We start from the raw sequence: 57671 nt of genomic DNA, 5'->3' as shown, positions 1-57671 counted from the left end.
ATAGCAGGGAGTTGAAAATAACCATGCTGCCCTTGCGAAGCGGCACTGGCTGACCTGGATCTTCGCCAAAATAACACTGCCAGCCTACATCCGTCTTCTTGTGCTCGACAAAGCCTTGCAAATGCGATTGAGGCTGTATCCATATGCAGCCATTTTCAATCGTCGCATCATCCAGCGCAAGCCAGCAGGTCATATATTCAACCGGATCTGTCGGTACATAACCATTATCTTGATGCCATGGAAAATCTCGTTTCGCCTCTGGTCGCTTATAGACCGACTGGTCCCAATACAGCCGGATATCCGGCCCTAGCACAGTTGTGGTCAAATCGACGAAGCGTTGATCGCCTATGAATCTCTCCAATTCCTCGTGACGCCTCGCTAAGTTGGATGTAAAATTAATTTGGTTTGGTATATCAATGAACCCTTTGCCCTTTCGTTTCAGAGCTTCTTCGCTTTCCATGTCAAACACATCGATGATCGACCGAACACGATCCATTTCCTCATTCGAGAATAGCTGCTCCAAGATCACATAGCCTTGTTCCTCGTACTGCTTCAACTGGTCTGCTGACAACATTCGGCTCACTCCTTCGTTAAGTCAAGTCATTACTTCGCTTTGAATTAACTCTATTATCTTGTAGTAAGCGCTCTCATACAATGAACGGGTTCCAGCAGATATTGTACTTTTTCCACCTGTATTCTAAGAGGAGTGGCTAATGCAGCTGGCGCGGCACTCCGTCTTCAGACGGAGGAGTTGGAGCTTCCTACGGATGAGTTGAATTCCATGCTGCAGGCTAATGCTCCTTATTTTGACAATATGTATAATGAGGCTATAACAGGCTGGGAGGAAACGCGAATGAATCGTTTAATCTATGAAATCGATCATGTCAGTCATGTGTACAAAGGCAAAAAACGCAGTATCGTAAAAGCAAATGACAACATCTCCTTCGACATTTCAGCAGGCGAGATACTTGGCATTCTTGGCCCGAACGGCGCTGGCAAGTCCACGCTGATCAAGCAGATGGTCGGCTTGCTGAAGCCGACTGAGGGGCAGGTGCTTTTTGACGGGACGAATATTGCAGGGCAGACGAAACGAGCGGCTTCCCTGGTCGCCTATTACGCTCAAGAGCCACATGTATTAGCCGCACTTAAAGTGCATGAAGCACTGGAATTCACAGGCCGATTAAGAGGAATGTCGAGAGAAGACGCGATATGTCAAACGAAGGAGCTCCTCGAACAATTCGAGATGAGCAAATTCCGCGACAAGCAGCTCAAGCAGCTGTCCGGCGGGCAGAAGCGAATGATCGGCATTGGAACGGTCCTGATCGGACATTCGCCCGTGCTCATTCTCGATGAGCCTACGAATGAGCTTGATCCGCGCAATCGACGGCTGGTGTGGGACATGATTAATAGGCGTAATCGTGAAGGCGCTACCATTATTCTTGTCACGCATAATGTGCTGGAGGCCGAGCAGGTTGTGCACCGCGTTGCTGTTATCAATCATGGCAAGCTGCTTGCCATCGATTCGGTCGCGAAGCTGAAGCAGCAGGTTGACCCCCGGCTCAAGTTCGAGCTGTTCACTTCGATTGGCACTCGAGATGAGATTGAAGTCATGCTCTCCCGGTTCGGCACGGTCCAAGTTCTCTCTGAGAACCGCTTCCTTCTGCTTGCCGAGAAGCGTGATGCCAGCGAGCTGCTGGATTTCATTACGAGCCACCCAGAGCTGCCCATCCTAGAATATTCGATTAAGCCCTCCAGCTTGGAGGATGTTTATTTCCATATTGATAATGCTGCGCAAAATGAGGTGAGCGGTCTATGAAAACAGCTGCCGAGGCGAAGCTTCAACCAGCCGAGCGGGCTTCCATTGCTCCAACCCCTGCGAGAATATGGACAGAGCTTAGTATTCTGTTTCGCATTCAGTTCGCAATCATTAGAGACAGCTGGGTGTGGGTAGTGCTAATGGCGACGATGTTCCCGCTTACTACTCTCCTGTTCATGCGCTTCTTCGTGGAAAACCCAACCAAAGAAGCCATGATTCAGATGATCGCGGGCAACATGATTTTTGGATTGCTCGTAATGGGTTTGAACGCAATGGCGCAAGAAATTTCGTGGCAAAAGCATGACGGCCATTTCACCTTCTATGCCTCGCTGCCAATCTCGAAGCTGAACTTCGTCATTGCCATTCTGCTAAGGGGGCTTATGAGCACATTGCCTTCTTTTGTACTTCTAGCCTTATTCGGGCAATGGATGTACGATGTTCAGTTCCACTTCTCCTGGGCTCTTCCGCTCGTGGCCATTCTAGCTTTAGCAAGCGTCGTCGGAATCGGCGTGTGCATGGGCTTCTGGTCGCCGAATCATCAGCTCACGAACATGCTCGCCCAAGCACTCATGATGTTGATTACGTTCCTATCCCCAGTGATGGTGTCGATCGATCAGCTGCCGCTCCCTATTCAATGGATCTCGTATTTGCTTCCGACTACCTATGCGGCCGAAGCTCTCCGAGGGGCGATGCTTACCGGCTGGAGCCATGATGTAATGATCAATTGCATCGTATTATTCGGCTTTGCAATTGTATCCATTACGGCAACTCTCAAGCTGGCGAATTGGCGGATTTCGAGGTAAAGCACGCTAGATGAGCTGGGAATCATTGAACCCGATTCTGCCTAGGTAGCCAATCTGTCCCGTACTCCGCACTTGAACTTGATCATGGTATTCCAGTCCGCCTCTTGATCCTTCTTCGTTCGTGCCGCTAGGGATGTTCCATCTCCGCGACGAGAATCGGTTGATCGACAAAAATATACGATATTCATTAGAAACACAAAGAAGAACTGCCCGCACCTGCGGTCAGTTCCTCTTCAATTTTCACAATAAGCGCGATTCGATTAAGTTGTAAGCAAGTCATGATCCACGTAACGTGTACCATTCAGCTCGCTAATGATATTGATGGCAACCTTCGCGCCGTCGCCTGCAGTAATAATGGTATGCATGCTGACACCGGCTATCGTGCCGGCTGCCCAGATGCCTTCAATATTCGTCTTGCCGCTTGCGTCACAAGCGATAATCGACTTGATGCGCGGCTCTGTGCCTGGTTTGATCTCAAGACCGATTTTCTCAGCAAGATCTGCGCCAAGGCCTGTTGCGAAGACAACGTGAGTCGCCTCGAACGACGCGCTCTCCGTCTCGACTTTGAAGCCATTCTCCTGCTTCGTAACATTCACGACCGCGTCCGCAACAAGCTCAGCGCCGAACTTGGTCGCCTGCTGCTTGCCAATATCGACAAGCTCGGGACCCTTCAAGCCTGGAACGCCGTAATGGTTCTCGATCCAAGCTTTTTTGGTAACACTCTTATCACTATCAATGAGTAACGTTTTCTTCCCAGCCTTTGCGGTGAACAGCGCTGCGCTGGCTCCTGCAGGTCCAGCACCGATGATGGCAATGTCAAACATAACAACAACTCCTTCATCCTCGTATTGGTATTCACTTCTAGTACAAGCACATTATAGAATTGATTGAAAGCGGATGCAAGTTTAGGTTGCTAGAGTCGCGTAAAGGGTATCAAACAAAGAAGACCGCCATGGAGGCAGTCTTCAACATGCTACACGAGCGCAAGCTCGAGCGGCGTCAGCGCGTGTGATTCATCGATATAGACAAAGGCATCGTAGCGCTCCGACATGACACTTGGCACATAATTGCCGCGCTCATAATGCGGATGATAGACGACGCCAATTGCCCGGTGACCATATGTGTCATGAAATAACGGCGAATCAGCCCCTTTAAAGATCAGCCACTGATCCTGCGCTCCAGCTTCGTGCATCAGCTCCTCCCAGCTGCCTTTCATCGCCGGCGGGACACGCATCACCTCAAGCTGCGAATCCCACGCTGCAGCTGCGATTACAGTGCCTCGGTTAGTACCGGCTCCAATCGCGAACACCTCGCCCGGATGCTGCGCTTGCTCACGCACGAGCTGTCCGACATTAACCATGTCGTCAGCAAGCATGTCGGTCGCACGAGCATCTCCGATATGGGTGTTATGCTCCCACACAATCGCTTTTGCCTCAGGACCATAGAAGCTCATCACCCTACCGAGCGATTCAACCATATGCCGATCCCGAATGTTCCACGATTCCGGTCCGCCCCTCACCATCGACTGATAATACCGCTCGGCATTCACGGCGACAAGAGCGTTAATCTCGTCATTTAGAAGTGCTTCATGCGAGGGAGCTCTCCCACTTTCACTCCCACTTCTATTTGCTTTTCGCCTAGCTTCAAGCTGAGCCAACAACTGAACGACTTCCTCCTGGCATGTCTCCGAGAAGAATGCTGCGGTCATGCCGTAGTTCTGCCCTTCCCTCCCATGCGGCTCGAAGCAGGCGAACGCCTTCAGGGCTGCTGGCAGCTCCGGAGAATTCGTCTCCTTGAGATGCTTAATGATCTCATCCATCGACTCCCACAGACTGTATACATCAAGTCCATAGAAACCGACCCGCTTCGCCTCAGGCAGCTCACGATTGTACTCTCGGAGCCAAGCGGCCAATTCCCGCGTCTCTTTATTCGCCCACATCCAGGACGGCCATCTGTCGAAGGATTGCAGAACCTCTTCCAAGGAAGCCTTGGCATCCGGCGCATGCTTCACATATTTGTTCACCTCATAGCAAGAAGGCCAATCACCTTCTACAGCAATGAAAGTAAAACCATGTTCCGCAATGAGCATCTTGGACAATGCGGTCCGATAAGTATAAAATTCGCTCGTGCCATGGCTCGCTTCCCCGAGAAGCGCAATCTTCGCACTCCCCGCTGCATCAGCAAGCGGCCGTAAATCCTGTTCCTGACCGAACTTATTCGACACTCTTCGAATTTCATCAATGACCGCCTGTCGATACGGTGCAGATATCGTTCTTTTCACTCGTAATGGCTCCTTTGCAATTCAGAAATAAATTCTGTTTATATTTTCCAAATAGAGCGCGAATTACTCGGTCTGCTTACCGCTATTCGACTTCAACGACGAGCCTCGCCCACGGTGTCCAAAACTGATTCGGTCCCATATAGTTCGGGACGAGCTTGGCTGCACTAATGTTCCAGCAACAAAGAAAGACCGCCCGGTGGCGGTCTTCCTAGAAATTCTACAACTCCGAAGGCACGAACAAGCTCGCTACATCTTCACCGCGTTCATCACGCTGCTTCAAATCGCGAAGAAACTCTATAAATCCAACCTGCGGCGTCCATCCGAGCACCTCTTTTGCCTCGGACAGATCATGCTGCTCTACTTCTGCCGGTAGAGAGATGCCGTATTTGGCGATAAGCGCGGCAGCACCCGGCACTTGCTCCTCGCACCAAGCAGGCCCGAGAGTGCGGAAGCTAGCTCTTACTTCTTCCGGCATTCCATGATTCGTATGTACGATCGTGCGGAACAAGCCATATTCGCGTTTGCTCGCTGCAGCCAATGCAGCAACGGTTGCCCGTGCCACATCCCGCCGATCCACGCCATTGCGAAGCAATCTGGAGCCGAATTCCAGATAGGGTCTAGGAATAAATTCATGATAGCGAAGCATCGCGATAGAAGCCCCTGTCATCTCGTGGTAGGAGCGGCACAAGTCTTCACCGATCACTTTGCTTACGCCGTATACCGAGCCCCAGCCGAAGGCCATCGATGAGGCATAAATAATAGATTGAACACCTTCTCTACGGCATGCTTCCAGCACCTGATAGGTTCCGTCGACGTTAACCGCGAAGATCGTATCGTCACTAACTGGCGGCTGATGCGCACAATGCCAAGCTGCGAGATGGATTACACCGTCCACCCCTTTCACCGCTTGCTGCACATCCGTAACCGTTCGCGTATCGCATCTGACAAATTCAAGCTCCCGGAAATCTGCCGCGTTCGGCGGCATCACATCGGCCATACGCACCTCATAACCGGCTTGCAGCAGCTCGCGGCATACCGCTTGACCGCCATTGCCGCTAGCCCCTGTAACAAGTACTTTCATCTTCGACTTCGCCCTCCTCCTAGTATCTGACAACCTACACGTTATCATATCATAACCACTTGCGCAGCAACGAAAGTCTTTCGAACCGAATCTGATATAAACCGGGTCCGCCATTCATAGACTTGAAATAGAATTTAGCAATCTATTACGAGAGTGAAGGAGAATACTGATGAATCAGCTGCCAAAAGAACATTTCGTGTCCCGTTTCGTACGCAAGGACGATGCTGCATCGAGGCATTTTGTCTACAGCTTGCCGTATGAATGGTGGAGCAGACCTTATGAATATGCGTGGTGTTCGTTATTTGTTGAACCGACCGACACGGTGCTAGATGCAGCATGCGGAATTTCACATCCGTTCAAGTTCTATCTGGCGAACCATGCTCGCAGGATATACGCATGTGACATGGATCCCCGCATCACTTCCATTCCGTCCATACTGAGAGCGGTCGCTCTGGACATTGGCGAAGCAGCTGCAACAGCAGTAGCCTCCACGTATGAAGAGGGCAGCATCACGCTCAACCAAGCGAGCATTACGGAGCTACCCTATGACAATCAGCTCTTCGACAAAATCTTCTGTATCTCCGTATTGGAGCATTTGACACCTGCAGACGCCCTGCTTGCGCTAAAGGAATTTGAGCGTACATTGCATGCTGACGGATTAATTGTTGTCACGCTGGACTATCCAGCAGTCAACCTCAGTTATTTTCAAGCCATAGTCCGCCAAGCCGGGCTCGAATTTTATGGCCCTATCGACACTGCTATGAATTCCAGCTCACTCCATACGGAATATTGGGGTGGAATCCACTGTTTCCGGGCATTGCTTCGCAAGCGATAATACGATGCACAACGCAACTTCCGCCCCTCAACGATGTATAAACTTAAATGGATATGCTTGGTGGTCGAGGAGGGTAGTGTATATGTATTACAGCACAACAAGAAAACTAGTGCACAGCATGATTGTCGCAGGAATCGTACTCATCATTTACGGGCTTTGGCAATACTTGATGTCTCATGATTTCTCATCCGATGAATCTGTAATTCTATTCACTATTAGACGAATCTTATTCCCCATACTAGGAATTATTATTACATCAATTGGCTATACATTGCTGAAGCTGATCGGAGAAATTGAGGAGCAAGCGTTGTCGGTAAGGGAAGAGCTTATTCAATTAAGAAAGCTTGCCCAAAATGTTTTGGATGATAAGGATGGACGATGAGTTGGACGATAAGATTGGACGATAAGGACGGATTCACAACAGATAGGCTGCCTTATGGCAGCCTTTTGAGATTGCTCAGTTAGCATGACGTGTCATTTCGGTGGGACTCTCGGTTTCAGAAGGTTAGTTTGTTTGTTGTGTGCTGCATTGAGAGAGTTGCTAGGCTACTGTTTTGCGTGCTGTGAGCAGGTTTTTCAGGTTTTTCTTATTCTCAGGATTCGCAGACTATGCCACGCACATATAAAAAGCAGGGAAGTCGCCCGAGCGAAGAGCGACTTCCCTGCTCAAGGCTGCCACTAGGCAGCCTTTCTCCATTCTTCTCTCTATCCCATCCACATCGTCGCATCAGACTTAATTCATATCCTACTCTTCCTTCTTCTCTTCCTCGCCGAGCTCTTCGTCATCAGTCTCTTTTATCAGCGGTTCTTCTTCCAGCTGTTCCTCGGCCTTTTCCTCCGGTTGTTCCTCGGCTTGAGATTTCTTGTTCTCTTCCAGGAAAATCAGCGTCTTCACTAGAGGGGGCTCCGGACGAATCTGTCCATAGAGACGAATATAGATTTGCTCGATTTCCTCGCCGGTCAAATCGCCCTTCTCAAGAAGTTCCTCGGCAATCGCATGCACGAATTCAGAATGCGCGAGAATAAGCTTCTTCACTTGCTCCATTTGCTCCTTGAGCAGAGCATTAATCTTCGGTCGCAGCGAACGCAGCGCTTCCCCCATTGACCCGAGTGTGAGCCAGCTGAACAGCTCATCGCCCATACCGACTGCGCCGAGGAAAGCGCCCGCCATGTTGGTCGCCTGCTGCAAGTCGGAGGTTACCCCGTTCAGCTTCTTGCCGAGGAACTCTTCCTCCACCGCTCTTGCCGCGAGGCAAACTTGGATGCTGGCAAGTATCTCGCTGTCGCTTCGGTTATACCGCTCGTGCGTCGGCTTCGTCGCAGCTAGCCCAAGCGCGTTACCGCGGCGAATAATTGTCACTTTCCAGACGCGATCATGCGGCTTCAGCAAATATTGCGCAACGGCGTGGCCTGCTTCATGATAAGCCACATTCCGTTTCTCATCGTCTCGCATCGAACGGAGAGGCTGCTTGAGCCCCCATTCGTACGTTTCCATTGCCATACGGAAATCCTGGTATTCGGCTTCGAGCGCGCCGCGCTGATGCGCAATGACAACTGCTTCGTTGACGATATGCTTAATCTGCGCAGGGCTGTAGCCAATTGTATCAAGCGCCGCTTTCTCTGCGGTGAGAGACGCGCCGCGCTTTACTTTAGCGAGGTAATAATGAAAGACATCGATACGACCGTCATAATCCGGCGTATCGACCCATAGCTGACGATCGAAGCGGCCTGGTCGCAGCAGCGCCGGATCTAGAACATCCGGCAAATTCGTTGCCGCGATGGTAAGCACTGCTGGACGCTCCGCTTTCTTGCGGCGAAGGCCGAGCTGCCTTAACAGCTTCTTAAACTTTGAATTGTCCAAGTTTGGCGGGTCCATCTGCAGGAGCAGCTCGTTCAGGAGACCTGAGCCGCCGCCCATCCCCATCATGCCGCCAAGTGCCATACCGCCGCCACCTTGACGCTTCATTCCTATCGCATCTATCTCGTCGATGAAGATGATACAAGCGCCGTACATTTTGGCAAGCTTCCTCGCCTTCTTATATATGCCCATGACCTTGAGGTTCCCGACCCCAAAGAACATGTTCTGAAAGCTTGGCGCCGAAGCATAAGCGAAAGGAACCTTCGCTTCATTCGCGATAACTTGCGCGAGATAGGACTTACCAGTACCCGGCGGTCCGCACAGCAGGAAGCCGCGGATAACCTCGCCTCCCATTTCCTTAAACTCCTTCACGCCTTTGAGCAGCAAGACAATTCGCTTCGCATTCTCGACAATTTCCGGATTCCCCCGGTAGTCGTCCCATGTCGATCCGGTTTCACCAGGCAATATCCAATACGTTCGCCCTCGCGCGAGAAACCAGAACAGCGCCACGAATTGAATAATGATGAACAACACGGCAAACAAGAGCTGAAACAATAAGCTAAGAATCGTAAGCGTAACGTTCCAGACCGTAGGCCCTCCATTCCATAGAAAAACAGCTAAGATGACGAGGGCAATCAGCCAGAGGAGAATTTTACGCCACTTTACCCATTGATAACTCCTCATGGCCACACTTCCTTTTCCACACATGAATTGGCAGCAGTGATGAAAAAATGCGGTACTAACATTTTATTAGTGTTCCTGCAAAATATGCTCTTCTCCATCCGCTCCCACTCCTACGTAAGACAGCATCATACTTAATCCTATGAGCCAATCATTCGTTTATATCAGAGGTACGCAAACTTTTTTGTACGAGGCTTTAAGTTAACTAGGGGCATCAAAAAAGGCGCTCCATATCGAGCGCCTTCGGGGCTGCTATTGCACTTGCGTTTGCACTTGCGTGACTACAGAGTAGAAGCAGCAATTGTTCTTCCCCTTCATCTTTGCTTCATACATGGCTTGGTCAGCATGCATCAGCAGCGTTTTTCCTTCCGAGCCGTCATTCGGATAGATCGCAATCCCGATACTCGCGGTTACTCCAATCTTCACACCGTCCACTTCGTCCAGCTGTTCGATGACATGAATAATCTGTTCGCCAAGCGCTTCAAGTTGAGCTCTGTTCTGAACGTCCTCGAGCAGCACGATAAATTCATCGCCCGCCCATCTTGCACAGACACCGCTGCTGCGTACACATAATTGAAGGATGCCTGCAACCTCCTGCAGCAGCTTATCCCCCATTTCATGGCCGTAAGTGTCATTCACCTTCTTAAAGCCGTCCAAATCCATGAAGAAGACAGAGAAATTCGCGATATTCTTCTTGGCACGATCCAGAGCCTCGATAAGCCGTTCACCCAAATATCGGCGGTTCGGCAGCCCCGTCAACTCATCATAGTACATAATCCGAACCTCATCGGTGCGATCATGGAAACCGAATAGATGACCATGCAGCTCCCCGTCCACATCATCCATAAGCGGACTGACGTAGCATTCGAAATAACGTGTCTTTTCTATACTTGTCACGAGAGATACTCTTTCACGGAAGGGAGAAAGCTTAGGCTGCTTAGCGTTGAAATACCGTTCGATCAGCTCCGCAAGCGTTCCGTGCGATGCCTTTAACCGATGGCAATAATCGGCAAGCATCTGTCCATTCATAAGCGGACGCTCGAACAACTGCTCGAATCTGCGGTTCGCGAACACAACCTTCCCTTCGGTATCGCACATTACAATCGCCTCTTGGCTCGACTCCAGCATCCGCGCAATGATCTCATTTTGCTTCGCAATTTCGCGCTGTGCAAGCTGGCTTTCCCCAAACAGGTCTTTATAGCGAACTTCACTATCAGCCACTTTACGATACAGCAGCGTAAGACTCATATACATCTTCGTAAACTCATAGATCATGCCGCTCAACACAGCGTTCGCACAGATGAATGTGTTCCACTTTGCAACATACCAACCGACACTAAAGCGGCCTCCGCCGCACAGGATGATCGTTACATCAAGCAAAGAAGCCAGCAATGCGATACAGAGCCATGCCGTCGTCACCGTGTTTGCTCGCGTTAAGCGGAAAAATAAAACAAGCGCAATTGCGCTGTAGATGATAATAGGCACACCAATCTGATTCACGAAGAGCGGGGTAAGATGACCGTCCTTTAATAGAATGGGTACGCTGTCATGAAATTTGGTCGTGATCAGCGTACATATCGCAACTACTAGTACGATTACCATTAAGACAACCGCAGAAATCGATCTGGCTCTCGCCTGGCTAAGCTGCATCCCTTTATAGCGGGACTCGAACCAGACGTAAGCGACGATCGCCGTTGGCAGTCCAATATGCCAGATCAAATACAACCATGGCGCAGTTTGCAGTCCCGCATGGAACAAGCCTGTTTTGGAGAAGATGCCTGGGAATGTTAATAGATACATGGCCGTCATGCCGCCAGAGTATAAATACCCAGCAGCCAGCGCAAGCTCCGACGGCAAGCGATTAATGCGAAATTGGCTGTACAGCACGTAAGCCGTAATGAGTTCGAAGCAGATAACGCTTGAGAATATTGCAGGCTGATAAGCAGGCAATTCCGTCAGCATCACCCGAGCGATCGGAGCTGTCAGCAGAGCCAGCAAACAAACGAATGCGCCAATGACATAAACAAGCCTCCGCTGGGAGCGGTTTGAAGGCGTTGACAATAGATGTTGTACTGCGATTTTAGAAGTTTGTTGCTCCATGGCAGCGCCTCCATCACTTTATTAATATTGATTTTTTTCGACAAATACCGACCATTTCCTTCCCTCATGTCAGGTATTTTCACAAATATTTATCGAAGTCAAGGATATTCTTCTAAATAATTGCTAAAATTCAAATTTCTGCACATCCAGCATGGACTTCTACTCCGTTATCCTCTTTAATAAAGAGAATACATCTCACTATTCAGGCAGGTGAACAAATGGCGCATCTTACGATTACGAAGGAGCAGGCAAAACGCTTCCTGTTGCAGTATCATGGGCTTAGCGATCAGACTTCTAACTTTGAAGGCAAAGAAGGCATTTTGGCTTTCATTGATCGTGTTGGCTGCATACAGTTTGATCCGCTCAATGTGGTAGGGATGAACCATGAGCTTGTCCTGCAAGCCCGCATTCCTCACTTCAACCGAGAGATGCTTCAGCAGCTGCTTTATGAGGATCATCAGCTATTTGATCAGTGGGACAAGTGCATGTCGATTGTTCCGGTTACGGATTGGCCGTATTTTGCCCGCTTTCGCAGGCAGCACGAGGCGTGGTGCCGCTCCAATCAGGACACCGTGAATCAGGTCTATGCTGAGATTGAGAGACGCGGCCCGCTTTGCTCCAGCGATCTAGATTATGCGGAGAAAGTCGACTGGGGCTGGGGTCCGACGAGGCTGTCGCGCGCGGCACTTGAAGGCATGTACTATGCGGGGACGCTAGTCGTTCATCATAAAGTCGGCACGCGCAGATTTTATGATCTTGCGAAGCGAAGCATCCCGGAGAAGCTCTACGCTGAACCCGATCCGATCGAATCGGACGAGCAGTATTTTGCATGGAATGTGCTTCGCCGGATTGGCAGCATAGGCCTCCTATGGAATCGGCCAAGCGATGCGTGGATTGGCATTCGCGGGATGAAGAGCCGCAATCGCAACGAGGCATTCAAGCAGCTCCTTGCAAGCGGACAGCTCATGGAGGTTCATGTTGAAGATGTAGCGCATCCCCTCTACCTACGCGCTTGCGATCTTGAGTTGTTTGAGCAAGCAACGGTGGCTAGCGATGACAGTACGAAGCGCGCCAGCCTGCTCGCTCCGCTCGATAATCTGATGTGGGATCGGAATCTGATCAAAGAACTGTTCGACTTTGAGTACCGCTGGGAAGTTTACAAGCCAGCAGCGGAGCGTGCATATGGCTACTATGTGCTGCCTGTGATTTATGGCAATCGGCTCGTCGCGCGCGTCGAGTTTGCTAACCAGCGCAAAAAATCGCCGTTGACGATTCTCAATTGGTGGTGGGAGGGCGATGTCATGGTCGATGCAGCTATGCGAGACTCCGTCGCAAGCTGTTTGGAGCGTTTCGCCTCTTATCTTGAAACGACATTTGATCGTTCCAGCTTTGCAGACTTGAATATATAGAGAGTGAGGTTGTTCGAGGATGGAGCTGCAGCTAGAATCTGAGCGGTTGGAAGATTACCTGATCGAAACCGCAGAAGTAAATTTCACACACCATGCAGTTGCTGCGCTTGCGGATGAGCTGAGCCGCGGGACAGATAATGAGCTAGCTTATGTGCGAAGGGCATTCGAATACGTCCGCGATCACATCTCCCATACTTGGGATATCCAGAGCACTCGCGTCACCTCGTCCGCATCTGGCGCCCTGCTGCACCGAGAAGGGATTTGCTATGCCAAATCAATGCTGCTCTGCGCGCTGCTACGGAGCAAAGACGTGCCCTCGGGCTTCTGCTATCAGCGGCTTACACTAGGCGATACACCTGACACCGGCTATGTCATTCATGCGTTGAACGGAGTTTACCTGCAATCGCTAGGCAGATGGATCCGTCTCGACGCGCGCGGCAACAAGCCCGGCATCGACGCCCAGTTCTCGCTCGATGAGGAGCAGCTCGCTTTTCCTGTTCGTACGCTTTATGAGGAGATCGATTACCTTACGATCTATATCCATCCGTATCCGAGTACAGTCGAAGTGTTAAAGCAAGCGACGAACGCGAAGGACATGTACTTGCGGCAGCTGCCATCTGCGCTGTGATGAACCCAATCACCATACAAAGCTATAGCCGCTCCACATTGGAGCGGCTAGCTTGTTGAAAAAAAGTGATAGCGGACAATCGTGAGTCCAAACTCCCTTCATACACGAACGGTTGCCACGAACGCTATTCTACTTCAGATCGCTCATTTGGAACCCTAACGGTTGCCAGAACGGCTATTGGGCAATTCCAGCATCGAATTCAATCGATTTGAGCCCAATTAGCGTTCTAGCAACCGTTAGATTTTTGAGAAGGCTATATTTACACAAATAAGCGCTATAGCAACCGTTACAACTTTGTATATCCTCCCTCTTCGACCGAACTCGCCACAAATTCCATATTTACTTCCTATTCTCTTCCATCCATTTCACGCCATAATCAACCAGCTCTCGAACTGGCACGAGGCGGATCAGCGCATCACCAATCTGTCCGAGCTTCACGCAGCCTGTCTCCTGCTCGAATGCTTGACCAAGCAAGCCAAAGTCATCCGAATTAATATTAATCTCCTCGATTGCCGTCCACTCTCGTCTGCCATCAACGAGAATCGGCGCATAATTGGTCACCTGCTGCTTGCTAGCATAGCTTGCGCGGTATTCCGCGAGATGAAGAGATGTATTATTGCTATGATCGACGCCGAAGAGAAGCACCGAAGCTTCACAGTCATACAGCTTTGCTAGCGGTGACTGCTCACCGAGCCCAAATGCAAATGAATGATCTGCTGTAAGATAAGCCGCCTGCGGACCTCTTGCTGCAAAAGATAACTGCGGATGATAACTCCGCACCGTTCCTTCCTGCTTCCGGAAGCATTCCACAACAGCGCCCATTCCCCGCGTAGGCGTCAGATCTGGCTGGAACGCCGGCATCTCGTCACGAATAAGCTGCCACCACGCTTCCGGCACAGGCGGGTATTGCCATGGCGCAGGATCGGACAAGTCGCCACTATGTGTCGGCATGACAATCGTTCCTTCTTCGCCGATTGCATCCTCGAGTGCCAGCACAACCGCGCCGGCGCCGCCAACAATCCAGCGATTCATCGATTTCAGCGAGGAATGCACAATGAGAGTCATTCCCTTCGCAACACCAAGCGCTGTCAAATCATGGGCGAGCGAAGTACGTGTCACCGGCCACGCGGACTCATTAATTCGTTCCACGTTAACTCTCCACCTTATGAAGAAACTGCCTTACTTCCTGCAAATACTCGTCCGTTTCTTCCATATAGCTCATATGCGAACTTTCCTCGAACACGTGAATGTCCGCCCCTGGCACAAGCGACTGGTAATGCTGTGTCGCCTCGGGAGTTGCCTCATCATAGCGTCCGCACAAGAAGAGTGATGGGATAGCAATTTCATGCAGCTGCGGCGTCACATCATAATGCTTCAAATTTCCGGTTGGGCAAAATTCGGACGGTCCCCACATCGTCATGTAAACTTCTTTATTCCCCTTTGGCCTGCCGAGCTTAACGATTTCCGGCACCGGATCAAGCCGTAACACATGCCGGTCGTAATAGACCTTCATCGCCGCTTCATAGGCCTCGGAATCCGTCGTCCCTTGCTCCTCATGAAGCGCGATCGTCTGCTGGACATCGTCAGGAAGCTGCGCAATGAGCCTGTCGGCATCCTGTTTCCAAAGCGCACTGCTCAGGCATGGACTGGAGAAAATAATGCTGCGAACGCCTTCCGGCTTACGCTCGATCAAATACGATGCCGCAAGCATCGTGCCCCACGAATGTCCGAGCACATGCATCTCCGCAAGGCCCAGCGCCTCACGAATACATGCCAACTCATCTACGAAGCGATCCGTCTTCCAAAAGGATACATCTGTCGGCCGCTCGGAATTACCAGAACCAAGCTGATCGTAGAAGATGACCGGTCGCTCGTTCGCGAGCGCGCCAAGCGCAAACTTCAGCGCTCCGTGCGTATTGCCGGGGCCGCCGTGAAGCACGACGAGCGGAGTCCCATTGCCTCCTTCCTCGGTAAGCCGCGTATACCAGACTTTCCCTCCGGGTACGTCAATATATCCTTCTTCACTCATCTGATTACTCATTCGCGGCACCTTCTCCCAGCAGCTGTTGAATCGCTAGAACAGCTTCATCAATTGAGTCTGCCTTAATTGTCAGGCGATCTTCTAAGTTATATGTCGCATTCGAATGCGAGTAGCGCTGATCGTAGTAGTGAACAAGCAGCAGCTCAATCGCCATGCGGTACTCCTCGTGCTTCAACGCCCATTCGATCTCTGCAGCGATCGGCGTATGAATCCGTGATTTGATAAACCGGAACGACTGGAGGCAAGCTTCATGATGCTCCCACGGCTTATATTCTTCAAGCAAATTCGTCACTCGCGCTTCAAGCGGAAGCTCCAGCCAAATATGCTTGCCTTCTTCTTTCTTCGTCATAAGCCGATCTGGCAGCACGACCTTGCCGACTCGCTTGCTCTCCGCTTCCATTAGAAAATACGGCATAGACGCAAGCCGGATCAGCTCATCAGACAGCAGTGCGTCGAACGTCTTCTGATTATGGGATTTGAGCCCAATGTTGCCGAAGATCGAGCCGCGATGGCCCGCCAGATGTTCAATATCCAGCACCGGATAGGACTGCTCCTGCAGCTTGCGCAGAATAGCGGTCTTCCCCGTCCCTGTGTTACCGTGCAGCACATAAGCGAGAGGCGCAAGCTCAAACTCCTCCATACGGCTTACGATCCACTGGCGATAAGCGCGGTAACCGCCTTCAATCCGATATGTGCGGATGCCCATCAGATCGAGCACCGTCGCGCTCGTCTTGCTCCGCATTCCCCCTCGCCAGCAGAATACAGCTTTCTTGCCCGGAATTTGCGAGAATGCCTTGATAAAAGCAGGAAGCTTCGCGGATGCGATCTCAAGACCACGCTCCTTCGCCGCTTGCACGCTTACTTGCTTATAGATCGTGCCAATCTCGGCACGCTCTTCATCATTAAACAACGGAATATTCAAGCTTCCGGGAATGGTTGCATCCGAATACTCGGAAGGCGATCTCACATCTATCGTAACGATGCTGCCGGATTGTCTCAACGCTGATAGTTCTTCAATTGCAATATCTTGAAACATCGTCTTTTCCCCTTGAACCGTTATTGTACGAAAATATGTCCAGCACGCTCATCGCTCACTTTACCAATCAAGCTTGCTTCGACGCCATTCTCCTTCAACGCCACAAGCAGCGCTTCGGCTTGCTCTCCTGCGATTGAAATGAGCAGCCCGCCGGAAGTGACCGCATCGCACAGAATATATCGGTCGATTTGGTCAATCTCGTCCGCGAATGTTACATCATCTTGGACATGAGCGAAGTTATTCTTCGTTCCGCCTGGAACGAAGCCTTGCTCTGCAAGCTCGCGCACTCTCGGCAGCAGCGGCACGCTCTGCTTCTCGATATGCACGCTGACCTTGCTGCCCTTTGCCATCTCCAGCGCGTGACCGACTAAGCCAAAGCCCGTCACATCGGTACAGCCATGCACATCGAACGGCTCCATCGTCTCGGCCGCGGTCTTATTGAGCGTCGCCATCACTTTCGTCAACCGCACAGTCTCTTCCGGCGTCAGCTGATCCTTCTTGATCGAAGTCGTCAGAATGCCAACACCGATCGGCTTCGTCAGGATCAAGCGGTCGCCCGGCTTCGCGCCTGCATTCGCCCGCACTTTCTCAGGATGAACAAGCCCTGTGACTGCAAGACCGAACTTTGGTTCTTTATCATCAATTGAATGACCACCTACAAGAGTAGCGCCGGCTTCTTCGACTTTATCTGCTGCACCGCGCAGAATCTCGCTAAGAACACGCTTGTCCAGCGTCGAGATTGGAAACGCGACAATATTCAGCACCGTCAGTGGCTTGCCACCCATCGCATAGATATCGCTAATCGCGTTCGCCGCTGCGATTTGGCCGAAATCATACGGATTGTCGACGATGGGCGTGAAGAAGTCGAGCGTCTGCACAAGCGCCAGCTCGTCAGTCAGCTTATATACGCCTGCATCATCGCTCGTATCGAGACCGACAAGCAGGTTCGGATCTGGCTTTGCCGCAGGCAAATTGCGGAGTACTGCCGCCAGGTCTGCGGGACCGATTTTGCAGCCGCAGCCGCCTTTGCTTGAATATGAAGTTAGCTTGATATCATGAATTGATTCCGTCATGCCTGCATCCATTCCTCTCTATGACCATACATAAATGGTACCTGATACGCTTTGGAGAAGCAATGCTATCGCTTTCAAAACAGAAACACCGGCGAATCCGCCCGCGCTTCTCCTCTATCTATGAAGATTCACTTCTTTGAATCGGCTGCATGGCATCGAAGAATATGCGCCCCTCAGCGATAATTGGCTTGAATGTATCCAGTCCGCGATTCACGACGTTACTAACGTTTTCTCCGAACTTGCCAAACTCAGCGCCATGACAAGGGCAGAAGAGTACCAAATCCTTCGTCTTCGCGCGCTGCCCCGTCGTTGCCGGCTCCACCGAACAGCCCAAATGCGTGCAGGCTGGCGACAAAATGAGAATCTGTCCATTCTGATCCTTCGTCACATAGACGAACCCTCTAATCGGCTTCGTATACCAAGCATCCACATATTCAGCTTGGTAATGTATTTTCTTCATATCAGTTAGTGCCGATAACTCCTCATAGCTGCCCAGGTCTACGATATTTCCTGGCCGTTGCTCGGCTTTCGCTTTGCTCTTGTGCGTCTTCGCGCCGTAATAGAATAGTCCCGTTGTACCCGTCAATGCAGCAGTAACACCTAAAGCGAGTTTGCCGGTAGTCCCTAGAAAAGCTCGACGCGACAGCTGCCGCGGCATTCGATCCCTCAAGCTGTCCACCTCCATTTACCGCCAGATGCCTTCCATTATATGACTAAATCTGGGAAATAAAAAGAACTACAAAGCCGCAGCCTTGTAGTTCTTGTGACAATTTTACTCGTGCGTAGGCTCGATTGCTGGGAAGCCGATCTTCTGCCAACGGAACAGGCGCTGAGCGCGCGGCGACATGTTGTCGTACGTCTCTTGCGGAATTTGAACCCGGTTGTCGCGGTCTACAGAGCTGTAGATGAGCGCGATATTCGGACGGATTTCGTTGCCTTTGTTAGGCGTTCCTCTGTGCCACATACGAACGTCGCGGATCAGGATGGAGCCTGCTGGCATATGCACTTTCATCGACTGCATATATGGTGCGAGATCTTCCGGCTTCGGCGCGTTCGGGCCGTACCAGCTGTCCGGCATCAGGTGCGTGCCGCCTGGCCAAATTTCCATTGGGCCATTGCCATCGTGTACGTCAACGAGCGGAATGTTGAACACAAGGTCCGTAATCGGCAGCGACACTTGGCATTGATCGCCGAAGCGAGCGCCGTAGTCTGCGTGAACCGGTTGCGTCTTCTGTCCGCCTGGCAGCGAAGTGTTGGACGAGAACAACGTTACGCTGTACTCGGGACCAAGCACTTTGTCGATAATTGCCATTGCAAACGGGTGCTCGATAACGAGCGAATCGTTGAATGGAGCTTCGAACGGAAGGAAGATGCCGAGGTGGTTCGTACCTTCGTTAAAGCCTTTCTTCTTCAGGTAAATATCGTGACCGTGCTTCTCAATGAACCAGTCCATCGCTTTCTTGAAAGCTGTGAACAGTTCAGTTACTTTCGCTTGTGGAACAACGCTCTCAATAATAACATAGCCGTTAATCTTAACCAGGTTAGCGGCTAGCTCAAGTGTTTCCGGTTTTAGTGTTAGTGTATCCAATTCTTCTTGACTAACTTTCAAATTCACCTAAATCACCTCAAGGTATGTCTTCGTAAGTTGCTTACAACTCCTAAACTAACACATTTGCCCGTCAATTGCACTAATTTTTTTACATACTTAATTAAGTTTATTAAGAAAATAGTAGAACATGTTTTCACACATATGAACATGCTCTTTCTAACTTTCACCATTAATAAGCTCGAGCTCCATCACAGTGTCAGTTTCATCCGGAAGATACGCACTGCTAAACCTCAAGCGATTCACGCGGATATCGCCAAGAGCGCTCAGTCCGACATTGAGCAGCAGGTTCCCCCTTTGCTTATGCATTCCACCAAGCCGCGAATGACCGACTTCGGTGATTTGTAATTCATATCCCTATAGCAGTATCCCCAATGATCAGTCAGCGTAATGCATGCTTCCCACGGAACAAGCTCGCCTGCGTCGTTAACGACACCTTCCTCCTCTCTTATTTGAATTGCTCGAATACCTCTGCATATCGGCCTTGGCAGCCAACATCCGCGAATGACAACGGCTCGATGCCTCGAGGATCTGTGACAGAACGCGCCTCGAAGCTCAACTCTCCTAGCTCAGCTCCCTTCAGCTCCGGATCTGCAAACACATTACCGTCTTGCTCCTGCAACTCCCGCTCCGCGCCTATCTGCTTATAATGCAGTACTTCTCTGAAGGTGTGAACGCCACTTCGACTGTGCAGCACATTATCCCTGAATGAAGCAATTCCATCTGCGGATGAAAACGTGCTCATATAAGGATGGTCGTCATATTCCGCAGAAGGCAGCTTGCTCGGATTGCCCTTCGGCGAGATGATCTTAATCGACTCTGCCTCAAGCACATTGCGTTCAAACGCAAGTCCGAACGTATTATAGACAGAGATCACCTGAGGACCGCGATCGACAAAAATATTGTTAATATAACGACAGTCCCGCGTCATATGACTCAACATCGGCAAGCCGAGATTGATGGCTAGATTGCGCTCGACCGTACAATTCGTGCATTTCTCATCAAGGTAGTACGCGTACCGCCGCACATGCTCTTTCGATTTGGCGAACACCGCATTGCCGCTTACGTTCACCTGGTCGCTGTACCAGCTCAGGTAGATCGCAGAACCGTCCTTCATGAAATTCATCGTGTTATATAGCAAATTATCTTCAATTGTCGTATTCGAGCTTGCGCTCGCGATGCCGCTGTACGGCGTGTCATGTATCTCGTTGTGGCTTATCGTATGCCCTGCGCCATCGCTGTTCACAGCAATGGCGCTTGAGTAAACAAGCCCTACGTCGTGAATACGCGAGCACTCAAGCGCAATCGCTTCTCCCTTCCATTGGATGCCTCCTGCCCCGGTATGATGGACATGACATTCATTGAGCCTGATATGCTTGCCGCTCAATTGGAATCCCCATCCGCCGGTGTTGCGAACAGTGACGCGGTCGAACTCGACCTCCTCCACATCTTCAGCGTGAATCGCAGCGCTCACATGCATCGCGCCGAAGCCTCCCGCAGAAAGCGGAGACGCGGCGCATGCAAATGTGAGGCCGGCGATACGAATCCGATTCGCGCCTTCTTCCAGTCGAAGAAGCTGCTCTCTTGCAGGTGCAATCACACGAAGCGACTCCGGATGCTCAGACTCCTCCGGGAGCGGCCAGTAGACGAGCTTCCCAGCCGTCCTGTCCAAATACCACTGACCCCGTTCGCGCATACCTTCCCGTACATTCCAAACCGCATAAGTCATGGCGTTATCATTACGTGCGTAGAATGCGCCCGGCGGATGTCCTGGCGCATTATCGAAATGAATTACGGTTACGCCGCATTCATCCTCCTGATCCGCGCCTGACACTTTCACCTGCTCCTGTTCAACATGAGAGACCCCAACTAACGACTCATCCCATTCATGGTAGATGGTCAGCTCCGCATTGCCACAGTCCAGCCATGTGCCAACATCGGAAGCATTGACACGAAGCGTCATCCTTTCTTCCTCCGTCGGCTGCCGCTTCCAGCCGCCTGCGAAGGTCGAGAGCCACTCGACGTCGAATGCGTTCAGATGCCGGAACGCCCCCTGCTCCGGCAATCGCGCCCGCTGTCGGCATGTACCGTTCACTTCAATCATGCGGAAGTCGCGCGTGTGATCTTCAGCATTTACGCCATCCAGAGGCGCGGTCAGCCATTCTCCTTCCCGCTGCCAAGACGTGATCAACGAGCCCCCGTACAGCACCGGATACTCGTTCGGATAAGCTTCAATCGTTAGACCGGCATCATCTGCGGTCAAGACCATGGATACATCCTCGTATTCACCGGCTCGAACAATAATCCTTTTGTCCGCACCGCCGCAGCTTCTCGTTCGCGCTAGCGCCTCCGATAATGTGCATACCGGGGCTTCTTCTGACCCTTCATTCGAATCTGCTCCATATGGAGCAACATAGAGCCGAATGCCCTCTCCCTTCTGTGCCATATCCGTGACTCACCTCGCCTTCTCGAAATTCAGCTTCACGCTGGTCCAGCTGCCGCTTTCTCCGAGAACAAGCGACGCACCCTGCGGGTTCAGCCCAAGCTCTTCAAATATAACGAGCTCATTGTCCGCCTGCATCCAGCCGCGCGGCAAATAATAAGCGTCCTGCGTGCCGCCGTACGCCCAGAAGCGGCCAATGTTATGCCCGTTCATATAGATCTGGCCCTTCTGCAGCTCGCCGATCTTGAAGTAAACCGGCCGGTCGCCCTCCGGCATCGGAAACCGTGTTCGCAGATAGGCTGGACGAAGCAGCCTGCCCTTGCGAGCAAGTCGCGATCCTACCGGCAACAGGACAACGAGCCCCGTTTCTTCTTGCTCGCCACCATCCACGACTTCTGAGGCAATGGTCGAGACAGCCGTTTCAACCTCGCCGGTCCATGGCTTCCATTGCCAGTTCGTCAACTGCCCGCTGCGTGGTGCGACATAAACCGCAATGTTCTCCAATACGGCCGCTTGATTCGGCTCTGCATATTGAATGCATATATGACAAACCTGACCAGACAGATGCTCCGGCAGCTGCCATGAAATCCAGCGCTTAATCTGAGGGAACATCGTCCACGGCGAATCGGGATAAGACATCGGCAGCACCTCTTCGCCATTCACCGTCACCCATGCCTTCACGCCATGAATCATTATGAATGCGATCTCATTCGGCTCAAACGTCAGCTCGAACTCGATGCCAGGCAGAGGATTCTGCTCCCGGTAGAAACGGTTATACAGGAAATTGAATGCATCATCCGATACTGGCTGAGGGGGAACATCACGATAATTCTCGATTTCTACTAGGCGGGAGCCGACCACTACAGGACCTTGGATGCCAACCGGAATCGGCACATCGTAGTTGTGACCGAGATCGTCGGAGAGGAAGACGAATCTGTTCATCCCCTTCATCACCCGCACCGTGAGCTCCTCGAACGCCCAATCAGCCGGATGTCTATATTCATCGCGCATCCGTACAGCTCTTCCTTCGGCGTGAATGCCGCAGAACCGTCCGTTCACGAACACCGCTACTCGCGTCGGTGCATGGCTGAGCAGCATCGTTCGAACGCCCTCCTCCTCGCATTCAACCTCCGCGCTGTACCACAGATACCCTTGCACGATGCCCAACTGCTCATGCGAGCATGGCTCATTCAGCGCCAACCATCCTTCACCGCTTCCTAGTTCTACTTCCGGGCACGGCGTCAACCGCCATGCATCCAGCTCCGGCAGCTTCAACGGATGCGCTTCATGCTTAAACGACCGCACGACAGGCAGTCCGTCATCATCCAGGTAGACGACATCAGGCGTCCCTTCGCTTATGCGAATATCGAGAGCTCCGTCTGCGCTCGATTCAGCAATATAGTCAGGGCCAAAGACGATATGCCCATCGACGATCCAACAGCGTCTCGCAAGCTCCTCATCAACGACGATGATGCCAATGCCGCTCACGGCATTGTACTGAACCTTGCGCCGCAGCACTGGAATGGTTAGCTCCGCGCCATTCACGCTAACGATACCAACTGTCCCAGCCGGGCCATACAGGACAAGTACCTGCTTCGCTTCGTCTTTCACGAGCAAGCACAGCGTGCTATAGTCCACCGTCACACTATCGAACAGCTGCAATCCAATGGGAATAACGACCGCCGCTACCTCGCCAAGATAGACAGTCAGCTCCTTGCCTTCACGCAACTTCAGAGACAGCTCCCTCTTCCCGCCATGCGTGGATAGGAAGGCTAGCATTCCTCGTTCCCCTTCGCGAACGACAAGTCGAACATCCGCTTCGCACTGGATGCCCGCACTATCCGCCTGCTCCTCGCTGTCCACGAAGAAGCTGCTAAAAGCCGAGATAAACAAATTCGCCGGTCTCACGGCATAATATTTGTCCGTCAGCTTCCCTGCTTCGCCAACCGGATAGCCGGATGCGTACGAGGTGATAATGTTGTTGCCGCCCCAGAACCCGAAGTTCGTTCCGCCCTCGAACATGTAATAGCACACCTGCGTCCCTGCTGAAGCATATTCATAGACGGCGCGTGCCAGCTCGAGCCTGTTCGGCCAATCCGTGATCTGATTGCCCCAATAGATTGGCGCGCCGCACCAGAACTCCGTCGTAATGAGCGGCGCGTTCGGCTGCTTGCGCTTTAAGTCGTAAACCGGCTCGACCTCGACGTGGTGGTTATAGGTCAGGATCATGCTCTCGTCGATGAACTGATCACGTTCATCTGCGGAATCGTTGATTCTGACACTGGTTTCGGTATTGCCGTGCACGTTGCATGCGAGCACTGGAATGTCGATGCCATGCTTCTCGTAGATCGTATTAATCTTGTACAGATAGCTCCGCATCGACGCATCCCATCCGCCTGGATACTCGTTCTCGTTCTGAATCGTAAGGACAGGACCGCCGCGCGTGATCTGCCGCGCGCTAATGATTGGAATCAGCTGATCGAACCAACTTTCCACAGCAGCCATATAGACCGGATCGTCTTCACGAAAGCGCCGAACCTGCTTCGCGCAGAGCCATGCCGGAATCCCGCCTCCATCCCATTCGCTGCAAATATATGGACCTGGCCTCAGCATCGCATACATGCCAAGTTCTCCAATCAAATCGATATATCGGGCGAGATTCTTATCTCCTTCGAAGTCGACATGCCCCTCCGCGAACTCGTGAAAATTCCAAGGCACGTACGTGCAAATCGTATTCAGACCGGCGCGCTTAGCCCGCAGCAGCACCTCGCGCCATTCTTCTTGAGGGAAGCGAAAATAATGCACTTCTCCACCGATAATCCAGATGCGCTCCCCGCCAAGCATAAAGGATTTGCCATCATATGTTAGTTTCATCGCGCTTCCTATTCCTCCCTCATAAACAGTGGAAAAGCTGCGGATTGCCCAGCATTACAGGGTCCGCAGCTTCAACTAATCCTTACTGGAATTTCTTATTTGTATCGTCAAACGCCTTCAGCTGCCATTGATAGAATTCATCGGCACCTGCTTTGTTCAGCTTGTCGATCAGCTTCTGTTGTCTTTCCTTGTAATCCGCATCGTTCTTCGCATGGAGGACGATGTCCGGAATGCCCTTCGTAATGAGATCGTCGAGCTTGGTCTGAATCCGCTTCATATCGTCCGGCACCTGAGGCATAGCTGCCTGAACATCCTGTGGCATCGAATTGAGCGATTTCACTTGACCCGAATCTTCATACTTCTTGTAAGCTGCTGCTGGATATGGCACGCCATAGTAATCGGAGTAATCTTTGTTCAGCGAATTCAGCTTCGTCGTGAACACTTCCGGCGTATTGAACAGATTGACCGGACCGCCGTCGCTCAGCACCGTATCATCGGACATACCTTGTTGATTAGCCATCATGCCAATCCCTGTCTTCTTCCACGCGTCACCGCCGGCTTTGGACAGTTCGACCGTTTCAGGCTTCATCTGCGGCTTGCCGTCAACCATATCCCAATGAACGCCTTGAATGCCGCTTTCCATCAGACGCGAGCCTTGCTCCGAGGACAGGAAGTTGATCAGATCCATCGCACGCTGCGGATCTTTACAATTCGCTGTAATCGCCCATCCGCGGTCAGCCCAGCCTGCGATCGTGTTACCGGCAGCCCATGCGAATCCCCAGTCAAGAGGCAGCGTCACGAAGCCTTTATCGGGGCCTTGTTTCAGCAGCTCTGCGTTCACATTCTGGAATGGCCAAGTCGCAATCGTGTTCAGCAGCGTCCCTTGGCTTGCTTTTGTCACGATGTCATCATACTTCGCCGTGAACGCGTCTGGATCGAGAATGCCCTTCTGCTTTGCTTTATACATGAACTCGGAAGTCGCCCAGATACCGCTCTTCGCGGTGTCTGTGTAGTTGTTCACGACAGGTGACCCATCATTAATCATAAGTCCCATGCTGCTGAGACCCCAAGTGCCCCAGTCATTCCATATTGCCGTGCCGTACACTTTCTTTCCATCTGATGATTTCGGGTGTTTCGCAACCATATCCGCCAGTACGTTCACCATGTCATCGATATTCTCGACTTTCGGATAGCCGAGCTCTTTGTAATAATCCCAGCGTACCGTAAAGCCGGTCGTTTGCTCGAAGCCCCAGCCCTTCTGACCGACTTGAAGCGGAATTTCGTACAGCTTGCCCGTGTCGCCGCTCCAGAACTGCTTGCTGTAAGCAATGCTCTTCTCGAATGCAGGCTTCTGAATATCTGGTCCGTTCGAGGCAACCAAATCATCAAGCGGAATGATGAGCTTGCCATCGATCAATTGCTTCAAATATTTGCTCTGCACCTGAATGATGTCAGGTAGATCGCCGCCTGCTAGTTGAACCTTAAACTTCTCTTCGTCGAACGTTTCAATCTTCATCGTGACGCCGGTTTGCTTGATGATTTCGTTGTAGACGTCCGTATTTTCCAGTTCATTCGTAGTCGCCGCCATTTGCACCTTGAACGTAATCGTTTCTTTGGCAGGTGTCGCAGGCTCGCTTGTATTCGCATTATTTGCTGTGCTGTTGTTCGTCGTCGCGCTGTTATCTGTCTTCGTACTGTTGTCTGCCTTGCTCGAATTGTTGGTCGTTGTAGCAGCTGCATTGTTCGTCTTGGTGGAGTCGTTCGAAGAAGTATTCGCATTGTTGCCGCCGCAGCCTGCTACCAGAACCATCGTTGTTGCAAGCAGCAAGGCAGCTGATCCTTTATAAGCCTGCTTTACCTTCATACCATGACCTCCTGTTTTTTTTGTAATTCTCCCTATGATGATAGCTTCCGGCGAGAGAGCTATGGCATCCTTAACCCGTACGGACTAGCCCTTGATGGCGCCGAGCATTAGTCCTTTGACGAAGAAGCGCTGAAGGAACGGATAAACGATCAAGACCGGAATGGTGACGACCATCGTGACTGTAATGCGGATGGAATCCGGCGAAATCTTCGTAGCGAGACCGCGGTTGAGATCCTGCAAATTGCTGCTTGAGACAATCCGCTGCGCGTCGGTCAAGTAGTTGTACAGAATGAGCTGGAGCGTCTGCAATCGATCGTCCGAGACGAGAAAATAATTGTCATACCAGGTGTTCCATTGCCCGACCGAGGCGAATACGGCGATGGTCGCAATAATCGGCATCGACAGCGGGAAGATGACATGCGTGAAAATTTTCAAGAAACCCGCTCCGTCAATCATCGCTGATTCCTCAAGCGCTTGCGGCAGCTGTTCGATGAAGGTTTTGAGCAGCACGACGTAGTAAGCGACGACAGCGACTGGAAGAATGTACAGCAGAAAGTTGTTTTTAAGCCCCAGCTGCTTCATTGTGATATACCACGGAATGAGACCGGCATTAAAATACATCGTAATGACGACGAAGCGGTAAATTGTCTTGCGGAAGTAAAGCTCATTCTTCGTAACCGCATAAGCGAGCCATGAACTGCACGCGATCGTAACCACCGTACCGATAACGGTTCGCAGCAAGGAAATGAAGAACGAGTGAAGCATGTTATCTAGCCGGAAGATATGCGTGTAATTCACGATGGTAAAGCCCGTCGGCAGCAGGAACACGCCCTTAAGCGCTTGCTGCGGATCGCTGATGGAGTAGATGAAGATATAGTAGAAGGGGTAAACGCAGAGCAGTGTGAACAGCGCTTGAATCGTATAATTAGCGATGTCGAACCATATGGAAGAATCATTTTTCATCGGTTGAAGAACCTCCTTTGCTAAAATACCGAATGCCCTCTTACCCGCTTGGATAGAGCATTCATTGCGAATAGCAGAATGACGCTGACCAGTGTCTTCGCGATGCCGATTGCCGTACCGAAGGACACATCGCCTGTCGCGATCCCGACCCGGTACACGTAGTAGTCGAGCGCTTCGATCTTATCCCCGACCTGCGAATTGTAGAAGACGAAGTTCTGCTCGAAGCCGGAAGCCCCATTCGAGAGCACGCTTGCAATATTGAGCAGCAGCAGCACGAAGAAGGTCGGCATAATACCTGGCACAGTAATCGCGAGAATACGTTGGAAGCGTCCTGCGCCATCCACCTTCGCTGCGTCATACAACTCGGTATCGATTCCGGCGATAGCGGCCAAATAGATTATGGCTCCCCAGCCCAAGCTCTTCCAGACCGTGATTGCGGTTTGAAACCACCAGGTCGCATCGGAGTTGCCGAGTATCGTGGTCGGCTCTTCGATCCAGTGCAGCTTCATCAGTACCTCATTCAGCAATCCCCCAGAGGAGAACATGAACGTCGCTAGCGAGTAGACAATGATCCAACTGATGAAGTTCGGCAGCGTTGTGAGCGTTTGCACGAATTTGCGAAATCGCTTACTGTTCAGCTCATTCAACATAATGGCGAAGATCGCGGATAGCGGAGAAGCGAGAATGGATAGCAAGCTGAGCGCCAGCGTATTCGTGAGCACGCGGATAAGGTCTTCCTTCTCCTCAATGGCCCAGCGGAAAAACTTCAAGCCGACAAACTCGGTCTGCGACAGCGGAATGCCAGGCTTATAATCGTAGAACGCGTAAATCCAGCCGAATAGCGGAATGTAGTTGAAGAGGAACACAAGAATGACGAACGGAATTACCATCAGGAACAGCGTGACGCGGTTTGCTTTCAGCTTCATTGTTAATCACTCCACCTGGGTTTCTATTTCTAGCCCAAGTATACGGAATGCGAAAATCCGGAAATATGGAGAAATCTACGATTTTTGGACTATAGCAGGTGTGAAGCGATTGGCGCGAACGCAAAAAACCCATTACCAGCGAACTGATAATGGGGTTTGCGGTTATTTTAATTCACTCACAGGGAGCTCACCACGTTCAATCAGTTCCCGAACAACACATCCAATATCGTGCCGATGCTCCCTGCTTTCTTCCCGTACAGCACATTCGGGTCGTAGACTTCGACGAAGCCGCAATTTTGGCATGAGACGAACAGGAAATGATTATGCTCGATGTCAAGCAGCTTGCTGATGCCTGTCCCTGTCATCGAAACTTCCTTGATTCGGCACACATTCGACTGGCATTTGGCGCATTTGAACCGATGCTCGATCTGCTCGTTCACGCTCATGCCGGAAGTCTCTCTATCCTCCGTGAAATCTTCATCCGTCACTTCATGCAGATGCTCCTTGCACTTCGGGCATCTTCCATTCCGAATCTCAACCTCATTATCGCAAAATGGACATACGATCATATGGTTAGCCTCCTACATCCGCTCTGTCTTCCACAACTACCCTTGTTCAAGCTTCATCTTCGTCTCATCGAAAGCCTGCTTAAACCAGACAAAATACGTATCCGCTCCTGCTTCTATCAGCTTCTGAATGAGCGCCTGCCGATTCAACTTATACTCTTCTTCCGTCCTCGACCCTAGCACGACAATCGGCAACCCTTTCACCAATAGCTCATCAATCTTAGCGACAATGCGCTTAATCGCATCAGGCTGAGGCGGCATCGCGTTTAGCACATCCTGCGGCATTTGATCAAGCGTCTTCACTTTTCCTTGATCCGCAAATTTCTTATATGCTTCGGCAGGATACGAGACGCCATAATAGGCGTCATAATCTTGGTTGAGCGAATTCACCTTCGTCGCGTATACTTCCGGCGTATTAAACAAATTAACGACCCCGCCATCGCTCAAGCGCGTATGGTCGGAGAAGCCCTGCTGGTTCGCCATCTGACCGATGCCGGTCTTCTTCCAGCTGTCTCCGCCTGCCGCCGCAAGCTTCACTATGTCCATCATCATCATTGGTTTTCCACTTACTAGTTCCCAGTGTGTCCCTTGAATGCCGCTAGCAATAAGCCGCGAGCCCTGCTCCGAGACGAGGAAATTAATCAAATCCAAGGCGCGCTGCGGATTTTTGCAATTCGAGGAAATCGCCCATGCCCGGTCGCCCCACCCCGCGATGGTCGTACCGCCAATGTTCGTAAAACCCCATTCGAGCGGGATCGTGACGAACCCCTTGTCCGGTCCCTCCTTGAGCAGCTCCGCATTAGCAGCGGTGAATGGCCATGTTGCGATAGAGGATAGCAGCGTACCCTCTGACCCTTTTGCCACGATATCGTTATATTTCGCGGTGAACGCATCCGGGTCGAGAATCCCTTTCTGCTGCGCCTGGAACATGAAATACGCCGTATCCCATATACCGCTCTTATCCGGCTCCGTATATTCATTCGCAAGCTGGCCCGTATTGACATTAAACATGCCGTTGCCGGTAATAAGCCCTAAACTGCGAAGTCCCCACGTACCGAGCGAACCCCAATCGTTCCACATACTGACGCCATACACCTTCTTGCCATCCTTCGTCAAGGGATGACGCAGGACCATTTCCGCGAGTACGTTCACCATATCGTCTATGCTGCTAATTTTGGGATAACCAAGCTCCTTATAATAATCCCACCTGACATTAAAGCCGATTTGTTGCTCGAAGCCGAAGCTGCTCGATCCGATCTGGACAGGAATCATATACAACTTATTCGTGTTATCGCTCCAAAACTTTCGAATATACGCAAGGCTCTTCTCATACTCCGGCTTATTGATATCTGATCCATTCGTCTTCACCAGCTCATCGAGCGGAATAATATTGTTGCCCTCGATTAATTCTTTAATATTCTTATTAGGCACTTGAATAATGTCGGGCAGATTGCCTCCCGCCAACTGAACCTTGAACTTCTGCTCGTCATAAGTTTCCAGATTCATTGTCACGCCGGTAATTCGCTTAATCTCGTTATACACATCGGTATTCTCAAAATCTTTGCCCGTACTGCTCACTTGCACCTTCAGCGTGATCGGCTCCGGCGATGCAATCCCAGAAGCACCATTATTCTCCGCATTGCCTGTTGAAGGCGCACTCACCGTCGCTCCATCCCCGCCTGTATTCGCTGAGTCGCAGCCAGATAGCGCGAACAGCATCACCGATAGCATGAACGCGAATACCCCTTTTCGATTACGAATGAGCTTCAAACCGCATTCCCCTCTCTAGGACGCTTCACTGCCTGCTATGATCGGAATCATCATATAGACCCGGGTTTCGACGCCTTCGCTGCTGCGCACCTCAATCCCATACCGTTCGCCAAAATGCAGCTGGATCCGCTTATTCACATTGCTCAGCCCAATTCCTTTAGCTGGCCTTTCGGTAGGCTGCTGCTCTCGGATACGCTGGTTCACCTCAATCACTTTGCTCGGTGTCATGCCGCCGCAAGTATCCCTTACAATGACCTGCAAATCCCCATTCTGCTCCGCTACGGTCACTTGAATAACGCCTTGATGCATCTCTCCGTGAATGAGAGCGTTCTCGATGGACGGTTGGATCATGAAACGCAGCGTCTGACAGTTAAGCAGCTGCTCCGGTACGTCAAACTCAAACTTTAGCTCCTCGCCATAGCGGAAATTCATGATGTTGATATAATTGCGGACGAACTCCAGCTCATCCTTAATCGACCATAGCGGTGAAGGATCGTAGTAGATCGGCCGCAGCATGTTGCCAAGACTCGTCATACATTCCATAATGTTAGGCGCTTTGGCGACCGCTGCCATCCACTTCACCGTATTAAGCGTGTTGTATAGAAAATGCGGATTAATTTGCGACTGCAGCGCCTCAATCTCCAGCTGCCGCTTGGACTTCTCCGTCTCTTCGTTCTGCTGCATCAGCTCCAAAATACCTGTGGACATATGGTTGAACTGCTCGATAAGCTGCCCCATCTCCCGGTTCGAAGCTTTCGGCAGCGTGTGTCCGATGTTGCCTCGCCCGACGAACCTCATCCCTTTGATCAACTGATGGAACGAGCTCATAATCCGATTCATCCAGAGCGAGGAGAACACAACGATCAGCACGAGGGACAGCAAGAAAATTGCAGCAATGAACCGTCCGATAACGACGACGTCTTTCGTGTACAGCTCAGTTGGCACTTCATTGACCAAGGTCCAGCCAGTATCGCTCATGCGGTAATAGATGATCTGCTCATGCGAGCCGTCTCGATCAGAGGAGAAAGAACCGAAATTAAGCGCCGGCTTCATCCGCGAATGAAATAGATAAGGAGTACTGATCATCTGCTCATGCGTGCTGGAGATGACGTTGCCAGAGCCGTCGATGATATGGATCGAACCGCCGGGCAAGCTCTGAAGACTGCCGTAGCCGGCATTGAAATATCGTTCATTCACGTTCAGCACGAGCTCCGCACTCATCTGGCTGCCGCCAATCCATCTCACCCCGCGAATCGAAGAGATGAGGCGCGCATTCGTCAGCCCTTCCGGAATGGAACTGCGCATGAAGTCGCTTGTCCTCAGCCCCCCGGTCCATATGGACTGAGGAAAGCTGGTTTTGACTTTGTTATATAAGTCGGTGTTGTAAAATTCGTAGCCGCGGCCGATCTGATAAGCACTCTGATTCTGCGTCAACGTGCCGCCGATCACGGTGCCGTTCTCAGTGAAGATATAAATGGAATCCAGGTAATCGTAGGTGGTTAAATATTGATTGATTCGCTCCATAATATCGCGTTCGAGCGAAATAAATTCGAGGTTTGAGAGCTGGTCGCTTTGCAAGAAGGATTGGACTTTGCTCTCCATGAGGAAGGTGTTGGACAGCTTATCGACCTCATGCAGCAGCGTAAGCGTATTCATCTCGATCTGGCGAAACTGCGAGAACGTCGTCTCTTGCGTGCGTTTCTTCAAGATATCGAGCGTTTTGACATAGCTATAATAGGAGCTAATGGAGAGCACGAGCAGCGTGACGGCCATAAAGGAGAAGATTAGCTGTGCCCGAAGCGAGAAGCCGGCGAGTTTAAAGGTCGATCTGCGTAGGGATTTCATCGGTCCTCAGCCACTCCCGTCCAGTCATTGATCCACAGCCTGCGGAAGCCGTTAGGCCTGACACCCGTATGTTTCTTGAAAGCGCGGCTGAAATAGCTATCGTCCGTGAACCCAACCTGTTGCGCAATCTCGTACGACTTCAGATTCGTACCAAGCAGCAGCTCCTTTGCTTTCTCCAGCCGAATCCGGTTCAAATATTCGGAGAAATTAAGCTGCAGCTCTTTCTTGAACAGTACGCTTAGATGGTTTGGCGACAGCTCCAGATATTCGGCGATCTGTTGCAAGGAGATGTCTTCATTGAACCGCTCCTGCACATACTTGACCGTCCTCGCAATATCTTTGTTCAGCTGCTTCTTCGTTCCGCCGGTCGTGAGCACCTCCGCCAGAAAACGGCTGTAGATCGTCGTGCATTCATCAAGCGTCTCCGAGCGCTGCATCTCCTCGCCATACGACGAGATGAGCAGCATCAGTTCCGTTTCGTTCAGCGCCGACGTTACCGATGGGGTATGCAGCAGCCGAACGAACAGGTTGCGAATATCCTGCTCATGCCGAAGCCTGCCGGTTGACAGGAATGTCCGTATGATCGCTTCCACATCCCGCTGAGCGCTCTCTTCGGCCATGGACCACTTCTCATGAAACTGCTGCAGCTTCCTCTTCACGGTGTCATCGCCCGCTTCGAGCTCGATGTCACGCAGATAGAGAATACGCTCCGTCCCGTAGAAGAACTTCTGCCCTACCGCCTTCTCGCTATCCCTGTATAACGAATGCAGCGAAGCATACCCGCTCTTCATGCTGCTGACGCCGAAAGTCGCCGAGATATTGAAGAAACGCTTCAGCACCTTCTGGATCTGGGTCATGATTGCATGCAGCTCTTCACGAATTTGGGATTCACTGGCGATGTCGCGGAAGCTGAATAGGAACAAATATCGCTTGTCCTCGTCCGACACAACTTCACCGCGCCCGAACTGCGATAACAGCTCGCTCAGAACATTCAAGAACGTAACGCGAATGAGCTCGCCTTTCTCATCATTGAATTTCGTCTGGACATGCTCGAAATGGTCGATCTCCATCATGCTGACGACGAGCCGTTCAGGTTGGAGTCTTAGCTTTAACTGGTCGATATGGCGCGTGAATTCTTCTTTGGAGTAGAGGTGATAGAATACGAAGTTTTTAATGATGTTCTCTCTGAGAGAGTCGGGGTTGCGAATGATGCCTCTGGATGTTCCGATGGATTGCTGCGTGCCAAGCTCCTCGCGCACCCGCTTAAGCACATTATGGATTTCTTCCTCGGTCATCGTTAATTTCAAAATATAATTCGAAATGCCAAGCTGCATAGCCTGACGGATCAGATCGAAGTCCTCCATGCAGGAGAGAATAACGATTCGCGTCTGCGCATCATGCTCACGGATTTTCTTGATCAGCTCAATTCCACCCATAATCGGCATGCGCAGGTCGGTGATAATGACATCCGGCTTCACTTCGCTGTTATAGTAATCCCATGCTTCCCTGCCATTTGCCGCGTCCGCGCATACTGTCATCCCATAATGATCCCAATGCACGGAATTTTTGAAGCCTAAACGGACAAGCATCTCGTCTTCAACGATCATGACGTTCCACATGCTTAGCCTCCCCTTAGCGCTCATATGGTGCTGCAAGCTAAACATACTATGCCGCTGGACAACTCCGCAATAGATTCTGCTTAACGATTAGATCCGCTCGCTTCAGAAGTCTGATTCATTCTATAATTGTCAAAGCTAGCAACACGTAATTACCGAGGAGGAGAACGATTGCTTTTACTTACTGATCAACATAAGAGATCTACTGCTTATATAAAACAAGCCTACGAAACCCCTTCCGTCCGGGCGCATCTAGTCAATTCATCCGTTGTCTCGATCTATAGCGATTATTCCGGCGCTGCCGGAAAATCTGTTCATGGCGCGGGCTGCTGCCTGGTGTTCAACCGCGAGATGTACGTGAGCGGTCTTCAGTTGTTGCATGATTATGAGCGAGGCTCTAATTACGGAGAAATGCTTGCGATTGCATTCGGGGTTAAGCTTCTTACAGAACTGCTGGAGCAGATGACCCTCTCCGGAGCCGCTTTGCCTAAGAGCGCCGTTGTATTCTCCGATTGCCATTCCATCATGAAGCTTATGGCGATGCACAGCTTTACAAAACCTTATTACGAAGAAGCTAGACAGGCATATATAACCGCTTGCGAGCAGCTGAGTGCAAAATTTCCGTCCATTGGGGTCGAGGTCAAGTACATTGGCAAGCATAAGAAAGGAAACCCGCTGCACCGACTTGCGCACAATGCGGCGCGGAAAGCGATTGGCAAAGGTTAGAAACTCTTCATAAACCCCTGAATCGGAACCGCCTCCCCGTATTCTATAAGGATGATACCGTTACGGAGGGAGAATCAACCTATGGCTACCGAATCAGCTGCTGCTGCGGCTCGAAGCTTTACCGTTTCCACTGAAATTTTCACCAATCCTCATCTCGATATTTATGCGCAAATGATCTATATCGTACTCAGCTCAAGCGCTGCGGATTCGCTGTCGCTCAGCTTGCCCGAAATGGCGAGCAAAGGTCGGATGTCCGTGAAGCAAGTCATTAAAGCGACTCGAGACCTCACTGACCATAAGCTCATCTCGCACAAAATGTTCAAGCATCTCGTCGGCGAATTCAACGACGATCGCCTATCTTGGGCAGCCAAAGGGCTGCTCACCTATTTCAAAGCTCACCCGAACGCGAGTCTGGAAGAGCTGCTCGCATTATCTGATCAATCCAGCGAAGATGAGAATAGCGTGATTCTAGCATTGCAGGAGCTGAAACATTCCGGATATCTGGATGATTATCCAGAGTTGAAGCGGATTACTAATTAATCGGCATTCTAGTCTGAAGAAACGGCAAGAAAGCAGTGACCCTTCATCTGGTCTCTGCTTTCTTGCGTTAAACCTATGGACTATGGAACCGCCAATTCCTTCTGCTTCAGCCTCTGATCGAGCTTGCCCTGCACGACCCAGACATAGATGATGAAGCCAACCAGCAGCGCTGCGGAGGTGAGCAGGAACGGCAGCGAATAATGGCCGCCGGCCAATATATACCCAGCCCAGTACGACGCAATCGTATTGCCGATGCTTCTCGATACGGTTCGCATCCCGGCGAACAGGTTGCGGTCCTCTTCGGCGACAGCGGACATCGATTCACTGTCGATCAGATTGCTCAGCAGTGTGGAGCCTGTGCCGCGAAGCATGAGCAGCACCGCGAATGAAGCAACCGGCATCATAATCGCCATCAGACAGGCAAGCACGATATTGCATAAGTATGTGATCACAAACGTACGCCTTGTGCCCCACTTATCGACGAAGTAAGGCACTATAATCGATCCGATAAAGAAGAATACGCCAGAAAGCGCAAGCAAGCTCGAGATAGAGCCATCGCTCATATCAAAGCGGAACTTCAAGATTACGTTCAGAAACGGACTGACGAGCCCGTATGTAAATCCGTTGCTGAAGATTAGCAGCGACAGCATGAGCAGGAAGTAGAACGCATGGCGCTTCTTACTCTTCTCATGTTCTCTTGATTGAGCCGTAGCTTGCTGCCCGTTCGCTGCGACGTTATCGTCAGCATTCTTGCCGCCTGATGATGGAAGAAGCAATCCTCTCAGTAACGCCATAATCGCGAAGCAGCCTGCCGCTACGAAGAAAGCGTTCTGATATACGGTCGTCGACCCGCCCAGCCAATCTGGCAGGAAACCGCCGAGCATCGTTCCGACTCCGGTGAATAGTGTGAAGATCGCGAAGAGCAGCGAATAGGCGCGAGTCTCTTCTTTTTTCGTTCGGCAATATTGGAATATCAGTTGAATTTCCGAATTCACAATTGCAGTGACGCCGAGTGACCAAATCAGCTGAGCGACGGTTACCTCGCCTCTGCTCGTACCTAAACCGAACAAGATGAGCGAGATGCAAGCGAGCATAATACCGATGATCAGCATTTGCTTGCGGCCGACACGCTTGACAATCAAGCCTGCAGGAAGGCTTGTTATGCCGACTGTGAGCGCGCCAAGCGAAGTAATCTGACCGATGACCCCTTCCGAGAAGCCAAGCGCGAGCAGATGCAAGTTCAGAATAAGACTGAATATGCCTGCTCCGATCCCGAATAAGCTTTCTGTTGCGATAAATCTTTTGACCCCTGGTGATAAATCCTGTACTAAGCTTGCTGTGTACTTCCACATAAAATAATGCCTTTCCTCTAGCTGAGAGTGAGACTACTATCATAATCCATGCTATCGTTTCGATCAATCATGGAATAATCTCCCTAACTAAACTCCATCCGCAACCGAATCATATCCCGGCATGGAATTCCATTCTCGATGATTGGCTCTGAATAATGCTTCACGAAGTAGTCCAACTCAATGCCAACGATGCGAAATCCGCATTTCTGATACAGCCCCAGCTGACCTAGACTGGAATTGCCTGTTCCAATCTCTAGCTGCTTATAGCCCCGTTCTTTACTGTGGACAATAGCATGCTCTAGCAGACTCCTGCCTACCCCCTTGCCCTGCTTCTCCTCTCGAACGGCGATATTCATAATCTCAACCGTCTTCGGCCGTGTGTCCAGCAGCACATAAGCACCGATAATTTCTCCATCGTCCTCTTCAGCGACCATACACACACTTCGCTCGAAGTAAGCATCAATCGCTAGCCGTTCAGGATCTGCAAGAAGAAGAAGCTCATAAGGTACCTGCTCATCCTTGCGCAGCTGCTTGATTATAATTTCCATACTCTCTTACCACGCCTCTCACATCTAAATCAACCGAAGAAGCTCATTCAGCTGCTCAATGGTATGAAGCGGCTTCGCCTCCAGCTCATCCCGCCAAGGCTGATTCACTTTTATCCATATCGTCGCCATCCCAGCCTTGGACGCTCCTTCGATATCACAGCTTGCGTTTGTCCTTGTAGCCGTCCTCGTCCAACATATCCGCTCGTGCTATGCGTTATTCAGCTTCTTCGCAAACCGGTAGCCTGTCACCGCATATCCGCGTTTCTTATAGAAAGCGTGCGCATCAGTACGTTCATCTTTAATGCCGCTGTTGATGTAGACAAAATGAGACCCTTGCAGCACCGCCCACTCCTCTGCATGTGCCAGCAGCGCTTTGCCGATGCCTTTCCCTTGTAAGCCAGACTGCACGACGAGTGAGGAGACCTGTGTTTTCAGACCATTACTCACATAGCTGTGCTGCATTCGTAAGCCGATCATGCCGACAATGTCTTCTTCGAATATGGCAACGAATGTGTAATAGATCGGACTTGCCGATATCCGCTGCATCCTCAGCTGCATATCTTGGACCGATGTAGGAGAACCGAGCTCAGCCATTAATGCCGCCAACACTTCCAAATCCGACTCCCGATATGCTCGAACCTCCACCATCCTGCTTGCCTCCATTTCTTTTATTTCCGATTCAACCAATACACCATCAGCTCTTCATCATAATAGACGCCTTTATATTTCAGAGCGCTGCGCTCCAAGCCGTACACTTCAAATCCGAGCGACAAGTATAGCCTTCGTGCTTGCTCATTGCTGGTAACGACCATAAGCGTAATTTGATCCAGCCCTTCAACGACTTCGACTCGCTCCAATAGGTGCTGAAGCAGCTTTCTTCCGACACTTTGCTGTCTTGCCTTCGGACTGACAAACATGCCCCAGACGAAGCCCTTGTGCTGCACCTTCGTGCCATCATACCGGCGAAAACCGACCAGCCCGACTAGCTCGCCTTCCTCCGTATAAGCGCCAAGAATGAAGTTATCCGCTTGGAGTTGGATTCGGTCCCTAACCGTATCGAGCGGAGTGCCGACCGAATCCTCGTAAGTCGCGCCGAATGCTTCCGGACTGTCCTGCAGCGCGAGCAGTCGCAGCTGCCAATAGGCCTCCACCTCATCAGGTGTAATCAGCTTAATCTCTATTTTCATCGCTTTACCATCTCTCCTCATACCAGCTGTTTCTTGTAAATCTTCGTCTCACTGCCATCCAAATAGTAGCCATCCCCCTCGTGTGCCCAGCCATATCGCTCATAATAGCCGCTAAGCGTTGTGCTTAGGTAGACCGCGCCATAGCCTCTCTCGGCAGCTTCCTTCTGGACATGCTCCATTAGCTGGCTCCCTAGTTGCCGGCCACGATAAACTGGATCAACGAATAGACAAGCAAGCCATGGGCATAAGTTCTTGCCGACTAATCAGATCATTGCGCAGCAGCGCGCACATCCCGACGAAGCGGTCAACCTCGACAGCCACATAAAACGTTGGTAAATCTGCCTCTGCTGTAAGGGAATGTTCAATACAATCCCGATAGAATGCTAGATTGTGCTCCGTACCCCATTGGGCCCATATATAGTGAATAGCCCGCTCGATAAACGCGCGGGGCTGATCATGCAATGCCTCAATTGTAATCATCGCTAGCCCGCTCCCTTTCAATCTGCTACATATCCGATAAGCCAGGTCGCCATCCAATCTCTTGACTCCAGCTGCTTGCTCTTCGCATAATGTGCCAGATATACTCCATTGCCCAGCTCGGGTCGTACGGCACTACGATTATCGGATCAGTCAACGTCGCTCAGTCTCCTCTGCAATTTTACTGGTATTCCTTGCGCTGTGTTGTCGACTCTTTAATCCATGCAGCAAGCTCGTTACGGCTTACGTAGATTTCCTTGTTAATCTTGAAATAAGGGAACAGCTTGCCGGTATATGTTCCTGTCGATTCTAGCACCGTCTCTTCGAGGGTAATAATCGTGGTAATCTCATCTTATGTGAGATGCAGAAAATCCGCCGTCTCGGCAAGATTCATCAGAGGTCCGTACTGGCTCGTATCCTCAGCATGGCGATTGTCTCTCAACAGATAACAGCCTCCGAGTATGGAAACTGCAATGATAATTGCACTTATTAGATTGGTAATTGAGAATGATTTCATCGCTGTACTGTCCTACCTATTCTAAATGGTTCAAGCTCCTCCAGCAGCAGCTTTCGATCCCGCTCTATCTCTTCCCGCACCGGATATGAGGTAACGCTGGCGAGAACGCCGTCCTTGAATATAGAATAATGGTTGTAACAGCCTTGCTGCTCAATCATAAGCGGCATATATTTGGGCAAATGCGTCGCAACCCCGACATTGTCCGGATGCATAATCCAATCAATATTTTTCCAATCAAGGATACCTTCGTCCGTCTTTATCGGAGTCGCATATGGATAATCTGCATCCAGCTCAGCCGTATATAAGTACATGCCGCCAAAATAATCCGCGTCGACCTGCCACGTCACAAGCCCTTTGAACATGATACGTAAAGCGTCAGACTGTATGCCAGTTTCCTCGAGTATCTCGCGTTCAATCGATTCCCGCGCCGATTCCCCTTCTTCAAGCTTGCCGCCAACACCATTCCATGCGCCCATCCAAGATGACTTCTCACGGTTCAGCAGTAGGATTTGATCCTTTCTACGTATGAACCCGATATTGTATTTGATCATGTAACAGTTCCTTTACTTGTTTTCTTGTTTGGAGAATCCTCACTTGCTTACCATTCCCAGCAGCCTGCTCCAGCTTAGTCAGCGTCTTCTTTCGACTGCGCTTCGGATAGTTCCATACCCATTTGACAAAAGCCCAATCGATCTTCTCCTCGCAGCCTTCATTCATATCTGGACGCGACTTCTTATGGAATATCAATCTCCGTTTGAAAATACGGTACATACAGAGCCACCTTGGCATGTCCAGCAAAATAATCAGATCAGCCCGTTCAATCCTCTTATCCATCGTACGTGAGTAGTTCCCATCAATAATCCATTGCTCCTGCATCGTTATCCGCTCTATAGTTTGGTCCCAATCCGCTTCCGGTGGCATCACCCAGTTCGGTTTCCAAAAATGCGCGTCAAGATGTATCACCGGGAGCGACCAGATGCAGCCAAGCTTCTGCGCAAATGTTGATTTTCCAGATCCCGGTGAGCCTATGATGAGAATGCGTTTCACTATAAGTAACGCCCCCTACGGCTTCAATACAGCCTGGATTGCTTGCGTTAGCTTTTCTTTCACTGCCCCCGGCGGTTGTGGATTTGCAGCTTGCTCCGGTTCCAGCCAGCCGAATCCATCGCCTTGATATCTCGGGAACACATGCATATGATAGTGTCCGAGGTCGTTAAATTGCCCGCCATTCTGGATGACGCTGATGCCATCTGGTTCATATACGGCCGACAGAGCCTTGCTCACGTGAACCGATGCCGCCATGATGGCAGCAAGCACAGCCGAGTCCATCTCCACTAGCTCTGCAAAATGCCGCTTGGGCAGTATAAGCGTATGCCCGTCATTAAGAGGTGCGATGTCGAGTACGCAGGTGACGTGTTCATCCTCATAGACCACCTCGCATGATTGCCAGCTATTCGCAATGCTGCAGCCTAGACAAGTCGTGCTCATTCGTTATTCCCCCGCATCAACCGTGCGAGCTCCTGCGCATTCGAGCTCGAAGATTGCTCCAGCTTATTAATAACGAGCGCTTGGCGCTCTTTGGAATGATTTTGGCTCAGCTTCCATTTGCCCTCCAAACGATCTATACGGATCCGGAACCCGACGATTCCCTTCATCAGTCCGTCTATAACTTCTCTGTTCGAGTCGTCAATGCGGTATGCACTTCCCGGCTCCTCGTACTTTACGATCATTTGGTTCAAGCACTGCAGAAGCTCTGCTTCGTCTTCAATCAGCTGGGCCTGTCCGTATGCATGAACAGCTGTATAGTTCCAAGTCGGCACGGACTGATTCGTTTCATACCAGGAGGAGGAAATATAGCTGTGCGGACCTTGAAAGACAGCGAGCACTTCTTGCCCGCCAATATCCGCCCACTGCCTGTTCGCTCTTGCAAAATGTCCGATCAGACACCTGTTCTCCCGGTCCAGAATGAGTGGCAAATGTGTCACAGTCGGATGACCGCCGCCCGTTGAGAACAGAGTCGCAAAGCTGTAACGCTCCATATGTGCGAATAGAGTCGCTTCGTCCTCTACAAGCGTATGTTTCGGGATATACATGCTTATTCGCCCCTTAGCCTTGCCTTCTCTTATTTAGCTGTTCCCCTCACCAATCTCTACGATCATATGAATATCGAGAGGCTCTTTCCTTAGGAGCTCCTCATCTGGCTTGGCAGCAAGCAGCGCTCCGCCGCTGCGATAGAAGGATACCGCCGAGCGGGTTTCCGTCGATGATATATAGAGCGCCTTCGCCCCTCTTCGAATCGCTTCCTCTCGAAGCTGCTGGAAGATTGTACTGCCGATCCCTTGCCGGCAAAACCACCACGTCTACATTCATCGGCGAACCTGTGCTCCATCTCCGTCAGCAGCTCTTCATCCCAAGTCTGACACTCATGATCCGCCGGCCGCTCTGTCACATTGCCATCTTGCATCTCATAGATGACGTCGATATGCTCGGAACGGTCGATTTGGATCAGCAGCCGAGCATCCGTTGCGGTCAATTCTCGATACTGAATCATTGGCTATCAACCTCCGGCGTCGCGACTAATAATTGTCCAAGTCTTCCTTTATCGTTAAGCCAAGTTCGCCATTGTCCTTCAAGGAATCGATGTTGATGACGGCTTTACCTTTATACCCAGGCTCGATATATCCGAAAATAATGTCATGCTGCTTACCATGTCCCGTCTCATAAACAAGATTAATACTTGCCTCTCCATGCACATCAGGGACAAGGTGGACACGTTTGGTCGAATGGGCACTCACCGTTATAACCTTCGGTCCACCGGGATATTCAATGGATAAGTGGCGCACATCCTTGTCTAGATTATTGTTGATCGTAATTTGAAAGCCTCCATGATCATAATCAACGACAAACATAACGGCGAAGAATGCGACAATCGCTACACATACGAGCAAAATGGCTTTTTTCAAGTTCTGCTCCTTCGTTCTGCGTGTATTCTATTAACGAACATCTCCCTACAAATCCTTCCCCATACAAACACTATCTTCGCTGCCGATATACGGCTCATAGTTCTCAATCTGTACATAGCCGAGCTTCGTATACAACGCAATCGCTTCCGGCTGCCCTGTTCCGGTCTCGAGAATCCCCCTTCGATTGCCTTCGCGCTTCGCCCATTGCTCGAGCTCATTCATAATCGCGCGAGCCACTCCTCTGCCTCGTACCTCTTCCAATACAAACATTCGCTTCATCTCGACGACGCCAGCCTCTTCGGCTTCACGATAACATCCGCAGCCTACAGGCTTATTATCCACATAAGCCACTATCGCTTTCGCACCTAATTTCACTTGATTGAACCCGTGGAAAAACTGCTGAGTCTCCGGGTATCTATTCCACAAATCCCGATCGAGCAGCTCTATCAAATAGCCAAAATCCGCATGATCTGTCGCCACTTTCTCCAGTTGAATACCCATTCGTTTACACGTCCTTGTTCTGTTGATCAAACTCTTTATTCATCACTTTTACTTTATCCATATATGATTTGATCGGGTCGAGCAATGCGAAGAAAGCTCCGATGATGATGCACAGCGCCCCGAGCCAATAATTCAGAGATAGATTAAGAGCATAGTTATCAGGGGTATACGATCCAGCCGCCGCCGCTTGATAAGCAGCAAAGCCCAGCTTCACCGTAAAAGCCTCAACCAGCTTGGAAACGGTAATAATGATTACACCGACCAGAATCGAAACAACCGATAGTATCATTCTAACTGTTCTCAAGCAATCCCTTCCTCTCCGGCTCCATTAGATCCTGTTCCCGCTCCCTCATCGATGACGACCAAGCCCCGCTCTCACAACTTCGAGCAGTTGTTCCTTATGATCAGGATGGCATGCAATGAGATAAGGTTCATCCTTCATCCCAGTGAAAGGATTACCGTCAAAATCAACGACGACGCCACCGGCTTCCTTCACCATGAGCAGACCTGAATACAGATCATCACCTTCTGAGTTGTAGAGCACAATGCCATCGAGATTTCCTTTTGCCAGCATGCACCAGAGCAAGGTCGGCGCCCAGAGACGAAGCATTCTCTTGAAGCTTGTATCGATATGCTGCCGTAGCGCAACTGCTGCCAAATCATTCTGAACGCCATGCCCTTGAATCCATCCCATGTTACCTCTGGACAAGTTAGCAGCTGGCTTTACCTCGATCCGATGTCCATTGCAGAATGCGCCTTCATCTCTTACAGAGACGAATAACCGGTCGGTCAAAGGCTCATAGATGACGCCTAATACAGGCTCGCGCTTATGTATCAATGTGATTGATGACGAGAAAACGGGCAGTCCAATCGCAAAATTATTCGTACCGTCCAGCGGATCTATCATCCACAGCCAATCGTTCTCCGCACCGGTAATACCCGCTTCTTCGCTATGAATTTGATGCTCGGGAAATGCTTCGCGAATTCGTTTGATAATGACTTCTTCTGCAATGAGGTCCACTTCCGTTACGATATCGCCAAATTCATCCTTCGTCCGCAGCTCGGCATAATTATCGAATTTCTCTTTGCAAATTAGTCCTGCCTCGCGAATCACAGTCTCTGCCAGCAGTCTAGCTGTTTGAATGGTTGTCTCGAACAAGCTGCTTCACCTCGGTTAACTAATAGTTGAGCAACATTTTACCATATACATCCATGTCTTGCAGTAAGTTTCGGTTACGGTGCTTCAACCTTATCGATAATCTTCCGCTTGCAAGCGCAATGCCTCTCTACCTCCTCTACCAATATCTCATTCCTCTATACCGGCACATCATTAGGCATACCAAATAGACGATGCTTATGACGCCAACGAGGACAAAAACGCTCGAAGTCGTTAGCATCACAACGCCATACGGTACACTCCAGAGAAATGCGATAATGAGTGCAACAACACGCGATTGCTGCAAGCCGAAGGCGAATAAGCAAGCTGGCAGCACAATCATCTCGAAGGAGTGAACGGGACTGAACTTCGTCATCCCAGCAAAATAGGGATCAAGACAAACGAGCAGCGTCCAAATCAGCAACGCCAACATACTAGCGGAATACCCTACTCGTTTCACTTGCCACAGCTTCATGATATTCTCGCTCCGCGCGCGTCAGCATGCATCACATTCCATTCTTGGAACAAATGCTGCAGCTCTTCTGCAGTTTGTTCGATGAACGCAAGCACCTCTTCAGCAGTGAAATAGGACGGTAATATCCTAGGCTCGTTATCGGGTTCATTCAACCATTGTAGCTTCAGCTCTCGGTAGAGGCTTACCTCATGCTCCGAGACGAGAGTCTCCAAGCCGTCAGGCTGTGCCATCGAAAGCGCAAGAAGTATATCCCCCGCCCATGTTTGCGTCCGCAGCAGCGTAAATTCCGTCTGACTCACTTCTTCATTATAGACATCACGAATGCTTCGACTCTGGTTCTCACCGTCAAAGTGCTGTTCGAACCTCGCGTAGATGGTCTCGGTCCACCTCATATCCGCGTAAACATGAGCGATATATCCGCGAACAAAATCTGCCATCTCATTACCCCTGACATCACCAAGATAGAGTAAGCAATGACTTTTCAACTGCTCGACACTTGGAAGCCGACCTCCTGTAACGAAATGCGTAGCGCCTTTCTCCTCACGAGTCACCTGTCCTCTCGCATGGATCGCATCCGGTGCAATACTTCCTAGCAGGAAGCTGGGAGAGGGATGTCCAACGTTCAATTTCTCCGCAATTCCAAAATGAACCATTGGCCAAGGCAACTTAGTCCGCCCCCTTATGTTTAACTGTTTCGCTCTAACCTTCCGTTACAGCTTGAGTTCCATCTCATGCGTCGGCTTGAAGCCCATTGTCTCATACAAATGTCTGCCATCTGGAGATGCCAGCAGCCGAATTGTTGACACACCGCCAGCTTGAAGCCAGCTGATCGCTTCTTCCGTTAATCGGCGCGCATAACCTCGATTGCGATACTCTGGCATGACATAGACATCTCCGATGAATCCGTAACGATCCGGCTCATAGAAGCAGTAAGGAATATCTGACTTCAAGAATGCGCCAGCACATGCGACAATTTCCCCTTCTTCTTCCAAGACGAAATGAATAGCAAGAAGGTTTCGGTACATCTCGCCATAGGTCGAGTGAATCTCGGCTGATGCATCAGCCTTTAGGTAATGTTTGATGCCGGCTTCTTCGAACATTCTTATTTTCAGCTCAACGATGGTCTTTATTTCTTCTGCAATCGCTTGTCTAAACAATTGCGGCATTCAGTCTCCTCCTGTACTTCCGTTCGTCTTTACTTATGAACAAGCCATTTATTGGATCTTAATAAAGCCTTTTCTCGTAACTATCGCGAAGCGCGGCAGCTATCTCTTCTTCCGTTTTGCCCAGCTTGCTTGAATGATCAACCAGAATCCTTGCCGGTTTTGGAAGCGAACCTGGTTCGGGCCAGCTTGCCGGCTCCCACAGCTTCGAACGTTTGAACGCTTTGGCGCAATGGATGAAGCCCTCCTCTATTTCTACGCCGATTCCGAGGAGAGATGAAAACGAATGGCGATTCCGGTTTCAACATGGTTGTTCCTCCAACTGTGATTTCAATAATGTCGACGTCAAAATATCCTCCCAATTATAGCAGTCTGACGTATGAGCTGGAAATAACAAGAAGGTTACTGCGCCTATTGGCGCCGTAACCTTCTTGTCCTCTCATATCATCTCTAAAAATCAATGAATCGGGTAAGTTAATTCATTCTCTTCTGCTGATGCAGAGATTTCCTCAGGCAGATGTCCAAATGACATACCAGGTACTTCGCGTGGTTTATATTCGATGACATCGGAGGAGTAGATGGAAACGAACAACTTTCCTGGAACTACCAGAGCTCGTATGAGGATCGGCTGATTATAGAGATTCTGAAAAACAAAATCGGGACCATCCCAGCTAACCGTCGCGTCACGCCCCGGCCCCACATACGGAACATTTCGGCTGTGAGAGTATCGTTTCACGATATGAAGCCCCGCACGGTCGCTCGCATTGAACAAAGTTGACGAAACCTGGCATATCCCGCCGCCAATCCCCTCCGATAATTCCCCTCTAACGATGATCGGTGCATCCAGGTAGCCTTTTTCCTTCGTGCGCTTGCCGACGACTTTATTGAAAGAGAATGTTTCCCCTGGGAAAATGACCGTATTATTAATCGCTTTTGCAGCCAGAAGGATGTTCTGCGAACGATTTTTGTTACGGACGTTGAAGTAAGTCGCATACTGACCTATCGGTTTTTCCTTAATGTTCGCCAGCAGTTCTCGGTCAACACGCGGATAGACGGAGACAAGCGGCATATCCATAACGGACGAGCCTGTACCGTAAAAGAAGCTGAAAAACTTTTCGGTAAATACCCTCTCATCGAGCCTGTGACCATATTTCTCGGAAGTAATTCCCCCACGTTCATTAATTACCGCGTTAAGAGGAGCTTCATAACTTTGACGTTCCAATGTTTTTACAAGTCGGTCGAATTTGTCCAAATCCACCATCGTGAAACCGGGCGATGCATAATCAGCCCGATTAATGATGATAGAGGGCTGTCCATGAAGCGTCACAGATAAATGCTCGGTACTACCACCCAGCTGGAGCATCCCTAATATCCCCGTCATCCAGAGCCATTTCATAAGTAACCCTCCCAACTTCCACTTTTTGGACGTATTTTGTCCGATTTTCATTAAATTATGCTGCCCGTTGCAAGGAAGCCGAGAGGGGAGTTCACGTTATTCGAGAGCGATCAGCTTCAAAATCTTATTGTACATTGCTATTCCGTACAAAACATGTCATTCTACAACAGGAAGCAGCTGGATTACACTCGTTAATTCAAACGAATAGGAGGAATTTGAAAATGATTCGCGTAGCCATGTTGAGCTATTGGCATGTACATGCCTGGGATTACACTAATCAGGTGCAAGCTAACCCAAACCTTGAGGTAGCCGCTATATGGGACGAGCTTCCTGCCCGAGGACAGGAAGCCGCTGATAAACTTGGCGTTCCGTACTTCGCTGATTTGGATGAATTGCTTGCCCGTACAGATATTGATGCAGTCGTCGTAGATGCTCCTACAAACATTCACAGTGATGTAATGGTGAAGGCAGCTCGCGCAGGCAAACATATTTTCACAGAGAAAGTGGTTGCAGCTACGCTGAAAGAAGTGAATGAAATTAAGGCGGCTGTACGTGAAGCCGGCGTCAAATTCACGGTTTCGATGTTTCGCCTGAACGAACGTTATACGCCAACAATTAAAGGGCTGATTGATTCCGGAATATTCGGCCAGTTGACTCAAGTTCGAGTACGCTGCGCACATAATGGTACGACTGGAGATTGGCTGCCGGAGCATTTCTACAATCTTGAGCAATGCCGCGGCGGCGCACTTATCGATCTAGGCTGTCATCCCGTGTATCTGACTCGCTATCTGCTCGGACTGCCGCAAAGCGTAAGTGCAAGCTTCGGGTACGTTACCGGCAAAGAAGTGGAAGACAACGCAACAGTAACGCTTCGTTATGAGAACGGTGCGATCGGTATCCTCGAAACAGGTTACCTCACCCCTCACTCCCCATTCTGCATCGAAATTCACGGTACAGAAGGCTCACTCCTCTACGGGTTCCCGGATGACGTGATTCGAGTACGGAGCAACAAGCTGGAACAAAAAGAATGGGTTCCAATCGAGTTTCTCCCTGAGCTGCCCACTGCAATCGAACAATGGGCTGGCCATATGGTGAATGATACGCAGGCAAGCGAGAATAACGAGCTGGCAACCGATTTGACAAGAGTGATGGAAGCAGCTTACATTTCTGTGGCTGAGAAACGCATTGTTGCATTGTCTGAACTGCAAGACTAATCCGATTGGATCACCAATCACCAAATAACTTATCATAATAAAGCAAAGCCACCTCTGTTAGAGGTGGCTTGTTTATTGCAATTCTGCCTCAGATCGATTGCATAATCGTGTTTTATGTGAATCGATGCGTCCAGAATCGTTCCATTCCGAAGCGTGCCTGGAATTCTTCATCCGATAATTTTTTGTTACCTAACAATTCGGCGGCCTGGAACTGGGATTTATGGGCTTGAATAGACGCCATTTTCTGTTTCAGGAAACCTGTAACATCATTAATGATATCAGGTTTGCCGATCTCTGCTTCGTGATTGTTTGCGAATGCCAAGCAATGCACGGCCGGCCTACGGTCGGCAGTCATTCTTCCGATCGTTCGGATGACTGCCGCCCCGCAAGCGTTGTGATCGGGATGAACGCTCAGCGTAGGGTGGAAAGTAATGACGAGCGAAGGATTCAGCTCTATCATGAGCGCTTCGATGCTTCCGTCTAACTTCGCTTTATCCTCGAATTCGATCATTTTGTCGTGAAATCCAAGCATTCTGAGATCCCGTATGCCGATGGCACGGCAAGAAGCTTCCAGTTCCTGTTTGCGAATGGCAGGTAAAGTGACCCTGTTGGCGAAGGGGGGTATTCCCATGTTGCGGCCCATTTCTCCTAAAGTTAAACAGGCGTAAGTGACTCCGGGCGAGCCTTGGTCCAGATGCATGGCAATCGTCCCTGACACGCTGAACGCTTCGTCGTCTGGATGCGGAAGTACAACTAGGATGTGTCGTTCCATATTTATTCAAAACCTCCTTTACCTTAAAATGGTTCCCGGCTCAATTGCAACGCCACAACGAGTTTTCCCGCAGTATCGTGACCTGCAAGGATAAGTCTATTGGAATCCGACTCCTCATAGTGGGTAAGCCCCTCGGAATAAACCCAGCCTTGCTCCGTTTTCAAGCCAACACGATAAGGGCCGTCCCCGGAAATCGATCCGTGGGAATAACGAATAACGGCATTCGAAATAAAGGTAGCGGCTGGATGTTTGGTATGATCCAGATGCGCTGCGTAAGCTCCTGTTGTCATCTCGAGATGGATATATAAATCCCAATCGATCAGTGTATCTATAAATTGCTGGACCTTCGTCTTGTCGATGGGCTGCATTATCTTTCCTCCGAACGCTTTTTTTGAAATTCAATTGTATCTTTATTCGTATTTAACCGCTCTATTTATTATTATATCAAAAACCATTCTTAACTTAAAAATCTACCCGTTAATTGAACAAAGGCTACCAAGTGGCAGCCTCTGAGATGTAGTGCTATCGTACATGATAATTATAATCGGTCAACGGCCTGATGTTAGTTTTCAATTGCTTGATAGACCGTGGTCCAAAAATCGTGAATTAGCCGCGCTGAATCAGGGGTGGACATCCCGACCTGGGTGAGCAGGATTCCGATAAGTTGGTTGTCCGGGTCAGCGTAGGTCGAGGTGCCGCTTCCACCGTCCCAGCCGAACTGGCCGATGGACGCGTAGTCACCGCGGTAAGTGCGCACCGCCATCCCCATGCCCCATCCGCCGTGCTGCCCTTGGCCGAATGACACATGAACGTTGTTGGCAGCCATGGCGTTTCGAGCGGCTTGCTGTTCAGGCGTGAGCCGGTTGGTGGTCATCAGCTCGACGGCTGGCCGGGACAAGATCCGTACGCTCCCGTGCATCCCGTGATTCAGAAGCATCCGGAAGTACGCATGGTAATCATCGACAGTGGAGACTAGCCCGCCGCCGCCTCCCTGAAACGCTGGAAGCCGGCTGTGACGTCCCCCTTTGGACTCGTCCCACACGATGAACTCTCCGCTCTGTGGATCGGGAGCGTAGAGAGGCGGTAATCGGTCCATCTTATCAGCGGGCACGTGAAAACCGGTGTCCTTCATACCCAGGGGATCGAAGATGCGTTCGCACAGGAACGTCTCAAACGACTGGCCCGTGACCCTTGCGACGAGCACGCCTAGTAAATCGTTGCTGATGTGATACTGCCAGCGTTCTCCCGGCTGATGCATGAGCGGAAGCGTGCCGAGGCGGCGCATCCATTCATCCGGCTCGGGCATTGGTTCTGGCAGATCGGGCGTAAGCCCCTGCCCGATGATCGCGCCCATGATCGGAGTTCCAAGTAATGTCAAATCCATGCCGAGCCCGAACGTGGAGGTCAACAGATCCCGTACGGTGATTGGTCGCCGCGCGGGCACGGTATCGTCGAGCGGTCCGTCGAGCCGCTTCAGCACCCGTCTGTTGGCGAGCTCGGGCAGCCACGTCTCTACCAGATCATCTAGCCGTAGTCTGCACTCGTCGAGCAGGACCATCGCCGCTGCGACCGAAACCGGCTTGGACGTCGATGCCATTCGAAAGATCGTGTCCCGGAGCAGCGGCTCGCCACCGTCATGGCGCATCGTACCAAGTGCTTCGACATGCGTCTCAGCTGGCCGGCTGATCAGGGCGACGAGCCCCGGAATCTTCCCGGATTCAACGTGTTGTGCCAGCACTTCGCGCATTCTGCGCAGCCCTGGTTCAGAGAATCCGCTGTGGCTGTGACTTTGTCCCATCATCTTCTGCATGTGGTTCCCCTCACTTTGCTTTTTTATCGGCCTCATCCAACTTCTTTTCCCATTCCATAAAATGCTAGCAATATTTACTAAATCCATCAATGTGAATAAAGGCTTAATCCGTTGACACAAGATGTTGTCAATAAACCGCGTATACTGTACCTCTTCTTTCACTTCCCCACATTCCTTTTACTACAGAGGCAGTAACTAACGATAAGAGCTTTGGCTAAGTCGCCAAAGCTCTTATCGTTATTGCATATTAATCCAAACGCTTTTGACTTCGGTATAGTTACGAAGCGCGTAGTCGCCCATTTCACGCCCGATGCCAGATTGTTTATAGCCCCCAAACGGAGATGCGGCATCAAACATATTGTAGCAGTTCACCCACACCGTGCCTGCGCGAAGCCGATTGGCTACGTAATGCGCATTTTTGAGATTCTCGGTCCAAAGACCTGCGGCAAGTCCGTATTCACTGTTATTGGCGCGATCGATCACATCATCAATCGATTCAAACGGAATCGCGCACACAACCGGACCAAAAATCTCTTCTCGAGCAATGGTCATCGACTCATCAACCGCAGCAAAGATCGTCGGTTTAACGAAGTAGCCAGAATCAAAGCGGTCTTCCCCGCCGCAAACAAGCTCCGCGCCTTCCACACGCCCTTTACGAATATAGCCAAGCACCTTTTGCTGCTGCTCCAGCGACACAAGCGGTCCCATTTCCGTGTCAGCGTGCGTTCCGGGTCCTTGTTTGATTTTTGCCGCGAAGGACGCCATGTCAGCAACCACGTTGTCATACGCCTTTTTCTGAATATATACGCGGCTGCCAGCGCAGCACACCTGTCCTTGGTTAAACATTACGCCTGAAAGAGCACCTGGAATGGCGCGTGAGAGATCTGCATCTGGCAAAATAATATTCGGCGATTTGCCGCCAAGCTCTAGAGTGATACGTTTGACATGGTCCGCCGCTTGACGCGCGATGAGTTTGCCAACTTCCGTGGACCCGGTGAAGGCAATTTTATTCACGTCGGGGTGATTGACTAGCGCCTGACCAGCCGTTTCGCCAAAACCTGGAACAATGTTCACGACGCCGTCTGGAAAACCAGCTTCTTGAATGAGCCTTGCCAAATAAAGCGCGGAAAGCGGCGTTTGTTCAGCCGGCTTCAAAACAACGGTGCAGCCTGCGGCAAGGGCAGGCCCAAGTTTCCATGCCGCCATTAATAGCGGGAAGTTCCATGGTATGATTTGTCCAACTACGCCAACCGGTTCGTGGCGGGTGTAATTAAAATACTCACCGGCAACGGGAATCGTTTGTCCGGTAATTTTCGTTGCCCATCCGCCGAAATAGCGGAAATGATCTATCGCAAGCGGAAGATCGGCTGCTCGCGTTTCGCGGATCGGTTTCCCGTTATCAAGCGACTCGAGCTGCGCGATCTCTTCGCGGTTTGCTTCAATTAAATCAGCCAGTTTAAACAAGAGGCGACCGCGCTCCGAGGCGCTTATCGTTCGCCAAGGCCCATTCTCAAAAGCCTGTCTTGCCGCAGACACGGCGCGATTAATATCCTCTTCTTTGCCTTCGTGCACCAGTGCCAGCGGCTTTCCGGTTGCCGGGTTGTAGCTCACGAACGTTTGTCCTTCCGCTGAAGGTATAAATTGACCATTGATGAATAGCTGTTGCGGCGTCTTAAGGAGATTCTCAATTGATTGGATGACATTAACTTCCTGTGCCATTAGTAGACATCCCTCCATTATTGATTAATGGTTTTCACTACAATCACAAATATATGGGGGAATGTCCATTTTAATAACTGAGCTATAGATTTGTGTCCATTATCTATATTATTTTCGTTTCCCAAGGAAAAGCTGACTTACTCGTTTAGAAAAATCTTCAATACCAAAACTCGCCGTATCAATACGGTTATACCAGTTCGTTATCGTTTCCAATATCCATAAAGGCACATGTACCTCGTTTATCAAAGGATAAAAATGTTTGTATGTCCATACCAGATGTTCCCAACGACTATCGTTGCCTTCTTTGATATATTCCGATACGTCAAGAACCTTTCCTCTCCCATCTTGTAGAAGTACGTTTTTAAGATGGATATCTCTTGGGTTTAGCCCCTGACTACGGACAAGCACCCTTGCATCTTCAACGTCTTGTATCACTTGCTCTGGAACGCGGATACCTTGTAGAAGACAATCATAGAGGGTAATTCCTTGTTCATAACTCAATACCAAATAGTTAGCTCCGGCTCCATAACATCGTGGGAAATATGGTGAATCTTTTAAGCGGTTGTATATAGAAGCCTCAACTTCCACTTTCTCTAAAGCCTGATCGGAATACACTTTATATGCGTAATTTGGGGTGTTAGGGTAATAAAAGACCGCGGCATCCGTTCCGATGCCGATGCAACGCAAATCTTCTGCACTACCGATGACCGAAACGGGCTTATTGTTGTCATGTCCAACAACCTCGATACCTCTCAATGCTTCCTCGATTTGTTTCCAGTCTGCAATCACCAACATCCGCTCCTTCTTGTTTACCGTTCCATACGTATACGATGCAGAACCTTTATCGTTACAAGTGGAATGCAAAAAAAGCCCGTTAGCTTGAAGGTATTTATAGTCCTTTTCTCGAAAACAAAGTGAAGTACTCATGAAAGGACCAGCCCCATGCCCTCTCATTCCGACTTAATCCTCAACGCGTTCATCATTTTCTTACCTTTGATTTTTTACCGTCGGTTCTATAAAGATAAGCACCCTCTCTTCTTGTACGTTTTGTTTTTAATTCCCATGATCATTACGATGACCTTTCCGGTCAAAATCTTCGACTCGGTGCTCGACCTAAGAGGAATTCCTCTCGTGATCGGCTCCCTCTACGGTGGCCTTTATACGACATTGCTGCTATTCGGCAGCCTACTTGCGTATCGGCAGTTCTTGGGCGGCATCGATATTTTTCATTACTTCCTCTCGCTGCTGCCGACGATCATTATTCTGCAGTTTCTCTTCAAAGCATTCGATAAGGCCAGCGCCAAGAAAAGAATGCTGCTCGTTTCAAGCATCTGTTTCTTCTTGCGGGTGACGGTCGTCAATCTTTATGCCTTGCTAGAAGGCAATGCTTCATTTTTTATAGATTCGTTCGTTCCGAGTCTGCCCATAATCTTCGTGCAATGCTTCATGGCGCTGATGATGGTGTTCATGATTGAGCTGATCCGCACGCAAAATCGGATGCATGAGGATATCATTCAAGCGGAAAAAATGAGAGTCATCAGCGAAATCGCAGCTTCCGTCGCTCATGAAGTCCGTAACCCATTAACGTCCGTCCGCGGATTCATCCAGTTAATGTCAGACCCTGTACTCAGTGACTGGAAGCGTAAAGAGTTCTCTGCCATAACGCTCGAGGAGCTAGACCGTGCGGAATCGATCATTTCAGATTACTTATCTCTCGCCAAGCCGCAGAGCGAGAAGCTAGAACCTATTCTACTGGCGGAAGCGCTCACCAAGGCGTCCCAAATATTGAGCTCTTACGCGAATTTACAGAACGTAGAGATCGTCACGGACGTTAATGTCCCTGCTACGGTATATGGCAGCAAGTCCAAGTTCAGACAAGCCATCATCAATATCGGTAAGAACGCCATTGAGGCGATGCCCGGCGGGGGGATTCTGATTTTAACTTACGCGGTAAACGAGCCTAAACGAACCGTCACCATCACGATTAGCGATACCGGCATCGGCATGAACGAGGAACAGATTAACCGGCTTGGAGCACCGTATTACACGACCAAAGACAAGGGCACCGGTCTTGGGACGATGGTCATCTTCAGTGTCATTCGAGGAATGAACGGTAAGATTGATGTCCGCAGCAAAGAAGGCGCCGGTACCACGTATTACATCACTCTGCCATTAACCCAGCATTCATAGAATCAGGTTTAGCGGCCCGATATTAGAGAGGAGAACCTCATTTGATGAAGAACATTCGAAGCTCCCATATCCAAGCAAATGAAATCAACTATTTTACAGCTATCGAAAAAGGTGATCTTGCTGAGGTAAAGAATCAACTGGATCTCGGCATAAATATCAATCTTACGGATGCTAATAAGAGATCTGGAATCCTCATCGCAACCGATAATCATCATTATGAAATAGTGAAGCTATTTATTGACTTAGGTGCAGACGTAAATATTTCAAGCGATGAGATTGACAATACGCCTATTATGATTGCTAGTGTTCAGGGATATGTTGATATTGTTCGTCTATTGATTGAAAACTCAAATCCGGATATGACCATCTTAAACGGCTATGGAGGAACAGCATTAATTCCAGCATGTGAACGAGGACATGTAGAGGTTGTCAGATTGCTGCTTGAAAAAACGAATGTTAGTGTCAATCACGTAAATATACCTGGCTGGACAGCCCTATTAGAAGCTATTGTCCTATCAGACGGCGGAATAAACCAGCAAGAAATTGTTAAGCTGCTGCTTGAATTCGGTGCAAATAAGCACATCGCTGACAAAAATAATGTATTGCCGATTGAACACGCTAGAAAAAAAGGGTTTATCGAGCTAGTTAACATTCTGTCGTAAGCATCGCATCCTTGCAAAAAAGTGGCTTCCATATTAATGGCAGCCACTTTTTATTCATAGCGCGTCTATATAAGATCTTCCATCCTAAACAGTGAGCTGAACGATAGCCCTGCATTCTCTAGATTATCTCTGCCTTGTTTATTCCACTTTCGTTAGGGATCTGGTTGGCTACATGAGTGTGAAAAATGCAAATGGTTGAATCCTCGGAAAATGGCGCTTTGTCCCCTTTAATCTCTACGTTTATTTCAAAAGTCGGTTGTTTCGCTCCGTATTTATCGTTTGTATTATAGGAGTAACTATATTGGTCCCACAGGAGCTGCAAGCCTGCGCTAGTGCCTTTTTCTATGGGCTCTAACGGTTTTTGCGTTATTTGATATATGCGGCAAAAGCTGGGGTACAGATATGCGCAGCGCCTCACCTCGTTGGTTTGAACAAGCTTGCTCTCTAGAAGCTGAATAATCTCATTCTCAAACTGCCTGCAAAAATCGCGGGAAGCAATGAATGGCTCCGGCTGACTCCTCGGTTCGTCCACTATACTGGCGTAAAATGTAGCTAACTCGTGTTCAATCCCGCTTAATAGCAAATAATGAACGGCCCCTAGGAACAGGCTAGCTTCAGGCTGTCCAGGCTTCGAACGCGCAGCCAGTTTTAGCAGCTTCTGATCCTCAGCGATGCTCCTAGCAAGATGTTCATAAAGAGGAATCGAGCCCTTACATTCCCTTTCTGCAAAAATGTTAAAACGTTCCGATAGCCCACTTAAGTCCACATCGACCACCACCTTTCCCAGATAATGTTATGGTAATTCAATAACTCTTAGCACAATGAGAAAAAGAGCCGTTGCCGTAGCAACTGCTCCTAAAAATATGAAAAAGCACTAGAAAAACCTTCTATTTAAAGGGATGCAACACTTAGGTAAAGTTGATTGCAAAGCATCACAGCAGTCTACTGACCTATTTAGTCGTACACGAGAGAGGAGCTTTGGCATGGTCGGAATCTTTGGTATTTCAGGTGTTTCTTTTATGCTAGTGATATTGCTGACACCGCTGCTCATTTGGGGGCTTCGCTCCCTGAAGTTGACTCAACCTATTCGCGCCGAATTGCCTCCCGACCATCAAGCCAAGCGAGGAACGCCGTTAATGGCTGGCCTCATTTTGCTGATTGGGGTCTTTGCCTCCTTACAATTCTCACCTGCGCCTATGATGATTTTTTTGTGCGCTACGTTTCTACTATTCAGCTCGATCGGTTTCATGGACGATTTGAAGAAAGCAGCATGGCAAGATCCATCAGGGATTTCCGGCCGGACAAAACTGGTGTTTCAGTTTGCCATTACCGGTATCCTCTTTATCGTGTTGTTCCGTTCATTCGAACTGACGAGCGATATTGCACTCTTTAACGGCTTTCAGTGGCACTTGCCCGTCTATGTTTACGTTGTCATCCTATCATTGTTTGTTGTCGGTTCGGCCAACGCTATCAACTTCACGGATGGTTTAGACGGATTATTAATTAATGTAGCCATTCCAACGTACTTTTTCTTTTTCCTCATCTCGGACAAGCCGGAGGTACGAACCTTCTCGCTCGTTATGATCGGATGTCTACTAGGATTATTTCTCTATAACATCTTCCCCGCAAAAGCCTTTATGGGAGATACCGGCTCTCTTGCCATCGGTGGTTCACTCTCCATCTTGGCGATTATAGAGAAGGTTGAGCTATTGATTCCCATCTTGTTTTCGGTATACTTAGCAGAACAATTATCTGTCATTCTACAAGTCTGGTACTATAAACGCACGAAATTGCGCCTATTTAGAATGACTCCGATTCATTATCATTTTAGTTTAAAGTATGGCTGGAGCGAGAATAAGATCGTCATGATATTTGGTTTCATTTCTTGGGCGTCTGTTCTTATCTGTTGGTTAATTTGGAAATATGCCTTCTAGGCTAGAGGGATCCTTTCCTTTTGTTGGTCTGTTTTTGTAAACATATCACTCACGCTTGTTAAAGACAGCAAAAAAAACCTTGCTTTTGGCAAGGGTTTTAATCATTCACGCCTTGAAAACTGGATACGAACCTTTGCGAAGGTTTCTTGCTTTAGCTGGATTTCACTTGTTTAGGATAAGCCCTCGACCGATTAGTATTCGTCAGCTGCACACGTTGCCGCGCTTCCACCTCGAACCTATCAACCTGATCGTCT

General features: G+C 50.0%; 60 protein-coding genes, 1 rRNA gene and 1 pseudogene (1 of these 62 running past the window's edge). 12 read left to right on the top strand and 50 right to left on the bottom strand.

Going from position 1 to position 57671, the window contains the following annotated elements; genetic code table 11:
• Positions 1 to 574: the 5' portion of a phytanoyl-CoA dioxygenase family protein gene (locus tag AC0LWF_RS25345; RefSeq protein ID WP_474654317.1), read on the bottom strand. The gene continues 149 nt to the left of window position 1, outside the view; the window shows 574 of its 723 coding nt (coding positions 1-574); its start codon is at positions 572 to 574; its stop codon lies off the left edge, out of view.
• Between the two features lie 279 nt (positions 575 to 853).
• On the opposite strand from AC0LWF_RS25345, the gene AC0LWF_RS25340 reads away from it, so the two are divergent.
• Together AC0LWF_RS25340 and AC0LWF_RS25335 are read left to right on the top strand one after the other, a co-directional pair.
• Complete coding sequence (locus AC0LWF_RS25340; RefSeq protein ID WP_474654316.1) at positions 854 to 1816, top strand: ABC transporter ATP-binding protein; 963 nt, start codon at positions 854 to 856, stop codon at positions 1814 to 1816.
• The gene (locus AC0LWF_RS25335) at positions 1813 to 2619 is read left to right on the top strand and encodes an ABC transporter permease (protein WP_474654315.1); all 807 of its coding nucleotides are present in this window, start codon (positions 1813 to 1815) and stop codon (positions 2617 to 2619) included. Before AC0LWF_RS25340 ends, AC0LWF_RS25335 begins: the two co-directional genes overlap by 4 nt.
• A gap of 260 nt (positions 2620 to 2879) precedes the next feature.
• Here AC0LWF_RS25335 and AC0LWF_RS25330 read toward each other — a convergent pair whose 3' ends face one another.
• From AC0LWF_RS25330 to AC0LWF_RS25320, 3 genes are all read right to left on the bottom strand, one after another.
• Positions 2880 to 3443, bottom strand: a complete 564-nt coding sequence (locus AC0LWF_RS25330; RefSeq protein WP_474654314.1) for an FAD-dependent oxidoreductase — start codon at positions 3441 to 3443, stop codon at positions 2880 to 2882.
• Positions 3444 to 3592: 149 nt separating this feature from the next.
• The gene (locus AC0LWF_RS25325; protein WP_474654313.1) at positions 3593 to 4900 is read right to left on the bottom strand and encodes an erythromycin esterase family protein; all 1308 of its coding nucleotides are present in this window, start codon (positions 4898 to 4900) and stop codon (positions 3593 to 3595) included.
• Between the two features lie 217 nt (positions 4901 to 5117).
• Positions 5118 to 5981, bottom strand: coding sequence for an NAD-dependent epimerase/dehydratase family protein (locus AC0LWF_RS25320; protein WP_474654312.1), 864 nt, complete (start codon positions 5979 to 5981; stop codon positions 5118 to 5120).
• A gap of 169 nt (positions 5982 to 6150) precedes the next feature.
• On the opposite strand from AC0LWF_RS25320, the gene AC0LWF_RS25315 reads away from it, so the two are divergent.
• Entirely contained in the window at positions 6151 to 6816 is a 666-nt protein-coding gene (locus AC0LWF_RS25315; RefSeq protein WP_474654311.1) for a class I SAM-dependent methyltransferase, read from the top strand.
• A gap of 82 nt (positions 6817 to 6898) precedes the next feature.
• A complete protein-coding gene (locus AC0LWF_RS25310) occupies positions 6899 to 7198 on the top strand; it encodes a hypothetical protein (protein ID WP_474654310.1) in 300 nt (99 codons plus the stop codon).
• Between the two features lie 363 nt (positions 7199 to 7561).
• On the opposite strand, the gene AC0LWF_RS25305 is transcribed toward AC0LWF_RS25310, so the two are convergent.
• Positions 7562 to 9358, bottom strand: coding sequence for an AAA family ATPase (locus AC0LWF_RS25305; RefSeq protein WP_474654309.1), 1797 nt, complete (start codon positions 9356 to 9358; stop codon positions 7562 to 7564).
• A gap of 249 nt (positions 9359 to 9607) precedes the next feature.
• Positions 9608 to 11455 (bottom strand): diguanylate cyclase domain-containing protein, encoded by a 1848-nt coding sequence (locus AC0LWF_RS25300; RefSeq protein ID WP_474654308.1) that lies wholly within the window; start codon positions 11453 to 11455, stop codon positions 9608 to 9610.
• Positions 11456 to 11673: 218 nt separating this feature from the next.
• On the opposite strand from AC0LWF_RS25300, the gene AC0LWF_RS25295 reads away from it, so the two are divergent.
• The gene (locus AC0LWF_RS25295) at positions 11674 to 12864 is read left to right on the top strand and encodes a winged helix-turn-helix domain-containing protein (RefSeq protein WP_474654307.1); all 1191 of its coding nucleotides are present in this window, start codon (positions 11674 to 11676) and stop codon (positions 12862 to 12864) included.
• 19 nt (positions 12865 to 12883) lie between these two features.
• Positions 12884 to 13492: a transglutaminase-like domain-containing protein gene (locus AC0LWF_RS25290; RefSeq protein WP_474654306.1), complete on the top strand. Its 609-nt coding sequence runs from the start codon at positions 12884 to 12886 to the stop codon at positions 13490 to 13492.
• Between the two features lie 339 nt (positions 13493 to 13831).
• Here AC0LWF_RS25290 and AC0LWF_RS25285 read toward each other — a convergent pair whose 3' ends face one another.
• The 16 genes from AC0LWF_RS25285 to AC0LWF_RS25210 form a co-directional block, all read right to left on the bottom strand.
• The gene (locus AC0LWF_RS25285; protein WP_474654305.1) at positions 13832 to 14641 is read right to left on the bottom strand and encodes an AAC(3) family N-acetyltransferase; all 810 of its coding nucleotides are present in this window, start codon (positions 14639 to 14641) and stop codon (positions 13832 to 13834) included.
• Between the two features lies 1 nt (position 14642).
• A complete protein-coding gene (locus tag AC0LWF_RS25280; protein WP_474654304.1) occupies positions 14643 to 15533 on the bottom strand; it encodes a proline iminopeptidase-family hydrolase in 891 nt (296 codons plus the stop codon).
• A complete protein-coding gene (gene mnmH, locus AC0LWF_RS25275; RefSeq protein WP_474654303.1) occupies positions 15526 to 16569 on the bottom strand; it encodes a tRNA 2-selenouridine(34) synthase MnmH in 1044 nt (347 codons plus the stop codon). The genes AC0LWF_RS25280 and mnmH overlap by 8 nt, the downstream gene beginning before the upstream one ends.
• Positions 16570 to 16589: 20 nt before the next feature.
• Positions 16590 to 17642, bottom strand: coding sequence for a selenide, water dikinase SelD (selD, locus tag AC0LWF_RS25270; protein WP_474654302.1), 1053 nt, complete (start codon positions 17640 to 17642; stop codon positions 16590 to 16592).
• Positions 17643 to 17760: 118 nt separating this feature from the next.
• A complete protein-coding gene (locus AC0LWF_RS25265; RefSeq protein ID WP_474654301.1) occupies positions 17761 to 18312 on the bottom strand; it encodes a Rieske (2Fe-2S) protein in 552 nt (183 codons plus the stop codon).
• A gap of 102 nt (positions 18313 to 18414) precedes the next feature.
• Positions 18415 to 19257, bottom strand: coding sequence for a phytanoyl-CoA dioxygenase family protein (locus tag AC0LWF_RS25260; protein WP_474654300.1), 843 nt, complete (start codon positions 19255 to 19257; stop codon positions 18415 to 18417).
• A gap of 257 nt (positions 19258 to 19514) precedes the next feature.
• Positions 19515 to 19715, bottom strand: a complete 201-nt coding sequence (locus AC0LWF_RS25255; RefSeq protein ID WP_474654342.1) for an alpha-L-fucosidase — start codon at positions 19713 to 19715, stop codon at positions 19515 to 19517.
• Positions 19697 to 21694 carry a right-handed parallel beta-helix repeat-containing protein gene (locus AC0LWF_RS25250; RefSeq protein ID WP_474654299.1) on the bottom strand — a complete coding sequence of 666 codons (1998 nt, stop codon included), beginning with the start codon at positions 21692 to 21694 and terminating at the stop codon, positions 19697 to 19699. Before AC0LWF_RS25250 ends, AC0LWF_RS25255 begins: the two co-directional genes overlap by 19 nt.
• 9 nt (positions 21695 to 21703) lie before the next feature.
• Positions 21704 to 24565: a beta-galactosidase gene (locus AC0LWF_RS25245; protein WP_474654298.1), complete on the bottom strand. Its 2862-nt coding sequence runs from the start codon at positions 24563 to 24565 to the stop codon at positions 21704 to 21706.
• An 82-nt stretch (positions 24566 to 24647) separates the two neighbouring features.
• Positions 24648 to 26429 carry an extracellular solute-binding protein gene (locus AC0LWF_RS25240; RefSeq protein WP_474654297.1) on the bottom strand — a complete coding sequence of 594 codons (1782 nt, stop codon included), beginning with the start codon at positions 26427 to 26429 and terminating at the stop codon, positions 24648 to 24650.
• An 84-nt stretch (positions 26430 to 26513) separates the two neighbouring features.
• Positions 26514 to 27392: a carbohydrate ABC transporter permease gene (locus tag AC0LWF_RS25235; protein ID WP_474654296.1), complete on the bottom strand. Its 879-nt coding sequence runs from the start codon at positions 27390 to 27392 to the stop codon at positions 26514 to 26516.
• Between the two features lie 20 nt (positions 27393 to 27412).
• On the bottom strand, positions 27413 to 28318 hold the full coding sequence (locus AC0LWF_RS25230) for an ABC transporter permease subunit (protein ID WP_474654295.1): 906 nt from the start codon (positions 28316 to 28318) through the stop codon (positions 27413 to 27415).
• A gap of 200 nt (positions 28319 to 28518) precedes the next feature.
• The gene (locus AC0LWF_RS25225) at positions 28519 to 28887 is read right to left on the bottom strand and encodes a zinc ribbon domain-containing protein (protein ID WP_474654294.1); all 369 of its coding nucleotides are present in this window, start codon (positions 28885 to 28887) and stop codon (positions 28519 to 28521) included.
• 36 nt (positions 28888 to 28923) lie between these two features.
• Complete coding sequence (locus AC0LWF_RS25220) at positions 28924 to 30654, bottom strand: extracellular solute-binding protein (protein ID WP_474654293.1); 1731 nt, start codon at positions 30652 to 30654, stop codon at positions 28924 to 28926.
• Positions 30655 to 30669: 15 nt separating this feature from the next.
• Positions 30670 to 32499: a cache domain-containing sensor histidine kinase gene (locus AC0LWF_RS25215; protein WP_474654292.1), complete on the bottom strand. Its 1830-nt coding sequence runs from the start codon at positions 32497 to 32499 to the stop codon at positions 30670 to 30672.
• Complete coding sequence (locus tag AC0LWF_RS25210) at positions 32496 to 34118, bottom strand: response regulator transcription factor (RefSeq protein WP_474654291.1); 1623 nt, start codon at positions 34116 to 34118, stop codon at positions 32496 to 32498. The genes AC0LWF_RS25215 and AC0LWF_RS25210 overlap by 4 nt, the downstream gene beginning before the upstream one ends.
• Before the next feature lie 168 nt (positions 34119 to 34286).
• On the opposite strand from AC0LWF_RS25210, the gene AC0LWF_RS25205 reads away from it, so the two are divergent.
• Together AC0LWF_RS25205 and AC0LWF_RS25200 are read left to right on the top strand one after the other, a co-directional pair.
• The gene (locus AC0LWF_RS25205; RefSeq protein ID WP_474654290.1) at positions 34287 to 34841 is read left to right on the top strand and encodes a hypothetical protein; all 555 of its coding nucleotides are present in this window, start codon (positions 34287 to 34289) and stop codon (positions 34839 to 34841) included.
• An 81-nt stretch (positions 34842 to 34922) separates the two neighbouring features.
• Positions 34923 to 35381 carry a hypothetical protein gene (locus tag AC0LWF_RS25200; RefSeq protein WP_474654289.1) on the top strand — a complete coding sequence of 153 codons (459 nt, stop codon included), beginning with the start codon at positions 34923 to 34925 and terminating at the stop codon, positions 35379 to 35381.
• Positions 35382 to 35461: 80 nt separating this feature from the next.
• Here AC0LWF_RS25200 and AC0LWF_RS25195 read toward each other — a convergent pair whose 3' ends face one another.
• The 21 genes and pseudogenes from AC0LWF_RS25195 to AC0LWF_RS25095 all read right to left on the bottom strand — a co-directional run bounded on the left by AC0LWF_RS25195 (position 35462) and on the right by AC0LWF_RS25095 (position 47116).
• Positions 35462 to 36733, bottom strand: coding sequence for an MFS transporter (locus AC0LWF_RS25195; protein ID WP_474654288.1), 1272 nt, complete (start codon positions 36731 to 36733; stop codon positions 35462 to 35464).
• 83 nt (positions 36734 to 36816) lie between these two features.
• Positions 36817 to 37281, bottom strand: coding sequence for a GNAT family N-acetyltransferase (locus AC0LWF_RS25190; protein WP_474654287.1), 465 nt, complete (start codon positions 37279 to 37281; stop codon positions 36817 to 36819).
• A 207-nt stretch (positions 37282 to 37488) separates the two neighbouring features.
• The gene (locus tag AC0LWF_RS25185) at positions 37489 to 37929 is read right to left on the bottom strand and encodes a GNAT family N-acetyltransferase (protein WP_474654286.1); all 441 of its coding nucleotides are present in this window, start codon (positions 37927 to 37929) and stop codon (positions 37489 to 37491) included.
• Between the two features lie 20 nt (positions 37930 to 37949).
• Entirely contained in the window at positions 37950 to 38468 is a 519-nt protein-coding gene (locus AC0LWF_RS25180; protein WP_474654285.1) for a GNAT family N-acetyltransferase, read from the bottom strand.
• Positions 38469 to 38485: 17 nt separating this feature from the next.
• Positions 38486 to 38653, bottom strand: a pseudogene (locus AC0LWF_RS25175) (GNAT family N-acetyltransferase); the annotation flags it as partial.
• 31 nt (positions 38654 to 38684) lie between these two features.
• A complete protein-coding gene (locus tag AC0LWF_RS25170; RefSeq protein ID WP_474654284.1) occupies positions 38685 to 38948 on the bottom strand; it encodes a hypothetical protein in 264 nt (87 codons plus the stop codon).
• 25 nt (positions 38949 to 38973) lie between these two features.
• Positions 38974 to 39102: a hypothetical protein gene (locus AC0LWF_RS25165; RefSeq protein WP_474654283.1), complete on the bottom strand. Its 129-nt coding sequence runs from the start codon at positions 39100 to 39102 to the stop codon at positions 38974 to 38976.
• 24 nt (positions 39103 to 39126) lie between these two features.
• A complete protein-coding gene (locus tag AC0LWF_RS25160) occupies positions 39127 to 39261 on the bottom strand; it encodes a hypothetical protein (RefSeq protein WP_474654282.1) in 135 nt (44 codons plus the stop codon).
• Positions 39262 to 39458: 197 nt separating this feature from the next.
• Positions 39459 to 40013 carry an NUDIX hydrolase gene (locus AC0LWF_RS25155; protein ID WP_474654281.1) on the bottom strand — a complete coding sequence of 185 codons (555 nt, stop codon included), beginning with the start codon at positions 40011 to 40013 and terminating at the stop codon, positions 39459 to 39461.
• On the bottom strand, positions 39982 to 40509 hold the full coding sequence (locus tag AC0LWF_RS25150) for a DNA topology modulation protein (RefSeq protein WP_474654280.1): 528 nt from the start codon (positions 40507 to 40509) through the stop codon (positions 39982 to 39984). The genes AC0LWF_RS25155 and AC0LWF_RS25150 overlap by 32 nt, the downstream gene beginning before the upstream one ends.
• Before the next feature lie 15 nt (positions 40510 to 40524).
• The gene (locus tag AC0LWF_RS25145) at positions 40525 to 40950 is read right to left on the bottom strand and encodes an HIT family protein (protein ID WP_474654279.1); all 426 of its coding nucleotides are present in this window, start codon (positions 40948 to 40950) and stop codon (positions 40525 to 40527) included.
• Entirely contained in the window at positions 40947 to 41555 is a 609-nt protein-coding gene (locus AC0LWF_RS25140) for an FMN-binding negative transcriptional regulator (protein WP_474654278.1), read from the bottom strand. Before AC0LWF_RS25140 ends, AC0LWF_RS25145 begins: the two co-directional genes overlap by 4 nt.
• An 89-nt stretch (positions 41556 to 41644) precedes the next feature.
• Positions 41645 to 42013 carry a hypothetical protein gene (locus AC0LWF_RS25135; RefSeq protein WP_474654277.1) on the bottom strand — a complete coding sequence of 123 codons (369 nt, stop codon included), beginning with the start codon at positions 42011 to 42013 and terminating at the stop codon, positions 41645 to 41647.
• Between the two features lie 25 nt (positions 42014 to 42038).
• Positions 42039 to 42425 (bottom strand): hypothetical protein, encoded by a 387-nt coding sequence (locus AC0LWF_RS25130; RefSeq protein WP_474654276.1) that lies wholly within the window; start codon positions 42423 to 42425, stop codon positions 42039 to 42041.
• A 45-nt stretch (positions 42426 to 42470) separates the two neighbouring features.
• Positions 42471 to 42926, bottom strand: a complete 456-nt coding sequence (locus tag AC0LWF_RS25125) for a GNAT family N-acetyltransferase (protein ID WP_474654275.1) — start codon at positions 42924 to 42926, stop codon at positions 42471 to 42473.
• 4 nt (positions 42927 to 42930) lie between these two features.
• A complete protein-coding gene (locus AC0LWF_RS25120; RefSeq protein WP_474654274.1) occupies positions 42931 to 43230 on the bottom strand; it encodes a hypothetical protein in 300 nt (99 codons plus the stop codon).
• 45 nt (positions 43231 to 43275) lie between these two features.
• The gene (locus tag AC0LWF_RS25115) at positions 43276 to 44085 is read right to left on the bottom strand and encodes an inositol monophosphatase family protein (protein WP_474654273.1); all 810 of its coding nucleotides are present in this window, start codon (positions 44083 to 44085) and stop codon (positions 43276 to 43278) included.
• A 136-nt stretch (positions 44086 to 44221) separates the two neighbouring features.
• Complete coding sequence (locus AC0LWF_RS25110) at positions 44222 to 44557, bottom strand: hypothetical protein (RefSeq protein ID WP_474654272.1); 336 nt, start codon at positions 44555 to 44557, stop codon at positions 44222 to 44224.
• The gene (locus tag AC0LWF_RS25105) at positions 44554 to 45222 is read right to left on the bottom strand and encodes a hypothetical protein (protein WP_474654271.1); all 669 of its coding nucleotides are present in this window, start codon (positions 45220 to 45222) and stop codon (positions 44554 to 44556) included. Before AC0LWF_RS25105 ends, AC0LWF_RS25110 begins: the two co-directional genes overlap by 4 nt.
• A gap of 45 nt (positions 45223 to 45267) precedes the next feature.
• Positions 45268 to 45723 carry a GNAT family N-acetyltransferase gene (locus AC0LWF_RS25100; RefSeq protein WP_474654270.1) on the bottom strand — a complete coding sequence of 152 codons (456 nt, stop codon included), beginning with the start codon at positions 45721 to 45723 and terminating at the stop codon, positions 45268 to 45270.
• Between the two features lie 454 nt (positions 45724 to 46177).
• Positions 46178 to 47116, bottom strand: a complete 939-nt coding sequence (locus tag AC0LWF_RS25095) for a VanW family protein (protein WP_474654269.1) — start codon at positions 47114 to 47116, stop codon at positions 46178 to 46180.
• A gap of 221 nt (positions 47117 to 47337) precedes the next feature.
• Here AC0LWF_RS25095 and AC0LWF_RS25090 point away from each other — a divergent pair, with 221 nt between their 5' ends.
• Positions 47338 to 48330 (top strand): Gfo/Idh/MocA family protein, encoded by a 993-nt coding sequence (locus tag AC0LWF_RS25090; RefSeq protein WP_474654268.1) that lies wholly within the window; start codon positions 47338 to 47340, stop codon positions 48328 to 48330.
• A gap of 112 nt (positions 48331 to 48442) precedes the next feature.
• Here AC0LWF_RS25090 and bshB2 read toward each other — a convergent pair whose 3' ends face one another.
• The 5 genes from bshB2 to AC0LWF_RS25065 all read right to left on the bottom strand — a co-directional run bounded on the left by bshB2 (position 48443) and on the right by AC0LWF_RS25065 (position 53420).
• Positions 48443 to 49102, bottom strand: coding sequence for a bacillithiol biosynthesis deacetylase BshB2 (gene bshB2, locus AC0LWF_RS25085; protein ID WP_474654267.1), 660 nt, complete (start codon positions 49100 to 49102; stop codon positions 48443 to 48445).
• Positions 49103 to 49125: 23 nt separating this feature from the next.
• Positions 49126 to 49470, bottom strand: coding sequence for a YojF family protein (locus AC0LWF_RS25080; RefSeq protein ID WP_474654266.1), 345 nt, complete (start codon positions 49468 to 49470; stop codon positions 49126 to 49128).
• A gap of 194 nt (positions 49471 to 49664) precedes the next feature.
• Complete coding sequence (locus AC0LWF_RS25075; RefSeq protein WP_474654341.1) at positions 49665 to 50900, bottom strand: serine hydrolase domain-containing protein; 1236 nt, start codon at positions 50898 to 50900, stop codon at positions 49665 to 49667.
• A gap of 249 nt (positions 50901 to 51149) precedes the next feature.
• On the bottom strand, positions 51150 to 52631 hold the full coding sequence (locus tag AC0LWF_RS25070) for an aldehyde dehydrogenase family protein (RefSeq protein ID WP_474654265.1): 1482 nt from the start codon (positions 52629 to 52631) through the stop codon (positions 51150 to 51152).
• A gap of 108 nt (positions 52632 to 52739) precedes the next feature.
• Positions 52740 to 53420 (bottom strand): serine/threonine protein kinase, encoded by a 681-nt coding sequence (locus tag AC0LWF_RS25065; protein ID WP_474654264.1) that lies wholly within the window; start codon positions 53418 to 53420, stop codon positions 52740 to 52742.
• Between the two features lie 153 nt (positions 53421 to 53573).
• Between AC0LWF_RS25065 and AC0LWF_RS25060 the strand changes: the two genes are divergently transcribed.
• Positions 53574 to 54821 (top strand): ATP-binding protein, encoded by a 1248-nt coding sequence (locus AC0LWF_RS25060; protein ID WP_474654263.1) that lies wholly within the window; start codon positions 53574 to 53576, stop codon positions 54819 to 54821.
• Between the two features lie 44 nt (positions 54822 to 54865).
• Positions 54866 to 55483: an ankyrin repeat domain-containing protein gene (locus AC0LWF_RS25055; protein ID WP_474654262.1), complete on the top strand. Its 618-nt coding sequence runs from the start codon at positions 54866 to 54868 to the stop codon at positions 55481 to 55483.
• A 118-nt stretch (positions 55484 to 55601) separates the two neighbouring features.
• Here the strand turns inward: AC0LWF_RS25055 and AC0LWF_RS25050 are convergent, their stop codons facing one another.
• Positions 55602 to 56249 (bottom strand): DUF2332 family protein, encoded by a 648-nt coding sequence (locus AC0LWF_RS25050; RefSeq protein ID WP_474654261.1) that lies wholly within the window; start codon positions 56247 to 56249, stop codon positions 55602 to 55604.
• A gap of 217 nt (positions 56250 to 56466) precedes the next feature.
• On the opposite strand from AC0LWF_RS25050, the gene mraY reads away from it, so the two are divergent.
• Complete coding sequence (gene mraY, locus AC0LWF_RS25045) at positions 56467 to 57417, top strand: phospho-N-acetylmuramoyl-pentapeptide-transferase (RefSeq protein ID WP_474654260.1); 951 nt, start codon at positions 56467 to 56469, stop codon at positions 57415 to 57417.
• A 171-nt stretch (positions 57418 to 57588) separates the two neighbouring features.
• Here the strand turns inward: mraY and AC0LWF_RS25040 are convergent.
• Positions 57589 to 57671, bottom strand: a 23S ribosomal RNA gene (locus tag AC0LWF_RS25040); the annotation flags it as partial.

This window comes from Paenibacillus sp. sgz302114 (assembly GCF_056120345.1).
The sequence above is the reverse complement of the archived record's forward strand: the minus strand, read 5'-3'. Positions and strand labels throughout refer to the sequence as shown.

Bases quoted from the DNA above. Each gene is read 5' to 3' on its own strand.
- AC0LWF_RS25300 (WP_474654308.1), bottom strand. From the start codon at position 11,455: ATGGAGCAACAAACTTCTAAAATCGCAGTACAACATCTATTGTCAACG.
- AC0LWF_RS25080 (WP_474654266.1), bottom strand. From the start codon at position 49,470: ATGCAGCCCATCGACAAGACGAAGGTCCAGCAATTTATAGATACACTG.
- AC0LWF_RS25215 (WP_474654292.1), bottom strand. From the start codon at position 32,499: ATGAAATCCCTACGCAGATCGACCTTTAAACTCGCCGGCTTCTCGCTT.
- AC0LWF_RS25245 (WP_474654298.1), bottom strand. From the start codon at position 24,565: ATGAAACTAACATATGATGGCAAATCCTTTATGCTTGGCGGGGAGCGC.
- selD (WP_474654302.1), bottom strand. From the start codon at position 17,642: ATGACGGAATCAATTCATGATATCAAGCTAACTTCATATTCAAGCAAA.
- AC0LWF_RS25190 (WP_474654287.1), bottom strand. From the start codon at position 37,281: ATGGAAATTATAATCAAGCAGCTGCGCAAGGATGAGCAGGTACCTTAT.
- AC0LWF_RS25225 (WP_474654294.1), bottom strand. From the start codon at position 28,887: ATGATCGTATGTCCATTTTGCGATAATGAGGTTGAGATTCGGAATGGA.
- AC0LWF_RS25070 (WP_474654265.1), bottom strand. From the start codon at position 52,631: ATGGCACAGGAAGTTAATGTCATCCAATCAATTGAGAATCTCCTTAAG.
- AC0LWF_RS25155 (WP_474654281.1), bottom strand. From the start codon at position 40,013: ATGATCAAATACAATATCGGGTTCATACGTAGAAAGGATCAAATCCTA.
- AC0LWF_RS25305 (WP_474654309.1), bottom strand. From the start codon at position 9,358: ATGAGGAGTTATCAATGGGTAAAGTGGCGTAAAATTCTCCTCTGGCTG.
- AC0LWF_RS25110 (WP_474654272.1), bottom strand. From the start codon at position 44,557: ATGAAGCTGTGGCAAGTGAAACGAGTAGGGTATTCCGCTAGTATGTTG.
- AC0LWF_RS25295 (WP_474654307.1), top strand. From the start codon at position 11,674: ATGGCGCATCTTACGATTACGAAGGAGCAGGCAAAACGCTTCCTGTTG.
- mnmH (WP_474654303.1), bottom strand. From the start codon at position 16,569: ATGTTTCAAGATATTGCAATTGAAGAACTATCAGCGTTGAGACAATCC.
- AC0LWF_RS25060 (WP_474654263.1), top strand. From the start codon at position 53,574: ATGCCCTCTCATTCCGACTTAATCCTCAACGCGTTCATCATTTTCTTA.
- AC0LWF_RS25170 (WP_474654284.1), bottom strand. From the start codon at position 38,948: ATGATTACAATTGAGGCATTGCATGATCAGCCCCGCGCGTTTATCGAG.
- AC0LWF_RS25195 (WP_474654288.1), bottom strand. From the start codon at position 36,733: ATGTGGAAGTACACAGCAAGCTTAGTACAGGATTTATCACCAGGGGTC.
- AC0LWF_RS25335 (WP_474654315.1), top strand. From the start codon at position 1,813: ATGAAAACAGCTGCCGAGGCGAAGCTTCAACCAGCCGAGCGGGCTTCC.
- AC0LWF_RS25185 (WP_474654286.1), bottom strand. From the start codon at position 37,929: ATGGTGGAGGTTCGAGCATATCGGGAGTCGGATTTGGAAGTGTTGGCG.
- AC0LWF_RS25055 (WP_474654262.1), top strand. From the start codon at position 54,866: ATGAAGAACATTCGAAGCTCCCATATCCAAGCAAATGAAATCAACTAT.
- mraY (WP_474654260.1), top strand. From the start codon at position 56,467: ATGGTCGGAATCTTTGGTATTTCAGGTGTTTCTTTTATGCTAGTGATA.
- AC0LWF_RS25140 (WP_474654278.1), bottom strand. From the start codon at position 41,555: ATGTATATCCCGAAACATACGCTTGTAGAGGACGAAGCGACTCTATTC.
- AC0LWF_RS25240 (WP_474654297.1), bottom strand. From the start codon at position 26,429: ATGAAGGTAAAGCAGGCTTATAAAGGATCAGCTGCCTTGCTGCTTGCA.
- AC0LWF_RS25320 (WP_474654312.1), bottom strand. From the start codon at position 5,981: ATGAAAGTACTTGTTACAGGGGCTAGCGGCAATGGCGGTCAAGCGGTA.
- AC0LWF_RS25200 (WP_474654289.1), top strand. From the start codon at position 34,923: ATGGCTACCGAATCAGCTGCTGCTGCGGCTCGAAGCTTTACCGTTTCC.
- AC0LWF_RS25230 (WP_474654295.1), bottom strand. From the start codon at position 28,318: ATGAAGCTGAAAGCAAACCGCGTCACGCTGTTCCTGATGGTAATTCCG.
- AC0LWF_RS25095 (WP_474654269.1), bottom strand. From the start codon at position 47,116: ATGAAATGGCTCTGGATGACGGGGATATTAGGGATGCTCCAGCTGGGT.
- AC0LWF_RS25075 (WP_474654341.1), bottom strand. From the start codon at position 50,900: ATGGGACAAAGTCACAGCCACAGCGGATTCTCTGAACCAGGGCTGCGC.
- AC0LWF_RS25090 (WP_474654268.1), top strand. From the start codon at position 47,338: ATGATTCGCGTAGCCATGTTGAGCTATTGGCATGTACATGCCTGGGAT.
- AC0LWF_RS25315 (WP_474654311.1), top strand. From the start codon at position 6,151: ATGAATCAGCTGCCAAAAGAACATTTCGTGTCCCGTTTCGTACGCAAG.
- AC0LWF_RS25135 (WP_474654277.1), bottom strand. From the start codon at position 42,013: ATGATTCAGTATCGAGAATTGACCGCAACGGATGCTCGGCTGCTGATC.
- AC0LWF_RS25310 (WP_474654310.1), top strand. From the start codon at position 6,899: ATGTATTACAGCACAACAAGAAAACTAGTGCACAGCATGATTGTCGCA.
- AC0LWF_RS25280 (WP_474654304.1), bottom strand. From the start codon at position 15,533: ATGAGTAATCAGATGAGTGAAGAAGGATATATTGACGTACCCGGAGGG.
- AC0LWF_RS25100 (WP_474654270.1), bottom strand. From the start codon at position 45,723: ATGCCGCAATTGTTTAGACAAGCGATTGCAGAAGAAATAAAGACCATC.
- AC0LWF_RS25145 (WP_474654279.1), bottom strand. From the start codon at position 40,950: ATGAGCACGACTTGTCTAGGCTGCAGCATTGCGAATAGCTGGCAATCA.
- AC0LWF_RS25290 (WP_474654306.1), top strand. From the start codon at position 12,884: ATGGAGCTGCAGCTAGAATCTGAGCGGTTGGAAGATTACCTGATCGAA.
- AC0LWF_RS25235 (WP_474654296.1), bottom strand. From the start codon at position 27,392: ATGAAAAATGATTCTTCCATATGGTTCGACATCGCTAATTATACGATT.
- AC0LWF_RS25125 (WP_474654275.1), bottom strand. From the start codon at position 42,926: ATGGGTATTCAACTGGAGAAAGTGGCGACAGATCATGCGGATTTTGGC.
- AC0LWF_RS25330 (WP_474654314.1), bottom strand. From the start codon at position 3,443: ATGTTTGACATTGCCATCATCGGTGCTGGACCTGCAGGAGCCAGCGCA.
- AC0LWF_RS25180 (WP_474654285.1), bottom strand. From the start codon at position 38,468: ATGAAAATAGAGATTAAGCTGATTACACCTGATGAGGTGGAGGCCTAT.
- AC0LWF_RS25340 (WP_474654316.1), top strand. From the start codon at position 854: ATGAATCGTTTAATCTATGAAATCGATCATGTCAGTCATGTGTACAAA.
- AC0LWF_RS25210 (WP_474654291.1), bottom strand. From the start codon at position 34,118: ATGTGGAACGTCATGATCGTTGAAGACGAGATGCTTGTCCGTTTAGGC.
- bshB2 (WP_474654267.1), bottom strand. From the start codon at position 49,102: ATGGAACGACACATCCTAGTTGTACTTCCGCATCCAGACGACGAAGCG.
- AC0LWF_RS25250 (WP_474654299.1), bottom strand. From the start codon at position 21,694: ATGGCACAGAAGGGAGAGGGCATTCGGCTCTATGTTGCTCCATATGGA.